A 57,671-nucleotide genomic window follows, 5' to 3' on the forward strand; every position below is an offset into this window, starting at 1 on the left:
TATGCCCAAACACCGCAACAAGCGTTATTCCATGCGGCGAGCTATCGGACGAACCTTCCGAATTTTTACGTTTGCGGCGACACGGTGTTTCCAGGTGCCGGGACGATTGGGGCGATGACGAGCGGGCTCCACGTCGCCCGAGCGCTCGGTTCGAAGTTATGAGGGGGACAAGTTGATATGCAGAAAAAACGGTTTGACGAATTGACGACGAGAGAGCTCTATGAGTTATTGGCGCTCCGTACCGAAATCTTTGTCGTGGAACAAGATTGCCCGTACCAAGAAGTCGATGGGAAAGATGTGACGGCGGTCCATTACTGGATTGAGGCAGACGGTCGCCCGATTGCGGCGTTACGTGTCCTCGAGGATGAATCGCCAATCGCCATCGGTCGTGTCGTCACAAAATCGACGCATCGGGGACAAGGCCATTCGCGGCGCTTGATGCAAGAAGCCGTGGCAGACTTTGGGGATCGCGATTTGTATTTGCAAGCGCAAACGTACGTGGAGCCGTTCTATGCAAGTTTTGGGTTCACACGAACGAGCGAGGAGTACTTAGAGGATGGGATTCCCCACGTCGATATGGTTCGGACGGCGACCATCTCGAAGTGAATCGATGCGGTACCGTTTGCCATAAGTTCGTGGTAGAATGATGAGGAATACTTGCGTGCGTCAAGACGTGCGTTCAATCATAGAGAGCAAAGGGGTTTACGATGGTGACTGATCAAACTGTGATTCAAAAAGCGAGAGAATTAGCCGACTTATTGGCGAGCACGCCGGAAGTGGCCCGCTTCAAAGAAGCGGAAACGAAAGTGAACGAAAGTGAGCGCGTTCAAACGTTGATTAAGCGTATCAAATACTTACAAAAAGAAGCCGTCAACTGCAAGCACTACGGGAAGACGGAAGCACTCGCCAAAGTCGAGCTAAAAATCGACAAGGCGATGGACGAACTCGATTCGATTCCGGTCGTCCAGGCGTTCCAAGAGACGCAAGTCGAAGTGAACGATTTGCTTCAATACGTGACGGTCACACTCGCCAACTCGGTGACAGATCGCATTATCGAGTCGACGGACGGTGACGTTCTCGCCGGTAAAACAGGAAGCGGCATGGCAGCGGAAAAATCACGCGGCGGCTGCGGATACTAACAAACAGACAGCTGGCCTTTGGTCAGCTGTTCTAATTTCTAGAGGTGAACACGAATGGAAACGATACATCAAACCCCGATGATGAAACAATACTTTTCAATCAAGGCCGATTATCCAGACGCCTTTCTCTTCTACCGGCTCGGTGACTTTTACGAGCTGTTTTTTGAAGATGCTCAAATCGTCGCCAAAGAGCTCGAATTGACATTGACTGCGAAAAACGGAAAAAACGCCGAGCACCCGATTCCGATGTGCGGGGTCCCGCATCATTCCGCTGCCATCTATATCGAGCAACTCATTGAAAAAGGGTTCAACGTGGCGATTTGTGAGCAGATGGAAGATCCAAAAGCGACGAAAGGACTCGTCAAACGTGAAGTCATTCAAGTCATCACGCCGGGTACATATATGGCCGCGCTCGGTGAGAAAGAGAACCGGTATTTACTTTCGGTCGTGAACGTCGCAGGCCGGTTTGGGATCGCCCGCGGCGATGTGACGACAGGTGAATCTTGGTTGACGACCTTACCGTCGCGTGAGGCCGTCCTACGCGAAGTCGAAGGGTTGGTCCCGAGTGAAATCATCGTTGATGACGCCGAGTTGGCAGACCATCTCTCATCACTCGGCATTCCGCTGTCGGTGCAGACAGAGCGATTGGCGAGCTCGTTGTCGAGCGGTGCCCGCGACGAGGCGCAAGTTAGTGCGTTCGAACTCCTTTTCGCCTACTTGACGCGGACGCAAAAACGCGCCCTCGATCACCTGCAGCCCGCTGTCGCCTATGAGGTTGAGGCCCATATGCAACTCGATGCGAATACGGCCCGCAACTTGGAGCTGTTCCGTTCGGCCCGGTCCGGGGAACGGAAAGGATCACTTCTCGCCCTGCTCGATGAGACGACGACAGCGATGGGGGGACGACTATTGAAACGTTGGCTCGAACAGCCGCTCTATAGGGAACAGGCGATTCGTGATCGCCAAGATGCCGTCGAAAATTTAGTCGATGATTTCATGCTCCGCGATCAATTACGTGAGCAATTACGTCACGTCTACGATATCGAACGGCTCGTCGCGAAAGTCGGTTACGGGACGGCCAACGCACGTGACCTTGTCCAGTTGCGGAACACGCTTGAACGCATCCCAGCGGTACGAGAGTTACTTGCGAATGTCACGGCAACACGATTGCATCACATCGATGCGACGCTCGACACGTTCGACGCGCTATCGGAACGACTTCAGGCGGCGCTCGTCGAGACACCACCCATCTCGATTAAAGAAGGCGGCATGATTCGTTCAGGCTATTCGGCCGAACTTGATGAACTGCTCGAGGCGAAAGCGAACGGGAAGACGTGGATTGCCAATCTCGAGCAACAAGAGCGGCTCGCGACCGGCATCAAGTCGCTGAAAATCGGCTATAACCGTGTCTTTGGCTATTATTTGGAAGTGACGAAAGCGAATGCGCGCTTACTCGAAGAGGGGCGGTACGAACGGAAACAGACACTTACGAACGCCGAACGCTATGTCACGCCTGAGTTAAAAGAAAAAGAAGCGCTCATCCTCGGTGCCGAGGAGAAGAGCTGTACGCTTGAATATGACTTATTCGTCACGTTACGTGAAGAAGTCAAACAAGAGACGAAACCGCTCCAACAACTGGCCCGCTCATTAAGTGAACTAGACGTCCTGCTCGCGCTCGCCATTGTCGCCGAAAAACGGGACTATGTCCGGCCGACGACGTCAAACAATGTTCAAATCGATCGTGGGCGCCATCCGGTCATCGAAACGGTATTACCTCGTGGTGAATATGTGGCCAACGACTTGACGCTCGATGACACGCGGCGCATGCTCTTGATCACCGGACCGAACATGTCCGGTAAATCGACGTATATGCGTCAGTTCGCACTGATTGCCATCCTGCATCAAATCGGTTCATTCGTGCCGGCCGAAGCGGCCGAACTTCCTTTGTTCGATCGCATCTTTACTCGCATCGGGGCAGCCGACGATTTGGTGAGCGGACAGTCGACGTTCATGGTCGAAATGACGGAGACACATCAGGCGGTGACGGAATCAACAGCACATAGTCTCATCCTCCTCGATGAGATTGGACGAGGAACCTCGACGTATGACGGTATGGCGCTCGCGCAGGCCATCGTCGAATATATCGCGGCCACCATCGGCGCGAAAACATTGTTTTCGACCCATTACCACGAGTTGACCGTGCTCGAAGACACAATTCCAGCCCTTGAGAACGTGCACGTCCGTGCCATTGAACGGGACGGACGTGTCGTCTTCCTGCATGAAGTTCATCCGGGACGGGCCGACAAATCGTACGGGATTCACGTCGCCGAACTCGCTGATTTGCCGCCTGATTTGATTGAACGGGCGCGAACGATTTTGTCTGAGCTCGAGACAGAACCGAAACCGGCACGGGCAGCTGTAGAACAGCCGGCTCCGGCTGAACCTGTGTCCCAACTGTCACTATTTGAGGCGGAAGACGACATCAAACGACAACTGCTCGACCTCGATTTGCTGGCGATGAACCCAATTGAGGCGATGCAGGCGCTCTATGCGCTCCAACAATCCGCGAAGAAGGAGTGAGTCAATGGGAATCATTCAAGAGTTACCGGAACAACTGGCCAACCGAATCGCTGCCGGGGAAGTCGTCGAACGCCCAGCCTCGGTCGTGAAAGAGCTCGTCGAGAATGCGATTGACGCCGGAGCCACGAAAATCGAAGTCGATTTGGAGGAAGCCGGGATACGTCTCATTAAAGTCCGGGATAACGGGCATGGGTTTTATGAAGAGGACGCCCCGCGAGCTTTTTTACGTCATGCGACGAGCAAAATCCGGGACGAGCACGATTTGTTCCGGATTCGCACACTCGGCTTCCGTGGGGAGGCCCTCGCCTCGATCGCCTCAGTGAGTCATGTGACATTGAAGTCACGCCGAACTGAGGAGGACGGATTTGAGATGACGCTCCAAGGGGGTGTCGTTACGGCGCAAACACCGGCCGCCGCAAACGTCGGAACAGAGATAGCGGTCAGTCAAGTGTTCTACAATACACCGGCCCGCCTCAAATACTTGAAGACGTCGGCGACCGAACTCGCGAGCATCACCGATACGTTGAACCGGATCGCCTTGTCCCACCCGGAAGTTCGCCTCACGGCGTTCCATGAAGACAAGGAACTCCTGCGGACGAGTGGGAATGGCGACATCAAGCAAGTCATGCTCGCCATTTATGGGCGTCAAGTTGCAGCGCAAATCGTCACCGCGTCGAGCAAGACGAACGACTATAGTTTGAGCGCCCATCTCGTCCGGCCTGAAGTGACGCGTTCGAACAAGCAGTACGTGACGCTCATCTTGAACGGTCGGAGCATCAAGAACTTTGCGTTGACCCAAAGTGTACTCGAGGGCTACCATACGTTACTCCCGATTGGTCGTTATCCGATTGCCATCCTCGAAGTGAACATGGACCCGATGTTGATTGACGTCAACGTCCATCCGACAAAACGGGAGGTCCGACTCTCGAAAGAGAAAGAGCTGTGCCAGTTGATTCGCGAGACGGTCCAACTGACACTCCGGGAACAGCGTTTAATCCCGTCGGTCAAACCGAAAGAGCGACCGGTCAATCGGACCGAACAAGAGCGACTTGATTTCACGGTCGAACGGACACCTGTCACGGATGAACCGCCGACGTGGAACTATCCGATTCCACGTGAGCCTGTCACGTCACCGAGTCGATGGTCACCGACCCCGCTCGTCAATGAAGCGCCTGCACCGACCGACCCGATTGTCGAATCAGAAGCAATTGAGACGAAAGGAGAGCGGTTGCCGCCGCTCGACGTCATCGGCCAATTGCATGCGAGCTATATCGTCTGCGGCGCCGAGGACGGCATGTATGTCATCGACCAACACGCGGCTCAGGAACGGATCAAATACGAATTGTTTTATGAGCAACTCGGGAATCCAGACAAAGAGTATCAATTGTTGCTGCTCCCGCTCACACTCGAGTTCACGCAAGAAGAGACGCTCGCGATTGAAGAAGTCGCTCCGCTCTTGAAAGAAGCGGGGCTCGATTTGGAGCCGTTCGGTGGCAACACGTTCCTCATCCGAGAGATTCCGACGTGGTACCCGCAGCATGATTTGGAAGGGACGGTCCGCGATTTGATTGAGATGGCGATTCGGGACCGCTCTGTCAATCTCGCCAAATATCGGGAAGACGCGTCAATCTTGATGGCGTGCAAGCGGGCGATTAAAGCGAACCATCCATTGAACCATGAGATGATGCGGCAATTGCTGCATGACCTCAATCAGACGACGTCCCCGTATACGTGTCCGCACGGGCGACCGATCTTGGTGAAATGGAGTACGTACGAACTTGAGAAGTTGTTCAAACGGGTTATGTGACACGCTTGTAATCTTTTTTTAACCGGCTGTAACGTTTATGTCCTGGTGCCTATGGGAACAATATACACATGTCACTCAACGCATCGAGGTTGAGAGGTGGCTTTTTCACTGCCTCACCCTCAAGATGTAGACATGATCGATAAACCAGTAGGGGGAAAAGATTATGGCAGACACGCTTAAAGTAACGAAACGAGAATTACGACCACGTTCGGTCCGCGCAAACTTGCGTAAAGAAGGTAAAGTACTAGGTGTCGTCTACGGCTATAAAGTCGAGAGCACACCAGTAGCATTCGAGGAGATGGCACTTCGCAAAATTCTCCGCGACCACGGTGACAACGCGCTAATCGAGTTGAACATCGACGGCAAGAAAGTAAACACGCTCGTTCACGGGACTGAAGTTGACCCGTTCACGAACGAATACAAGCACGTCGAGTTCATGGCCGTGAAGATGGACGAAGCGACGGAAGTCGAAGCGGACGTCACACTCGTCGGTGACGCGAAAGGTGTCAAAGAAGGCGGCTTCTTGGCGCAAACGCTCTATAAAGTTACGGTATCGGCGACACCGGCTAACATTCCGGAACGCATTGAACTCGATGTTTCTGAACTCGGTATCGGTGACTCGGTCACGGTAGCTGACATTCCAGAGAACAAAGACTATGACATCGTATCAGATGGCGAGCTTCAAATCGCATCTGTGAACGAGCCGGTCTCTCTTGAAGAGCTCGAGGCTGACACAGACACAACGACAGAAAGTGAAGCCGAAGCAACTGAAGAAGAGTCGGCTGAGGCATCATCTGAAGAGTCTGAAGAGAAGTCTGCAGACAAAGAATAAGCTGTATCGAACGACCCTTTGCGAAGGGTCGTTTTTTTCGTCACAAATCCGACAAATGTAAACGATTACGATGTGAAAAATGTGTCAACAAGGTCCAAGGTCGATTGCAATTTATTGGATTCGGGCTTATATTGTTAATGATTTCACATGTTCGTTCTTATTATATGGGTTCATTCAAACAGAAAGAAGGGTTTGTGACATGGCATCAATGGAAATCCATGCACTCGAATCATTACGGAAAAAAGCTCAGGCATCTTCGCAAATGATTCATTATCGGCCAATGGAATACTTTTTACGGGCAATGCTCGCGGGGATCTTTATCGGATTCGCTTCAATCTTCACACTTAAAGTTGTCAACGGGATGTACTTGATCGATTCGCCGTTCACGACACTCATCGGTGGGTTCTCATTCGGGATCGCGCTTGTCATGATCATCTACGGCGGAGCCGAACTGTTCACGGGGAACACAATGTATTTCACGACCTCGACGTTACGCGGCTATACGACGCTCAGTGACACGATGCTCGTCTGGTTACTTTGTTTCGTCGGGAACGCGCTCGGTGGCGTCTTGTTCGCCTTGTTGCTCGCCCCGACCGGCGTCATCCAAGAACTCGGGATGGACAACTGGCTGTTCGCGGTCGTCGAGAGCAAGATGCATCATACGACGGTCGAGATTTTCTTCCGTGCCATCTTCTGTAACTGGATGGTCTGTCTCGCGATTTTCTTACCAAAACAGATGAAAAATGAGTTCGCTCAAATCTTCTCGATGATTTTCCTCGTCGCCGTCTTCTTCGCGTCAGGATTTGATCACGTCATCGCCAACTTCGTCTTGTTTGCGCTCACGCTCGTCGTTCCACATCCTGAGGCGATTAGCTTTGCCGGCGCCATCCACAACTTGATTCCGGCCACGTTCGGTAACATCATCGGCGGCGCCTTGTTCATGGGTGCGATCTATACGTGGTTGAACGCGAAAGGCTTGCGCGAAGCCCAAGAGTCAGAGGAAAAAGAAGAAGTTGAATTAAAAATCGTGAAACCGGCTAAAGAATTATAAGTTGGGTCACTTGAAGAACGGTCGAGTCCAGATGCGGGCTCGGCTGTTTTTGCGTTTATATCACAACCAACGCTCACAATTTAGACTCCACATCTCCATGCTCAAACATGACATAATCTATATATGGAATTGAATCGAGTTATGAACTCGATTCATATCAATATATAGTGAGGTGATGCGGAGTGAACATGCTCCAGCTTTATGAAGATGTCTGTGTTCTCCCAGATCAAGATCTCGTACAAGAGAACGCCAACGTCGACGGGAAATCACCACTTGGCAAACTGGCACGATTATCCTCGGAAGTATCGAAACAGCTGTCGACAATGTACTTGTTGTCAGAGCGGACACGTCAGGCCGTCGCAGACAACTTTTTGTACATCCATGATGCCGACTATTACGTGACGGGATCGACGACGTGTTGTCAAATCCCGCTCGGCGAGTTGCTGACGAACGGATTTCATACCGGACACGGAACGATTCGACCACCCCAGGACATCCGTTCGGCGATGGCACTCGCTTCGATCATTCTTCAAGCGAATCAGAATATGCAACACGGGGGTCAAGCGTTCCCGATGTTCGATGTCGATTTAGCGCCATACGTCGAAAAGACGTATGAACGTCAACTCGAGCGGCTCAAGAAGCTTCCGGTCGAATGGTCGACCGAGCAACTTCTCGAAGTCGCTGAGACCGAGACAATCACAGCGACGTATCAAGCGTGTGAGGCGTTCATTCATAACGCCAATTCGATGCATTCGCGAGGAGGCGGCCAAGTGCCATTCGTCTCCATCAACTATGGGACCGACACAAGCCGTTGGGGTCGAATTTTCATCCGCGAGTTGTTGCATGCGACCGAACGAGGGCTCGGCAACGGGGAGACGCCAATTTTCCCGATTCAAATCTTTAAAGTAAAAGAGGGCGTCAACTTTCATGAAACCGATCCGAACGTCGACTTGTTCCAACTCGCCTGTCGCGTAACGGGCAAGCGTCTATTCCCGAACTTCTCGTTCGTCGATGCCCCGTTCAACTTGCAATATTATGATGGGAGCCATGACTCAGAAGTCGCTTATATGGGGTGTCGGACACGAGTGATGGGGAATCGTCATGGCGCCGAGACGTCGATCGGACGAGGCAATTTATCGTTCTCGACCTTGAACTTGGTCAAGATGGCGCTCGTCGCTTCGGACATCCATACATTTTATGAGACGCTCGACGCCTACGTCGACGTCGCCATCGATCAATTGCTCGAACGGTACGACTATCAAGCGAAGCGTCATGCCGACGAATTCCGCTTCCTTTACGCTCAACACGTCTGGAGGGGCAGCGAGAGACTTCAGGCGGAAGAAGAGCTACGGGATGTACTGAAGCAAGGGACGTTGTCCGTCGGTTTCATCGGTCTCGCCGAAGCGCTACGCGTGCTCACAGGCGGCACGCATGCCGATTCACGGGAAGCGGAACGTCTCGGACTCGATATCGTCACTCATTTACGTGATCGGATGAGACAGGCGGCAGAGCAGCACGATTTAAACTTTTCACTCTTGGCCACGCCGGCCGAAGGATTGTCTGGGAAGTTCGTATTGAAGGATCAGCAGGCGTTCGGGATGATTGAGGGTGTTACCGACCGCGCCTTTTATACGAACTCGTTTCATGTGCCGGTGTACCAGTCAGTGTCGATTCGTGACAAGATTCGGTTGGAGGCACCGTACCATGCGCTCTGTGACGCGGGTCATATCACTTATGTCGAAGTCGACGGGTCGCTCGCCCATAACCCGGAAGCGGTCGAAGCGATTGTCCGGCTCATGCGAACCGAAAACGTCGGCTACGGATCGATTAATCATCCCGTCGACCGGTGCGGTAACTGCGGCCTCGAGGGAACGATCGATGCCGCGTGCCCGACGTGTGGCGAGGAAGAGCAGATTGAACGGATTCGTCGCATCACCGGCTATCTGGTCGGCACGATGGACCGATGGAATTCGGCGAAACGAGAAGAAGAAAGAGCGAGGGTGAAGCATCATGCGCGTCCTATCCGTACTTGACGAATCGGTTGTCGACGGTCCAGGCATTCGCACGGTCATCTTTACGGCGGGATGCCCTCATCGCTGTCTTGGATGTCACAATCCGGAATCATGGAACCCGCGAGGTGGGGAAGACGTACCAGTCGAGGACCTGCTCACCCGAATCGAACAATCCGGGTGGGACGGTGTCACCGTTTCGGGCGGAGAGCCGTTCCTGCAACCGGAAGCACTGGCCCGGCTCGTCGACGGGTGCAAGACGCTTCAGAAAAACGTGTGGGTGTATACAGGCTATACGTTCGAACAGTTACAAGGTATGGACGATGAGTACGTCACAAGTGTGCTCGATCGTGCCGATGTCCTTGTCGACGGTCGTTTCGAACAGCCGCTCATGGACCGGTCGCTCCGATTTCGGGGGTCGAGCAATCAGCGAATTATTTTCTTGAACAAAGCGTAATCGGGACCGTCGCGTCCCGATTTTTTGTATACTAGCAAAAAAGGGGGAATTTTGATGAAATGGTGTAGTTTTCAAGTTGAAGGAGAACAAAGGGTCGGTGTCGTGGCAGGGGAGTTTGTCTATGACGTCAGTGACCAATTACATACGACTTCATTGTTAGAGGTCATCGCGCGAGAGTTTGAACCGGATGTCGATTTGGACGTCGCACCTCGGACCGCATTGACCGACGTCACGCTCGTCGCGCCATACCGACCACTCAAAAACGTGATCTGTATCGGCAAGAACTATGAAGAGCATGTGAAAGAGATGGATACGGCGGGAGCCGGCAAACTCGTCATCTTCACGAAAGCACCGACTTCGGTCGTTGGACCAGGGGCTGTCGTCGAACGTCATCCTAAACTGACCGACCAACTCGATTACGAAGGCGAGCTCGCCGTCATTATCGGGAAATCAGGACGGGACATCGACGACGTCGACGCCCATATTTTCGGATATACGATTCTGAACGATATCACGGCCCGGGACGTTCAAAAACAGCACGTCCAATTTTTCCGCGGTAAATCCTTCGACACGTTCTGTCCGCTCGGACCGTATATCGTCACACCGGATGAGCTCTCGTTTCCACTTGCGATTCAAACGGTCGTGAACGGTGAGACACGCCAAAACGGGTCGACAGCAGACATGATTCGTCCAATTGAAGAGTTGATTCGGACGTTGTCGAAAGGGATGACGCTAGAAGCTGGTGATATCATCGCCACCGGTACGCCGGCGGGGGTCGGCCATGGGATGAAACCGCCCGTCTATCTCCAATCCGGGGACACAATCGAAGTGAGCATCACGGGACTCGGGACGTTAAAAAACGTTATCGTCTGACCCAATTGACGCAAATTGTGAAGAATCTTGTAATCGATGTCTCATTTCCGCACAACGATGACTATGCCTCTTATACTAAGGGTAGAACAAAAGAGGAAACATCATATAGGAGATGATTACACATGGAACGCAACGATCGTCCAACAGAATCAAATGAACCAAATCGCCGCGAGGATTGGCTCGACACCGAGCTTGGCTCGTCCGAACAACGACAAGAGCCGTCGCGCGCAACACAACCGGCCCGACCTTCATTCGTCGGTCGGATGTTCCCTGGGTTTGTCGGTGGGGTAATCGGTGCTGTCTTGACTGGGGCCATCGCCTTCCCGTTCATCGATCAAGTCCCAACGAACGTGTCTGATACGAACGTGACGTCGGAAGGGTCACCGGTCCAGACGACATCGACGACGGCGGACAGCTCGGTCACCGATGCGGTCGCGACCGCACAACCTGCCGTCGTGACGGTAAACAATTTCGCTTCGAACGGATTATCGAATGAATCGGTCGAAGCTGGTGTCGGCTCGGGTGTCATCTATAAGAAAGACGGTGACTCGGCTTACATCGTCACGAACCATCACGTCGTCAACGGTGCTGACCGTTTGACTGTGACATTCAATGACGGATCGACAGCGGACGCCAAGTTGATGGGCAGTGACGCCACGTACGACTTGGCGGTGCTCGAAGTCGATGCGGACAAAGTCTCATCCGTCATCACGATCGGGAAGTCGAGTGAACTGAAGCCTGGACAGACTGTCATAGCGATCGGCAATCCGCTTGGCCAGTTTGAGAACTCGGTGACGCGCGGGGTCGTCTCGTCGACGTCCCGTCTCGTGCCGGTCGATACGGATGAGAACGGACAAGCCGATTTCAATGCCGAGGTCATCCAGACGGATGCTGCCATCAACCCGGGTAACTCCGGTGGTGCCTTGATTAACGAATCGGGCCAATTGATCGGAATCAACTCGATGAAAATTGCGACCGATTCGGTGGAAGGGGTCGGCTTCTCGATTCCAGTCGATATCGCTTTGCCGCTCATCAATCAAATCGAGCAGACGGGCGAAGTGAATCATCCGTCGCTTGGTGTGTCGCTCCGAGACGTGTCTGAGTTCCCACCAGGGTACTTGACCGAGCAAATCAATCTGCCGGAGTCGGTGACGGCCGGTACGATTATCGTCGAAGTGCAGGCGAATAGCTCGGCCGCACGGGCCGGACTCGAAGCACGCGACGTCATCGTGAAAATTAACGATCAAGCCGTCTCGTCGTTCATCGACCTTCGGAGTGAATTGATTCGCGATACGGACGGAACGGTCACAATCGAATACGTTCGTGACGGCAAGACCGATACGGTCGATGTCGAGATTCAAAATGCGAATGGGGATGCATTGTAAAGATGGGCACGTAGCCCATCTTTTTTGTTATGCTTAGAAAAAAGGAGGGGATTCCATTGATTCGCACACTGTATGGGGTTTTATTTTTAGGGGCCGGCATCATGCACTTCGTCCAAGAACGGGCATTCATGTCGATTATCCCGAAATCATGGCCGTTCAAACGGTTCATGGTCCAAGCGAGCGGTGTCATCGAAGTCGTCTATGGCGCGCTGTTGCTCACGAACAAAGGGACGCGATTTGTGAAGAGCACCTTACCCGCATTTTTGATCGCCGTCTTCCCGGCCAATATCAATATGGCACTCAAACCATCGAAACTCGGTAAGATGCCGCTTCCGAAATGGGTGACGTGGGCCCGATTGCCGTTGCAATGGGTATTGATTAAAGGGGTCAAAAAAATATAAGTACATATGGGGGATCGATCATGACGAACGTATTGAACTGGTTTGAGCATTTTCATGCCCATCCCGAAGTGAGCTGGAAAGAATTCGAGACGACGAAGACGATTGCCGACATCTTGACGTCATGGCAAGTCCGTCACGAAACGTTTGCCGACGTCACCGGCATCATCGCCGAGATTGGTGAGGGACACGATGTCATCGCTGTCCGAGCCGACATCGACGCGTTATGGCAACAAGTTGACGGGACGTTCCAAGCCAATCATTCATGTGGCCATGATGCCAATATCAGCATGGTGCTCGGTGCACTTGATGAGTTGCGACACGAACACTTGCCGAAACGGGTCCGGTTTATTTTCCAACCGGCCGAAGAACAAGGGAACGGGTCGCTCGCGATGATTCGACACGGGGCGTTAAAAGACGTTAGTCAGCTGTACGGCATTCATTTGCGTCCGCTCGAGGAACTGCAACGCGGTCAATATGCGGCTGCGATTCAACACGGGGCCGCGTTCTTCTTGAAAGGCAGGATCAGCGGGGACGATGCTCATGGCGCGCGGCCGCATCAAGGTCAGAACGCGTTAGACGTCATCTTCACGATTCAACAGATGCTTAAGAGTATCTATTTGTCACCGTTTGAGCCGCATTCGGTCAAACTGACGGGTGTACAAGCTGGGAGTGAGAATTTGAACATCATTCCGGGCAATGCGACATTCTCGATTGACGTCCGGGCCCAACAGAACAAGGAACTGCTTGAGCTGCGCGACCGCGTCGAGACGATGTTGCACCAGATTGCAGTCCTACATGGAGTGACGATCGACTGGGAGTGGCAAGATTTCACACCAGGCGCCTTGATTGGCGAGCGTTCGAGCCGACATGCGGCTGAAGCGATTAGTAAGCGGTTCGGGGATGATGCGCTCGTCGATCGCATCATCACGTCAGGTAGCGATGATTTTCATTTTTATACGGTCGAACAGCCGGGACTTGATGCGACGATGATTGGAATCGGGGCCAACTTGACGCCAGGGCTTCACCATCCACAGATGACGTTCGATCGTGACGTATTACCGGAAGCGGCCGCCCTGCTCGCCGATACGTTGCGACGGGCCGTACACGCTACATGATTGACGAAATGAACGAGGCGATTGCGCTTCCGTTCATTTTTTTATTGCCTTCCTCGAATGTAAGCGTTATCATCATCTTATTAGCGACAATATAACGACAATTCAGAATCTTTCGCTATCGGGGAGGAAGACACATGGAACAACAGGGGAACAAGGTAGACATGAAGCTTCGCTGGGCAGTATTGCCGCTACTTGTCATGATCGGGGTCATGCTCGTAGCAATCGTCCAATTAAAACAAGGCCCACACATCCCGCTCATCATCGGGACTGCGGTGGCGGCACTCGTCGCCTGGCGACACGGCTATAAGTGGAAAGAAATTGAAGAGATGATGTACAAAGGGATTCGACTCGCTTTGCCGGCGGTCGTCATCATCATTTTGGTCGGCTTGACGATTGGGGCGTGGATTGGGGGAGGCGTCGTCGCGACGATGATTTATTATGGGTTGACGATTATCTCACCGGCCTATTTCCTCGTGACGATTTGTATCATCTGTGCGGTCGTCGCGCTCTCCATCGGCAGTTCATGGTCGACGATGGGGACGATCGGCGTCGCTGGGATGGGCATCGGGCTAAGTATGGGGATACCAGCACCGATGGTCGCCGGAGCCGTCATTTCTGGCGCTTATTTTGGGGACAAGATGTCGCCGCTGTCGGATACGACGAATTTGGCGGCCGGTTTGACGCATACGGACCTATTCGTCCATATCCGTCACATGCTCTATACGACTATCCCGGGCCTTATCATTGCGCTTGGCGCGTATTGGTGGCTCGGCCGCCGCTTCAGCGAGACGACGACGGATTCGTCGGAAATCGTCCAGACGCTTGATATTTTGCAAGACAGTTTCGTCATCTCACCATGGTTGTTAGTGATCCCGCTGGCCGTCATCGCGCTCGTCGCGAAAAAAGTGCCGGCCATTCCAGCACTCGTCGTCGGCATCGCCCTTGGCTTTTTGGCGCAAGTCATCGTCCAGGGTGGCTCGCTCTCAGATAGTGTCGGCGCGCTCCAAAGTGGATATGTGATCGAGACCGGCAATGAGTTGGTCGATAACTTGTTCAGCCGGGGTGGTCTCGATGCGATGATGTATACCGTCTCGATGACGATTGTCGCGATGACGTTCGGAGGGATATTAGAGTACTCGGGCATGCTCCAATCGATTATGAACCAAATCGTCAAGCTGGCGAAGACGGCCGGATCGATGGTCGCTTCGACGATTTTAGCGGCGTTCGCGACGAACGCATCTTGTTCCGAACAATACATCTCAATCGTGGTGCCGTCACGCATGTTCGCCAGTGCCTACGAGAAGATGGGGCTGCATTTGAAAAACTTGTCGCGAGCGCTTGAAGACGGCGGCACGCTCACGTCGGTCTTCATCCCCTGGAATACGTGCGGCGTGTTCATTCTCGGGACACTCGGCGTCGGGGCGTTCGAATATGCGCCATACGCCATTCTAAACTTTGTCGTTCCGGTCATTTCAATCATCTATGCATTCACAGGGTTCACGATTGAACGGATTGCTGTGTTGAGTGCAGAACCACCAATCGAACGACAAGCGGCGCAATGAAAAATTTCCCGGCCTCATGAGGTCGGGAAATTGAATTTATAGACGGCACGGGGCCGGCCTTGACCATAACTCATTTCTTCGCCGATTACATCGACAATCCCGGCGTCATGAAGTTTTTTGATGAGCCGTTCCGTCGTCCGTCGCGTCACGTCGAGATAGTCGGTCAACTCTTTTGCCGTGAACTCGTGCTTGCGTTTGGCGAACTGTAAAATCTTCCCGATATTGACGGGGCTGACCCCGGCTTGTTTGATGAAGTCGAAGGCGAGTTGTTCCGTCACCCGGTACGGGATGTGCGCGTCACGGGTAGGGAACGATAATCGTTTCGAATCATCGACGATGCGGATGCGTTCGTCACTCGCGGCAGACAAGGCGATGTCGGCATGTTCGTACGCTAGTTGATAGTCCGGCCCGTAGCCGATTCCGATGCGGTATGACCCGTTCGGTGCGAGCGTATCTTCATCGAAAGCGTTCCTCACTTCACCTTTGGTCGTCAAGATCGTGATGTGTCGCTCCTGCTTCGATTCGAGATGTCCACCCAAATACCGGACCGAGGCAAGATGTTCAAGCAACGTCGGATCGTCCGTTTCATAGCGGATGATGGCGAATTGGGCGGCATCGGCCAACTGTTGCCGCACTTGTTGAATCAACTGGTCGAGATGTCGCTTGACGGTCGTTGTCGGCTCAATCATCAGTTGACTGTTGAAGCCAGCACGAACGAGCTCATGATGCACGCGCTCGATGCTCGTGATGGCCAATTTAGCATGTCCGGCTTGATGGCTGGTATGAAAGGCGGTGACATCCTCGAAGGCGAGCTCGGGATGGATTCGCATCGCGGCGGGGGCGACCCGTTCGTTCGGGAACGAGTCGAGAATCGACGACAGCCGTTCCGGGTCGACCAAGTCGATGGATACTTGATCGAGCGACACGGAGTGGGTGAGCGTCGCATAGAGTAACGTCGTCAAGAGCACAGTCTCGTCTTGGACGACGTGATGTGCCGCCACGTGGTTGAGATGAGGGGTCGCATAGGTGAACGGGAACGAACCGGAAAAAAAGACGCCGTCGAACGAGCCGAGCGTTTGGGCGATGGTCGCCGCCTCGTGTGGATGGTCATACGGATGATAGGCGAACCGGACATCCTCAGGTGAACCGAGCGAGCGAATCATCGCTACGAACTCGTGCGAACCGACGATGGCGATATGGATGGACATGAGAACTCCTCCTTGCAATTTAACGACTATTTAACGACAATATAACTAATGACTTAGAAGAAGTAAAGGAGAATGGATATGAGAATAGAGAAGATTGAACTGTTTGCGATTCGATTGCCGTTAAAGGTCCCATTTATCGTCAGCTATCATCGGTATGACGACATGCCGTCAGTGATTGTGAAATTGACGACCGAATGTGGCCACGTCGGCTATGGCGAGGCCGTGGCCGATGAACACGTCACGGGCGAGTCGCTCTATAGTACGATCAGTGTGATTCGACATGTACTCGGACCGCTCTTGATCGGCGAAAACCCGATGCAGATGGAACGGATTCACGACGTGATGGATCGGGCCATCCGTGACGTTCCGGCGGCGAAAGCGGCGCTCGATATCGCCTGTCATGACGTCGTCGGTAAAAAGCTCGGTCTTCCGGTATATGATTTGCTCGGCGGCCGGTATCACGATGCCTTTCCGGTCACACACGTCCTCAGTATCGGGGAGCCGGAGGCGATGGCGGCCGAGGCTCGGGAACAAATCGAACAAGGCTATACGACCGTCAAGATGAAAGTCGGCGTCGATGTCGCCTCGGACGTACGCCGTGTTGAGGCGGTCCGGCGTGCCGTCGGTCCAGACGTGCCGATTCGGGTCGACGTCAATCAAGGCTGGGTCAATGCCGCCAAGACACTTCAAGCGATGAAGCAGCTCGAGCCATTCCGAATCGATTGGGTCGAACAACCGGTCAAGGCCGATGACTTTGAAGGCATGGTCGAAGTGAAAGGCAAGATTTCGGTGCCGCTCATGATTGACGAGGGCGTACGCGGCATCCCTGAGATGCGTCGGTTGACGATGATGCAGGCCGCCCACAAAGTGAATATCAAATTGATGAAGTGTGGCGGCATCTACCCGGCGAAAAAGCTCGTCCATATGGCCGAAATGTCGGGCATCGAGTGTCAAATCGGGTCGATGGTCGAATCGTCGGTCGCCTCGAGCGCAGGTTTCCATGTCGCTTTCTCGAGTAAAATCGTCCAATCGGTCGAATTGACAGGGCCACTTCGGTTCGCTGAAGATATCGGCAACTTGATGTACGACTTGCCGTTCATCCGTCTGTCCGATGAGCCAGGTCTCGGTGTCGACGTCGATGAGGCCGTCTTGTCACGGCTGACGACGGCGACGTATGTCATCGGAGGGGTCGACCATGTGGCGCAGTGAGTGTAACGGCCTCGACATCGAGGTCAACTATTTGACGATGACAGAGCTCGGACACATCGAGGCGGTGCAGCAGGCCGTCATCGACACGTTGACGGAAGGGAGTCAGTATCAATCGCTCACGACCGAGGAGTTCGTGAAGCTGTTGACCGACCGTACCTTGATTGGGGCGTATCATGAGGGAACGTTAATCGCGTTCCGCGCATTGCTCATCCCGCCGCTCGACGATGAGCATCTCGGATACGATATCGGTTATCCGTCTGATGCGCTCGACCGCATCTTGTATCAAGAAGTGACGAACGTCCACCCGGACTATCGCGGTTACGGACTGCAACAGCATCTCGGCAAGCTCCTTATGAAAGAGCTTGAACAGGACAGTCGGTTCAACCTCGTATGCGCGACCGTGGCGCCGTTCAATATCCCTAGTCTGAAGGACAAGTTCGCGCTCGGCCTTCGTATCGGTGCTCTCAAACCTAAATACGGCGGCAAGTTGCGCTACATTTTTATGAAGGAACTGCACAGCGATTGGAAATCGGCGGGTGACACGACTTGGCTCGACATGGGCGAGACGGAGCAACAAGTTGCTCTATTGAAGGCGGGCTGGTTCGGGACGACGATGACACGCGACGGGAATCGTTGGCTCGTCAAATATGAACGATGAAAACATGGCCTGATCGTCGCGATCAGGCCATGTTGCTTACTCGAGGATGAACAGCACGTCCTCGGCTAACTTGTCATACGTCCGGTCGCTCGGATGAAACTGGTCGGTCGCGAGGTCACGGCCGACGTCAGAGACGTAAGCGAATGGATCGATCACATCGATGCGTTGCGCGTTGCCGTACGTGGCGGCCGAGGCGTTCCAATCGAGAATCAATTGGTTGAACGCCTCGCCGTTCTCGTTCGCTTGGAACGGGTTATAGAGTGCGATATAGACGATTTGCGCCGTATCGTTCAACCCGCGGACTTGTTCGAAAATCTCATTCAAGTTCGTCTTTGCATCGGTCACGACTTGCTCGATATCGACCGATTCGAAATTGTCGACGTTCTCGCCGCGATTGAACAAGTCGTTACCGCCAATCGTGAGCGTGATATAGCGGGCGTTCTCAATCGTGCGTCTGACTTCGGGTTGCTCGAGCTGCGCCAATAAGTCTTCCGTTCGGGCACCAGAGACGGCCAGGTTCTGCGTGCGGATATCATCTTCTTCGAGCGCTTCACCAACCGGTTGGACATATCCAGCACCCGAAGTCGAGCCGACGCCGCGTGTCAATGAATCTCCAAGTGCGACGTAGACGTCACCGACCGGTTCGGGTCTCGCGTCTTCGCTGACCGAGAGTGTCCGTTCCGGCGGATTGACGATATCTTGATAACCGATCCATAACCCGTAAAGGGCGATGCCCGTCAAGAAGACAGAACCGATTAAAAACGTATACCATTTCCCATTTTTCATGTGATGACCTCACTTTCTATAGAACTATCATATCAAATAAGTTTGAACCTGCCCTATGTGAATGTTCGAATAGGACAGATGCGGTCGAGTCCGATAGAATGTAGATGAGGTGAGATGATGCAACCAACATTGAAAATAGACCATTTGACAAAAGTAATCGGTAAGAAAACGATCATCGATGACATCTCGTTCGATGTTTTCCCCGGAGAAGTGTTTGGGTTCTTAGGTCCGAACGGGGCCGGTAAGACGACGACGATCCGGATGATCGTCGGATTGATTAAACCGACGAACGGGACTGTCTCAATTTGTGGGTTCAGCGTCGAACGTCAATTCGTGCAGGCGATGAATCAAATCGGCGCTATCGTCGAGAACCCCGAACTGTACAAGTTCATGAGCGGGCGTGAGAACTTAAACGCCTTCGCCCGGATGTTACCCGGTGTCGATGAGGCCCGCATTCAAGAAGTGATTGACCTCGTCGACTTGACGGCACGAATCGATGACAAAGTGAAGACCTACTCGCTCGGGATGCGGCAACGGCTCGGTATCGCCCAGGCCATGTTGAACAATCCACGCGTCTTGATTCTCGATGAGCCGACGAACGGGCTCGACCCAATGGGGATTCGTGACCTTCGACTCTTCATCCGCCGTCTCGTCGAAGAAACGGGCTTGAGCGTCCTCGTCTCTAGCCACATCTTGGCTGAAATCGAACTGCTCGCCGACCGTGTCGCCATCATGTCGCGCGGGAAAATTGTCAAAGTCGGGACGGTCGAGGAGCTGATTCATGAGTTGGCGTCGACGGTCGATGTCCATGTGGCCGACAGTTTCGAAGTCTTGCCGATTATCCGTGGATTCGAATCAATCGACCAGGCCGACGTCGTCGATGAACGGACGATTCGGGTCTCGATGAACTTAGAGGACACGGCCCGCTTGAACCGTTATTTGCTCGACCGCGGGGTTGACGTGTTCGGTTTGGAACGACGCGTCCAGACGCTCGAAGAATTGTTTATCTCATTGACTGGGGGTGACCATATTGTCTAATCCGTCAATCCTTGGCCTCATTCGAAACGAAGTCTTAAAAATTCATAAGAAACGTCGGCTTCTCGTCGTGTCGATCATTCTCATCGTGCTCGTCTCGATGTTCACGTACGCCAACTACCGGCAAATCGAGAAGCAGCGCGAAGAACAAGGAACGATCGACTGGCGTGTCGATTTACAGCAAGAGATCGTCGATACGCAAAACCGGCTCGCCTCGGCGAACGTTCAGGACGAGTTCCGTCAAATTCTAGAGTTCCAGGTCCAACAGAATCAATACTACTTAGATAATGACATTAATCCGAACTACCCGGGTGCGCCGACGTTCATACGTGTCTTCTTCTCGCAAGGGACGACGCTCGTGTTGCCGCTATTTATCATCGTCTTGATGGCGGATATCGTCAGCGGTGAGCACAATGACGGCACGATTAAGACGCTGTTGTCCCGTCCGGTCCGACGCTTCAAGATTTTGCTCGCCAAATGGATGACGACGCTCTTATATACGTCGATTCTCATCTTTATCACCGCACTCGTCAGTTATGCCATCTCCGGCATCGTGCTCGGTTGGGACGGTTGGACCGCCCCGATTTTGACAGGATTCCAAGCCTCGGCGACCGGTACGTTCTCGACCGACTTCGTCCATACGCTGCCGATGTGGCAATATTTGCTCATGTCGGTCGGACTATCCTGGTTCGTTGTCGCGGCCGTCGGGACGATTGCCCTCATGATCTCGGTCATCGTCAAAAATACGGCGACTGGGATTGGGATTATGATGGCCGTCCTCATTTCAGGACCGCTCCTCACGTCGCTCGGGTCGAATTGGGACAGCTCGAAATATTTGGTGAACGTCAACTTCGGTCTTCATACCTATCTCGAGGGGCAAGCCCCACCGATCGAGGGGATGACATTACCGTTCTCGCTCATCGTCATATTTGTCTGGTCGCTCGCCGCTCTCGCATATGCGTTTTATCATTTCACTCAAAAAGATGTCTATTGATGACTAGCGTCACCGTTCCCGGTGACGCTTTTTTTGTCATGGCTGAAATGACTAGAGAAGACGAAGAAGTAGGACAAATGTCTTAATAATTCGAATTGTCAAAATAATTAGATAGTTGGATACATTAAATGTGGGAAACTATGTAAAGTAGGAGACACCACATAAGGAGGGAAACACACATGAAAAAAGTTTTATCTACATCACTCATCGCAGGCGTATTGCTCGTGCCGCAACTTGTCGGCGCAGCGGAGCTCAAGTCGGGCACGTTGACGAAACCATCAAACGAGGCTCCGACGACAATCGTCAAAGAGTATGCGAAAGCGAAAGGCGAATTCAAAACGCTCGAATCAAAGCGTGACAAAGTCGGACAAGTCGTCAAATTACAACAGACGGTGGACGGGGTACCAGTCTTCGGCGGAATCGTCGTCGGTGTCGTCGATAACGATGGCCAATTGAAAACGGTCGTCGATGACACGAAACAACTCAAAGGACTACATAAGTCGATCAAGCTGAACGAACAAAAAGCGGTCGCTCGTTATAAAGAGCTTGTCGGCCACAAAGGCGCATACGAGCTTGAGCCAGCAGCGGAACTCGTCGTCTATCCAAACGGGGAAGAGGCAGTCTACGCGTATGAAGTGACCGGGACGATTCTTGACGCGGATGAGCCGTCACGTTGGACGTACTTCATCGATGCGGCAAGCGGGAACGTATTGAACAAATACAACCAATTGGCGCACGCCAAACCGACGAATGGTGTCACAGGTACGACGTATACGGGAACGGGAATCGACGTCCTTGGTCAAAGTCAAACGTTCAAGACGACGAAGAGCGGCTCATACTACTATCTCCAAGACTCGACACGTGGCAAAGGGATCTATACGTACGATGCCAAAAACCGGACGACACTTCCTGGATCACTATGGGCCGATGTCGATAACGTCTTGAACACGACGTACGACCGGGCCGCGGTCAGCGCCCATGTCAACGCGACGAAGACGTATGACTTCTTCAAGAACACGTACGGTCGTAACAGCTATGACAATAACGGTGCGGCTCTCAACTCGACGGTCCACTATAGCCGCAGCTACAACAACGCGTTCTGGGATGGTAGCAAGATGGTATACGGTGACGGGGACGGCCAAACGTTCACATACCTCTCAGGCGCACTTGACGTCGTCGCTCACGAATTGTCACATGCGGTCACAGAGTACACGGCCGGTTTGATCTATCAGAACGAATCAGGAGCGATCAACGAGGCGATCTCTGATATCTTCGGTACGGTCGCGGAGTACAGCGTCGGCTCAAACTTCGACTGGTTGGTCGGGGAAGACATCTATACGCCGGGTATCGCCGGGGACGGTCTCCGTTCGATGTCGAACCCAGCGGCTAATGGTGACCCGGACCACTACTCGGTCCGCTACACAGGGACGCAAGATAACGGTGGCGTCCACATCAACTCAGGTATCGTCAACAAGGCGGCCTACTTGTTCGCGAGCGGTGGCTCACACTACGGCGTATCGGTTCAAGGCATCGGCGTCAAGCAAATGGGGGATGTATACTACCGTGCACTCACCGTCTACTTGACACCGACATCGAACTTCTCGAGCCTACGTCAAGCAGTCGTACAGTCAGCTAAAGACTTGTACGGTTCAACGAGTACACAAGCGGTCGCGGCGGCGAAATCGTTCGACGCGGTCGGAATCTACTAAGGCGAGTCCATTCATGCATCCTTTCCGTTTCGGCGGAAAGGATTTTTTATCGCTATTTTTTGAAAGAATCGGGTAAATACGGATTGTACGTAAATTTTGTCGCAATCAAGGAGGGGCTATGGATATTCAAACGTTTCGCATTGACCATAAAAACGGGATTCGTCTCGACGATTACCCGACTACGATCAAGGACAGACCATCGGATGACACGTTGCAAAACGAGTTGATTCCTGAGAGTGTCGCCCGGTTGAAAGAGTTACATTGGAAACTATACGCCGAAGCCAAGAAAGGTGTCGTCGTCGTCTTACAGGCGCTCGATGCCGGTGGCAAAGATGAGGCGATCAGTTACATCTTCTCGAACTTGAACGCGCAAGGGTTGAAGACGAACGCATTCCAGAAGCCGTCGGATACGGAAAAGAAACATGACTACCTCTGGCGGATGCATGACCTGATGCCGGAGCGCGGGCAGGTCGGCATCTTGAATCGCTCCCACTATGAGGAAGTGATTGCTCCGCGCGTCCATGACATGCTTGGAGAAGAGGCCATCCCCGACAATGAGGACAAAGAGTCAGTCTGGAAGGTGCGCTATCGTCAAATCAACGATTTCGAGCAATATTTAAACGAGAATGGATTTGCGGTCATCAAGTTCTTTTTTAACGTATCGAAAGAAGTCCAACGGGACCGCTTGCTCGAACGACTGAAAGACCCAAGCAAGAATTGGGAGTTCTCGTTCAGCGACGTCGAGGAACGAAAACATTGGGACGATTATCAAGCCATCTTTGAGGACATGTTATCGAACACGGCGACAGAACTTTCCCCGTGGTATGTCCTTCCAGCAGATGACGACTGGTACGCTCGTTATATCGTCTCGACGGTCATGATTGACGTGTTAGAGGGAATCGATCCCCAGTTTCCGACGTTTACCGAAGACGAACAGGAGCGTATCGACGAGGCGATTGCGAAGCTCGAAAACGAGTGACGTTTGTCTAGTCCGTGAACGGCTATTTCTCCACTTGCACTGAAAGCGAATTCACGTTACAGTGGACGTAGATAAAATTAGACGTCAGACATCTGTATGAAGGAGCAATGAGTGTGGGGAATATCAGTTTATTATTTGGAGGCGTGGCACTGTTCATCAACAGCCTCGTTTTGTTAGGAAAAGTGGACGTCAAGAGTGCGGGTGTGTTTAGTCTCTTCACTGGACTATTGCAGACATTCATCGCGACGTGGCTCGTCGTCGGGGCGAGTTCGGCCGAGATGTTCGGGTATGCCAGCATCTATTTGTTCGCGTTCACGTACTTGTACGTCGGCGTGACGTTCTTGTTCGATTTAGACGGCCGTGGCGTCGGATGGTTCTCGCTCTTCGTCTCGATGTCAGCCGTCTTTTACGCGGTAATCGCATTCACGGCGGGCGATACGATGGGAGCGGTCACGTGGTTGTTCTGGTCGCTCTTGTGGGGACTGTTCTTTGTGGGAATGGGTCTCGGGCGCCAGATTGATGGGTTGACGGCTCGGGTCGCATTCGTGCTCGCCTGGTTGACCTTGATTATTCCGGCACTGTTCGGTCTTGCCAACTTGATGACGCCGCTCTATAGCGTCATGTGGTGGGCAGCGAGCGGCACCGCGATCCTTTATTTTGGATTGACGATGTGGCGCCAGCGCCGTTTAGTAGAAGTGACACAATGAACGATGCTCCTTTGGGAGCGTCGTTTTTTTTGCGCATTCATTTGTGTCTAAAATGTGAAAAGTGGGAATGAGGTACATAAAAGGAGGCGACCTCGGATGAGTGATGGCTTAATTTTACTGATGGGACTATTATTATGCGGATGGATACTGTTTGCGGTCGTGTTTGATGATACAATTAAAAGAAGAATTTAACGGACCGTTTCCTTTCAGGGACGGTCTTTCGTTTGAGGAGTGACAAGGATGGAACAAACACCAGTCATCGTCCTCGTCGGACCGACCGCTGTCGGGAAGACGAAGACAGGGATTGAGCTCGCCAAAGCGTTCAATGGGGAAATCGTATCGGGCGATTCGGTCCAAGTGTACCGCGGGATGGATATCGGCTCGGCGAAAGTGACGGTCGAGGAGGCGGAAGGGATTCCGCACCATTTGATTGATATATGTGACCCGGACGAGCCGATGAGCGTCGCCAGATTCCAAACGTTGGCCCGGGCGGCGATCGATGACATTTATGCGCGCGGGAAATTGCCGATTCTAGTCGGCGGGACGGGTCTCTACATCCGTTCGATTTTATATGACTATGAATTCACGGAGCGACCGGTCAATCACGAATTGCGTGAAGCGCTCGAGTTAGAAGCTGAGACGGATGGACCTGAGGCGCTGCATGCGCGTCTGCAATCGCTCGATCCAAAACGGGCCGAGAGCATTCATCCGAATAACGTCCGCCGCGTCATCCGGGCCCTTGAAGTCGCCCTCCAAGGCGACGCCCAGGCGATGGACAGCCTCCCGTCGGAACATTACGCCTATAAACTGTTCATCTTGCATGCGGACCGGGACGTGCTCTACTCGCGCATCAACCATCGTGTCGACTTGATGCTCGAAGCGGGCCTCATCGAGGAAGTCGAGCGCTTGCTCGCGGCTGGTTACCGGGACACGCAAGCGATGCGCGCCATCGGTTACAAGGAAGTGATTCCGTATCTTGATGGATTGATGACCCGAGAGCAGATGAGCGAGACGCTCAAACAGCACACGCGCAAGTTCGCAAAACGTCAATTAACATGGTTCCGTCATCAATTTAATGGGATTTGGGTCGATATGGGACGAAAATCATTTGAACTATCGTATCAAAATATTTATGATGAAGTTGAGGGGTTTTTTCGAAAATTCCGATTATTTCAAAGAGACATAGACTAGGGGGAATGCAACATGAAGGCTAGCTATAACATTCAAGACCATTTTTTGAATCAATTACGTAAAGAAATGGTGCCGACGACCGTGTTTTTAGTCAGCGGGTTTCAAATTCGGGGAGTCATTAAATCGTTTGACAACTTCACGGTCATCGTCGAATCGGAAGGGCGCCAACAGTTGATTTATAAACATGCGATTTCAACGTTCTCACCAGCACGGAACGTCACATTGTTCGAACCGGAAGCGGTTGAAGTGACAGAAGGCTAATGAACGGCATAAAAAAAGAAGCGGCCCGGGGACCGCTCTTTTTTTATGCCGTTTTTACGTTCGAATCGAAATCGATGGCTTCGAGCACACGATGGACGGCACAACCGCCGAGGAGTGAGTCGAGTTGGTCACAGAGCTGGCTCGGTGCCGAGCGGTATAAGTGTGTATACGTTCGTTTCCATGACCGTTCGGCCGACTGGATGCGAACGAGTAGGTCGGCATGACCAAGTTCTTTCAGCTTCTCGATATTCATCCGGTTCGTCCGGGCGAATGCCGATAAGACGACGGCTTTGGCTAGCGGTGTTTGAATCGGATAGCCGGCGACGACGAGGACGGCCATCGCGCCTTTCATCTCATGTTCGATGACCGAGTCGACGAGCTGGTCCGGCGTATATGGGTTGCCGGCATGTCCTGAGACTGCCGCGACGAGTTCGTGATGTGAGACCGGGCAAGTCGATGCTTGTAAAATACTGGCGATTGTTGAATGCGTAGTGGCGTAACGTGTCGCTTCCCCTGTTGCGATCAATCGTTCGTACGTATCTACCAATGAAATCATGTGAGTTCCCCCTTTATCTAGCTACCTTTATCGTATCAATTCTAGTAAGCGCTTTCAATATAATTTAGGAAACTTCATGACCTATAACGAAAGTATGTTCGCCTCGAAGTGGAAAACACGATACAATGGGCAAAGAGAAGAAGGAGGGGATTGTATATGAATTATTACCAACAGATTGATCCGATCACGGGGAGCGGCTTCGACCGGACGCGGTTCCAACTCCCGACCGTCGAAAAAGCGTCGACGCGATTGACTGACCTTACGGACGGGACACCGGTCCAGACGAAAGCGCTCGTCAGTACAGTCGAAGTGAGAGAAGGCAAATCGGGTGCCAAATGGCTGCAACTGAATTTGACGACATCGAGCGGACTCATCCGTGCCAAGCAATGGTTGCGTGGCAACGAAGAGCAGCTGTTACCGATTTACGAGTCTGGTGTGATCGAGCTTGAAGGGAAAATCGACGTCTATCCGAAACCGGACGGCGCCAAGTCAATCACAATCGACCGGGCCAAACCGATTGCCCGGGACGAGGCCGTCTCATTGTTGCCAGGTCTTCCTGGAGACGAGACGATGGATCAATACGCCGACGAGCTGTTCGCGATTCTGTCGACGCTCTCGCCTGACTATCAAGCAATCGCGATGTCGCTACTCGACCGCTATTGGGACGATTTCGTTCTCGCACCGGCTGCACTGTATCATCATCATAACTATGTCGGCGGCCTCTTGAAGCACACGGTCTGTATGCTTCGACTCGGTTATCGCATCCAAGAACAGGACGACCATTTGGCGATGGCGTTCCGGGTCATCAAAGAAGCCGAGCAGTTGCACAAAGTAGACGTATGGAATACGATGAACGGTGTAAAAGTTGAACAGGCGTTCCGGGGCACGTTCGAGTCGCTCTATGCGGCCTGCGAGGCCATCGCAGAATTGAAGGAGCCGCTCCGTTGGGACGAACTCGCGCTCGGGATTTTATTCCATGATATCGGCAAGTTGTTCGAGTACAGTCACTTGCTGTCGTCCCCGAAACGGTTCGAGCAACTGTTCTCGGTCAACGGTACGAGTGAGACGACCGGCATCTCGATCAATCCGATGGGAAGCTTGATCGGACATATGCCGTACGGCGGACTGTTGTTCGAGAAGAGTCAACAGGCCGCAAGCGTCACGTTGTCGCTCGACGCCCATCATCGGATTTGGCATATGATTTTATCCCACCACGGCAAGCGCGAGTGGGGCTCGAGCGTGTTACCGGTCACGACAGAAGCGTGGATGCTTCATTTGATTGACTTGCTGGATGCGCGCTATGAGAAATGGGCGCGAGTTCACGAAAATTTATAAGGTGAGGTGCAGTACATGATTCCCGTGCAATTGGTGACCGGTTTTTTAGGCGCCGGAAAAACGACCTATATGAATCGCTTGCTAGAAGCGACGGACGAGCGGCTGCTCGTCATCGTCAACGAGCTCGGGTCGGTGAATATCGACGAACAGTTGATCGTCAAGATGGACCAAGAGCAGATCGAGTTGTCGAACGGTTGCATCTGTTGTTCGATTCAAAGCGATTTAAGCAAGACGTTCTATCAGCTCGCATCAAAGGATACGTTCGACCGCATCGTCATCGAGACGACCGGTGTGGCCGACCCGGCACCGATCATTCAGACGATTTATTATGACGACTACTTACGCACACGTTTCAAGTTGACGGCGATTTTGACGGTCGTCGATGCCAGTCAATTGGACCGTGAGCTATTTATTGAAGGAATTCATCAAATCGCCTATGCGGACGTGATTTTATTGAATAAAATCGACCTCGTCGATGCGGATGCGCTCGAACAGGCGCATGAGCGGATTAATGCGCTGAATCCGACCGTTCGAGTCATCGAGACGGTTCAGACGGTCGGCGACTATGACTTGACGGAGAATACGTTCCAGCTCTCACGAGTCGACGAACAGCTCCTCGGGCAACTGACGGCCGGGCACTCCTCGGTCTCATCACTTCGGGCCATCACGCTCACGACGGACGTGCCGCTCAAACGGGAACGCGTCACTCAATACGTCCGAGAAGTGCTCATGCACTATGAAGATGATGTCTATCGCTTGAAGGCGATTGTCCGTTTAGACGGAGAAACATCAAAATTCGTCGTCCAAGCGACGAATCAACTGATGGGGGCGACGTTCGCGAACGAACCGAGCGACGACTCGCGTTCCGTCTTCGTCTGGATTGGAAAGAATCTTGACCGGGACGCGCTCACGCGCGGATTACAAGCTTGTGAGGTGAATGCATGATGAAATTGATGTTGGTCGACGGGTTTAACCTCCTGTCACGTTATTATTTTGCCACAGAGCGTCGTCGGGCTCTCGACCCCGATGTGACGTTGAAGGGGTTACTTCGAAAAGTTGACGGGTGGACGAACGACTTCACGCATATCGCCTTCTTTTGGGACGGACCACGTGAAACGACGCATCGTTACGCCCTCTTTCCGGACTATAAAGCGACTCGCACCGGCTTACCGGAACCGTTGTTCCACGATTATGTCAAGTTGCGGGCAGCGTTGACCGAGCGCGGGATTTTTCAGTCTGAGCTCGCCGGGTACGAGGCCGATGACTTGATTGGGGCCGTCGCGACCGCGTTCCCGGGCGAATCGTATATGTATTCGTCAGACCGTGATTTGCATCAGTTGCTTTCCCCGAACGTGTTTCAAATCGTTCCGAAAAAAGGGGAAGAGATGATCATGAATCGGGAAGTGTTCGTTGCGACGTACGGCGTCCGACCAGAGCAGTTCGTCGATGTGAAGGCGCTCCAAGGCGACGCCTCAGATAATATTCCCGGTGTCCGCGGCATCGGACCGAAGACAGCGACCATTCTTGTCCAGTCATATGACACGGTCGAAACGCTATACGACATCGTGAGACAAGAAGCGCTTCAAGAGGCGCATCAGAAGTTTGCGAAGAAGCTCGACGGGCAAGAAGAAGTGGCGCTCTTGTCAAAACGTCTCTCGCTCATCGATATTCATGCACCGATTGAGACCGATTGGGAGGCGTATCGCTTTGGTTCACATTTATTTTGATGCGGCGACGAACCAAGAGGCGGGTGAGAACGGTCTTGGCGTCTGGATCAAGACGACCGACGGCACGGTGTCCACGTACATCGCCAAACGCGTCGGGTTGACCAGCGTTCAGGCGGAGCTCGCCGCGCTCGCGTTCGCCCTCGAACAAGCACACGAACTGACGGGAGAATCGACATTTATGTTCTATTCAGACGCCGAGACGGTCGTACGGGCGCTTGAACAGCGCTTCTTCAAAGACCCATCGATGCGTCCGTTGTTCGTCAAGGCGCTAACGCTGTATGACGAATTACCGAATAAGTTCATCAAATGGATTCCGCGAGCAGAGAACCGGGCTCACGACGTGGCGAAACGGGCATTGATGACAGGCTAAAAGTCGGGCGTGGGCCCGACTTTTTGTCAATTGCAGGGGAATGATTTCTTTTTTGCAAAAGTTTCGCTAAAATGAAAGCGTAGTCAAAAAAAGAGGGGGAATTTTCATGGAATATCGGATCGAACGGGACACGATGGGGGAAATCAACGTTCCGGCTTCAGCCAAATGGGGAGCCCAAACACAGCGCAGTCTAGAGAACTTTAAAATCGGGACGGAAAAAATGCCGCTTGAGGTCGTGCATGCCTTCGCGATTTTGAAGAAAGGTGCCGCATTTGCCAACGCTGAGCTCGGTGTGTTGGAGCAAGCGAAAGCCGATGTCATCGCCGAAGTAGCCGATGAGATCGTCGCTGGGCAACATGACGCCGAGTTTCCACTCGTCGTCTGGCAGACGGGTTCAGGGACACAGTCGAACATGAACGTCAACGAAGTCATCGCCCACTTGGCGAACGATAAGTTGAAGGAGCGTGGTCAGACGCTTACGATCCATCCGAATGACGACGTCAACAAGTCGCAAAGCTCGAACGACACGTATCCGACGGCGATGCACATTGCGGCCATCTTAGCAGTCGAGGACCATGTGTTGCCGTCAATCGAGGCGCTCCACGCGACGCTCGCGAAGAAAGCCGAGTCATTCATGGACATCGTCAAGATCGGTCGGACGCACTTGCAAGACGCGACGCCGGTTACGCTCGGTCAAGAGATTAGCGGTTGGGTCCGTATGCTCGAGCTGTCGAAACAGATGATTGAGCGTACGCTCGAACCGTTGACAGAGCTCGCTCTCGGCGGAACGGCAGTCGGGACGGGCATCAACGCCCATCCGCAGTTCGGCGAAGTTGTGGCCGAGAAAATCTCGCAAGAGACCGGCAAACAGTTCATCACGGCCGTCAACAAGTTCCATGCGCTCACGAGCCACGATCAGCTCGTATTCACACATGGTGCCTTGAAAGCACTCGCCATGGACGCGATGAAGATCGCCAACGACGTCCGTTGGCTCGCTTCTGGTCCGCGTGCCGGTATCGGCGAGATTTTGATTCCGGAAAACGAACCGGGCAGCTCGATCATGCCAGGAAAAGTCAACCCGACGCAGAGCGAGGCGTTGACGATGGTCGCGGCTCAAGTGCTCGGCAATGATGCGACAATCGGATTCGGGGCGAGCCAAGGAAACTTCGAGTTGAACGTGTTCAAGCCTGTCATCATGTACAACTTCCTCCAGACGTGCCGTCTGTTGACGGACAGTCTACATTCGTTCGACGTGCATTGCGCCGTCGGCATCGAACCGGATTTGGACGTCATCGCACACAACGTGGAACGGTCGCTCATGCTCGTGACGGCACTCAACCCGCATATCGGTTACGAGAACGCAGCCAAAATCGCGAAGCTCGCCCATAAAAATGGGACGTCGTTGAAGGAAGCGGCGCTCGAGACTGGACTATTGACGGAAGAGCAGTTCGATCAATGGATTCGTCCGGTAGAGATGACATCTCCTAACCTAAAAGTTGGTAAATAAGGGAAGGGCGGTCAATGACCGCTCTTTAATTATTGTCTATTAGGTCGTAAGCACTAACTTTCTGTAAAACAATAGGAAAAAAATAAGTAAATAGTTGTATTTTCGTGGATGAAGTCGCATAATCATAGTCAGAAGCGAATATCGGGAGAACGAAACTGGGGGGTCGGGAATGAAGCAGCAACTCACAGATCGTATACATAAGATTTTGGCGCAAATCACGAGCGCGAGACAGATTCAAACAACAGACATCGAGTTTTTATTGGATTGGATGAAACAAGAAGTGAAACAGCGACGGTTCATGCACTTGCTTGAAATCTTCAGTCGTGTCGAATCTGACGTGCGTGAGTTGCCGGCCGTCCTGACGCAAGCAGAAGCGATGGCATTGATTGCCCCGGTGAAACGATATATCCATACGATCCTCGGCATCGAGCAAGAAGACGAGGACCTCGTCTTGATTTTGTCGAACAACTTTGCGACGTTCAGCCGCTATAAGCCGCGGGTGGAAAAGCTCGGGGCGCGTCCTGTCTTTTTACAGACGTTAGAAGAAGCCGTCGAATACGATTATGAAGATGTGCCGAAGGCGATCATCATGGACGTCGAACTGTGGGCACGCTTCCCGGAGCGGGCAATCCAATCGTTCGTCAGCAAGATGAAGAAGCTGTACGTCCCGCTCATTGTGATCGGAACGAATGAACATTATCGACTCGCCGCCTACTCGTATGGGTTCGATGACTATTGGGAAGAATGGATCCCGATGGAAGAGCGGCTCGTGCGGCTCGGACATCATATCGAGAAGGCACGGCTCGTCTCGAATGCGCTGCTCGTCGACGAATTGACAGGCGCCTTCAACCGTAAATATTTGAAAGCGACGTTCAGTCGCTTCATGTCCCGTCTAGAGCGGTCCGGTGAAAGCTTCACCCTCGCGCTGCTCGACATCGACCATTTCAAGCAGTTGAACGATACGTTTGGTCATGCGTATGGGGACGAAGTGCTGCATCGCGTCGCCGAGGAGGTTCGTTTGGCGATTCGCTCGAGTGACGAGTTGATTCGTTACGGCGGGGAAGAGTTCCTCATCATCTTGAACGTGTCCGAGCGCCACGTCGTCGATGCGGTGCTCGAACGGGTCCGCAGCCGAATCGAAGAGATGACGTTTACATACGAGCATCACGTGACGGTGTCCATCGGCTATACGCGCGTCTGTCAGACCGGGATGACACTCGGGGAGTGGTGCGCTTACGCCGACGAGGCGCTCTACAAGGCGAAGCGTGACGGTCGCAATCGAATCATCCGTTATTCGACGGCGGTCCGGGAAGAAAAACGGCTCGCTTACGTGACGATGAGCCCGGAGAAGTACATCATGCTCGCCGAACAGTTGCCGAAACAACATCGACGATACGAGGTCATCTATCGTCCTTACGACCGTTACGCCTGTAACGATCATATGGAGATGTTCATTTTAGACGAATCGAGTACGACGGAGACGAGAGGGACGCTCTCGGCCGTCAAAGAGCAGCGTGGCAAGTACAGTCATGTGTTAGCGTTGTCGAAACGGACGGCACTCGAGCTCGGTACGCTATACGACGACTTGGCCGAACAGGACCATCATGATGTCATCACTGAAAAAATCGAGCAATGGCTCGAAAAATTGCCCGACTAAAAAGGGACGTCGACTCAGTCGATGTCCCTTTTGTCATATTGACGGAAAGTGAAGCTATAGGCATGCCGCTCGTCGACCGGATGGAACTGTTCGTCCGTCACGGTGAGCCCGTCCGGCAGCGGTGGATAATACGTGTCCGCCTCGAACGTGCCGTCGACCTCAGTAACATAGAACCGGTCCGTCATCGAGAGTGTTTGCTCATAAAGCGTCGCGCCGCCGATGATGTAAAGGTCTGTCGTCTCGGTGTTGAGCGACTCGAGGTCGTGCCAGACATCGACACCTTCAGCTGAAAACGATCGGTCTGACGTGACGACGATATTGCGGCGGTTCGGTAACGGACGACCGATCGATTCGAACGTTTTACGACCCATGACGACCGTTTGGCCCGTCGTGATAGCTTTGAACTGCTTCAAGTCATCGGGCAGGCGCCACAACAAGGCGTTATCTTTCCCGATTTCTCGATTGCTTCCGATGGCGACGACGTGGACGATCATACGCTGACCGCTCCTTTGATATGAGGATGCGGGTCATAGCCGACGATTTCGAAGTCCTCGAAACGGAAGTCCTCGATCGACGTCACATCTCGCAAGATATTCAATGTCGGGAGCGGGCGTGGCTCACGTGTCAATTGAAGGTTCACTTGTTCGAGGTGGTTATGGTAAATGTGGGCGTCGCCGAGCGTATGGACAAAGTCGCCAACCTCAAGGCCGGTCACATGGGCGACCATGTGCGTGAGCAAGGCGTATGACGCGATGTTGAATGGTACGCCGAGGAACGTGTCAGCGCTACGTTGATAGAGCTGGCATGATAGTTTGCCGTCCGCGACGTAAAATTGGAACAACAGGTGGCACGGCGGGAGCGCCATGTCCTCGAGTTGCCCTGGATTCCATGCCGAAACGATGAGGCGACGCGAATCAGGGTTCGTCTTAATCTGCTCGATCACTTGCGCGAGTTGGTCGACACTCGTGCCGTCTGGTTTCGGGAACGAGCGCCACTGCGCCCCGTAGACAGGGCCGAGATTGCCGTCCTCGTCTGCCCACTCGTTCCAAATGCGGACACCGTTATCTTGAAGATACTTGACGTTCGTATCGCCGGTGATGAACCAGAGGAGTTCATGGATGATTGAGCGGGTATGTAGTTTTTTCGTCGTGACCAGGGGGAATCCGTCCTGAAGATTGAACCGCATCTGGTAACCGAACACGCTCGTCGTCCCGGTCCCGGTCCGGTCCTCTTTGACGACACCGTGCTCAAGAATATGGGTGCATAAATCATGATATTGCTTCATGTGGGAAGTCCCCTTTCTCGTTCAAATTTACAAAAAGTCGCATTCATTATAACACAATATATTGATAAAATGATGGTCGTTCAGCAGAGTTTTCTTCTAAATATCGATTTGAGAACACTGATGTTTCACAATTTGAAGATGTGACAATAGTAGAATAAAACGTGCAAAAATCCTTTGTCGTGACAGCTCATTGTTTTGTTCAGTCTTGTGAGGAGGAACATGATGAAAGCAGTGATTTGTACCGCATATGGACCACCGGACGTGTTACAGCTTCAAGAAGTCGACAAGCCTGTACCAAAATCGGACGAGTTATTGATTCAAGTCCATACGACAGCCGTCCATTCAGGTGACCGGCGGTTGCGGTCACTCGATGTACCGGCTCTAGGCAAGCTGCCGATGCGAATCGTCGTCGGTTTCAAGGCACCGCGCCAACCGATTCTCGGTGTCGTCTTGGCAGGCGAGGTCGTCGAGACGGGCAGCCGTGTCGAGCAGTTCAAGGTCGGCGACCGCGTCTATGCACTGACCGGGATGCGGTTCGGCGGCTATGCTGAATATGCGTGTGTCAAAGCGAGTAAATGTGTCGAACGCATGCCGAACAACGCTAGTTTTGTCGAAGCAGCCAGCTTGCCGTTCGGCGGGACGACGACTCTTCACTTTTTGCGTAAAGCGAACATCGAACAAGCGAAGACCGTATTAATTTACGGGGCGTCCGGGGCAGTCGGTTCGATGGCCGTTCAAATCGCGAAATATTACGGGGCTCACGTAACGGCAGTCTGTCGGGAGCGAAACTTCGAACTTGTCAGAAATCTCGGCACGGACGTGATGATTGACTACACCATAGACGGCTACGACGAGAAACTGACCACATACGACGCTGTGTTCGATGCGGCTGGTAAAATCGATAAGCGGATGGCCCGGAAACATGTCGCCGCACACGGGAAATTCAGTTCTGTCGCTGGGCAAGGACCTGCCAGTGAACGGAAAGAGGATTTGGCTTTCTTGAACGAGCTGTTTGAAGCCGGCCGGTTAAAGGCTGTCATCGATTCGGTTTATCCGCTCGAGGACATCGTCGCGGCGCACCGATACGTTGATGCCGGAGGAAAGGCTGGAAATGTGATCGTGACCGTGACACAAACAAATTGATTCAATCGAGAGCGAGATGCGCACTTGGTGGACAGTCCCTGTTTTCGCCACGTGGCTTATGGGGTATACTTGTGAAAGACAAATAAAGGGAGGGATTCGATGCAATTACAAGGTAAGAATGTCCTGCAAATCGTCAGCGACGACTTTGAAGATTTAGAATTATGGTATCCGGTCCATCGGTTGCGCGAGGAAGGCGCAAACGTCATCCTGGCCGGCGAGAAGGCGGATCACGCCTATATCGGCAAGTACGGCGTCCCGGCCAAATCGGACATCGCGTTCGATGACGTCGACATCTCATCGTACGACGCCATACTCGTCCCGGGTGGCTGGTCCCCAGACTTGTTGCGCCGATTTGATTCGGTGAAAGGGTTCGTCCGTTATATGCATGACGAGAAGCGGCCGATCGGTCAAATCTGTCACGCGGGCTGGGTGTTGATTTCAGCCAAAATTCTCGATGGTGTCAACGTCACGAGCACACCGGGCATTAAAGATGATATGGAAAACGCCGGTGCGATTTGGCATGATGAGCCGGTCGTCGTCGATGGCCATATCGTCTCGAGCCGCCGTCCACCTGACCTGCCTGACTATATGCGGGAATTCATCAAAGTCATGGCCAAACACTGAAAATAGAATAAAGGGGTTAACGACAGTTGAGACTTAAATCGAATCCAGTTCTCCGTAAATCGATGGAGACAACAGCTTATAGCACCACGCCGATGACGAAAGCCGGCACGTGGTCGAAAGTGTTCACACTACTCTTGCTCGTCACGGCAGCCGCCGGGACGACGTGGATGCTCGTACCGACAATCGGAGAAGCATTGCTGTTCCCGCTCATGATTGGTTCGCTCATTCTCGGCTTAATTTTGGCGCTCGTCATCACGTTCAAACCGAGAACAGCACCCGTTGTCGCACCATTGTATGGCATCGTTGAAGGTGTGTTCGTCGGATTGATTTCCTATTTCTTTGAAGCGATGCTCCCGGGCATCGTCGGCCGTGCCGTCTTGACGACGTTCATCGTCGCGTTCGCGATGTGGTTCGTCTACTCGACGGGTCTCGTCAAAGTGACGCAAAAGTTCCGTGCCGGAGTCACAGCCGCGATCTTTACGGTCATGTTGCTCTATCTCGTCCAAATCGGGATGAGTTTCTTCGGTTCAGGACTCCCGTTCATGACGGGCTCGTCACCGCTCGCCATCGGCGTGCAATTTGTGATCGTCATCATCGCCTCACTCGCGCTCGTCCTCGATTTCGACTATATTGCTCGTCAAGTCGAGAGCCGGGCTCCGAAAGAGCTCGAATGGGTCGCAGCGTTCGGTTTGATTGTGACGCTCATCTGGCTCTATATTGAAATTCTTGATTTACTGTATCGCCTCGCCATGCGCGACTGATCATCGGCCTTCGGGCCGGTGATTTTTTATGAAAGGATGTGAAGCCGACATCGAACCGATGAAGGCGCAGCTGTTATGAAAAAAGTGATTGTAATTGGATCAGGAATCGTCGGCATCTCGACCGCTTACCATTTAGCCGGGAAAGCCGACGTCACCGTCATCGACCGGAAAGAGAAAGGCCGTGCCACCGACGCCGCGGCAGGCATCGTCTGCCCATGGATTGCCCAGCGTCGCAATAAGGCATGGTACGCGCTCGCCAAAGGCGGCGCTCACTACTATGCGACGGTCGTCGAGGACTTGAAACAAGAAGGCGAGACGGAGACCGGCTACAAACGTGTCGGGACGCTCGCCTTGCATGAAGACAAGAAATTGAACGAGATGCAAGAACGGACGGCGCTACGCCGGGAAGAAGCACCAGAAATCGGGGAGTTGACCCGGATGACAGCGGAAGAAGCGAGAGCGCTATTTCCACCGCTCTCGGACGAATATGACGCCCTCCTTGTCGAAGGCGGGGCTCGTGTGGATGGAGAGAAATTGCGAGCGGCCCTCGAACGGGTCGCCGTGAAGCGTGGCGTGACCTTGGTCGACGGTTCGGCCGTCCTCGTCGAAACGGACGGCTATCATGTCGAGTGCGACGGTGTCCGCTTTGAGGCGGATGAGATTGTGCTCGCCTGTGGGGCGTGGTTGCCCGATTTGATGGAGCCGATCGGCTATACGGCCCGTGTCGCCGGGGAGAAAGCGCAAATCGTGCACGTGCAGCTGCCGGACACGGATGCGTCTGATTGGCCGGTCGTCATGCCACCACGGCGTCGTTATTTGCTCGGGTTTGAAGAAGGGCGAATCGTCATCGGTTCGACGCATGAGCGTGACAAGGCGTTCGACGCACGGCCGACGGCAATCGGAATTCATGAAGTGCTCTCGAAAGGGCTGGAATCGGCCCCTGGACTCGCTGAGGCCGAACTGATTGAGACGCGGGTCGGCTTTCGCCCGGTCACCCCGAACTCGATTCCGATTCTCGGACGCGTTCCGGGAGCGGAGCAGTTGCTCGTCGCGAACGGTCTCGGCTCGTCCGGTTTGACGGTCGGTCCGTTCATCGGGAAAGTGCTCGCCGACCTCGTTATGACCGGGGACTGCGAGCTTGACCTGTCACTCTATCCAATCGAGGAATCCGTGTTCCGAACGAACGATAAATAACAATGAAATATAAAAAGTCGCCTACCCCCTTACTATATACATAAGAAGGGGAAGGCGACTTTTTAGTTATGTTTCCGGATGATGCCGTGAAGGAAAAATCGGAAATAATCTTGCATCGATTCGGTCATCGGTGACGTCGACAGGCTCGGGTCGGACAAAATCGCCTGCTGCACGAGTTGGACGTACCGTATATACGAATCGGTCGACAGCTCCGGGTCGATGGCCCCGCTCGTCTTTCCATATTCAATCAATTGCCGGAATGCGGCGTAGCCCCGACCGGCCAACTGTTGCCACGATGCGTCCGCTTGAATCATCGTCGTAATCGTCTCGTCGAACAGCCCAGCCGTCTCGATTTTACGAGACAAAATCTCAATCAGCAATTGATCGATCGGGACATGGTCAGCGATTTGTGACTCGATCCATCCCATCTGTTCTTCCGTCATCTCGGTCAAGACGGCGATGATCACTTGTTCTTTCGATCCGAAATAATTATAAATCGATACCGGTGAGACCGAGGCGGCGCGGGCAAGCTCGCTCACCGTGAAACGGGACTGTTTCACGGCCATCAGTCGAATGGCCGCGTCTAAAATCGCGCGTCGCTTCGTCTCGGTCCGTTTTGTGAATCCATCCATGGGCATCCTCGCTTCTTTTGTAGTTTTGTAACCAATATACCATTTCCATTTCAAAAAATAACGTGATATACTAGTTTTGTAATCATATGAACTATATATTTCAAAACTAAGGAGTGAGGACAGTGATTCAATTGAAAGGATTGACGAAACGATTTGATTCATCCCACGGCATCTTCGACGTGTCGTTCACCGTCGAACCTGGTACCGTCTTCGGTTTCATCGGGCCGAACGGGGCAGGGAAATCAACGACGATTCGTCACTTGATGGGATTGCTCCACGCCGATTCCGGTAGTGCCACCGTTATGGGTCACGACTGTTGGAACGAGAGCGAGACGGTGAAGGCGCTCGTCGGTTATTTACCGGGCGAAATCAATTACCCTCAGGATATGACCGGTGAGGACGTCATCCGTCTTACCCGAAAGCTTCATGCGACAAGTGCTGAGCGCGAACGGACGTTGCGTGACGTGTTCGCTTTTGACACATCGCTCAAAGTGCGTAAGATGTCGAAAGGGATGAAACAAAAGCTCGCCATCGTCACGTGTTTCATGAAAGATGTGCCCGTGTATATTCTCGATGAACCGACGAGCGGACTCGATCCGCTCATGCAGGAACGGCTCGTCGATTGGGTGATCTCGGAGAAGGCGGCGGGCAAGGCAGTGTTGATGAGTTCGCACCACTTTCCCGAGATGGAGAAGACATGCGACCGGGCCGCGCTCATCCGCGACGGTCGGATGATTATCGAAGCGGAGATGACAGAGTTGAAACGGCATAGTCAGAAGACGTATCGAATCGAATTGAAGGACGAGGTGGCAGCTCAGCGCTTGAGCGAAGAAATTGGTGTGCGGGACGGAGTGGTCGTCACTGTCAACTTGTCGACGGTCGAGGAGTTGAACGACTTGATTCATCGGCTCACTCGTCATGAGGTCCAATCGTTGTCGAGCGGCACCGACGAGCTTGAGCATCTATTCATGCAATATTACGGGGAGGCGAACTAAATGGTTCTCATTTCGGCACTGTTCAAACAAAACCGGAGCTGGATTTTTGGCTACTCGCTCGGGACCAGCCTCTATCTCTTCTTTTTGGCGGCGGTGTTCCCGTCTATCCAAGAGACGGGGCTGATTGAAGGCAAATTGGATTCGTTGCCACCTGAGCTGCTCGATGTGTTCAAAATCGATCCGAATATGGCGATGGACAACGTCATGAATTTGTTGGCCGGCAATTACTATGGGCTCATCTTTTACGTGTTGGCGATCCTGTTCGCGCTCACATTCGCCTCACGGCTCATGGCCAAACCAGTCGACTCAGGCGAGGTCATGCTCTATTTGGCCGCACCGATCTCACGAGCCGGCTATGTGACGGCCAGTCTGGTCGTACTCTTGTTGGCGTCAACCCTGCTCGTCGGACTGAATGGGCTTAGTCTGATGCTCTCCAACGTGTTGTTCGATTTACAGATTGACCTCGGCTTATTGTGGACACTTCAGTTGAACGCGGGTCTGATGCTGCTCGTGCTCGGAACGCTCGCTTATGTGCTCGCGAGCCTGTTCGACGACAGTTCGCGGTCCTACATGGTCACGGGAGGGATATTCGCCCTCTTCTTAATGGCGAACGTGTTCTCAGGATTTAGTGACCAGCTCGACTGGTTGAATGCGCTGTCGATTTTCTCGTTGTTTGACGCCAACGCACAAATCCAAGGGGATTCCACGCTTCGTTCTTTCTTCTTGTTGGCGGGGATTCTCGTCGTCGCAATGCTCCTATCTTATGGACGCTTCACGCGAAAAGATTTGACGATTTAGTTTTTCGAAATAGAATGACGGGTATGATACAATCAGCTCGAACAGATTGGAAAGGGGAATGATTGTATGCAACTCGCAACGTTACGCAACGGTGTCAAAATTCCAATGATCGGCTTTGGGGTATGGCAAGTCGACAACGAGACGGAGGCGCCACAGGCCGTCGCCGAGGCACTCAAAGTCGGATATCGCCATATCGATACGGCAGCCGTCTATAAGAATGAAGAGGGTGTCGCCAAAGGGATTCAAGAATCAGGCGTCGCTCGTGAAGATATCTTTTTGACGTCGAAGATTTGGAACGAAGACATTCGCCAACGCCGGACGAAAGAGGCGTTTGACGAATCACTCGCTCGACTCGAGACTGACTATTTAGATCTTTGTCTGCTCCACTGGCCAGTCGACGGGTTCGTCGAGGCATGGAAAGATTTGATCGATCTCTATGAGGCCGGTAAAATCAAGGCGATCGGCGTGTCGAACTTCAAAGAGCATCATCTCGAGACGTTGAAACAGGAAGGTCTCATGACGCCGCTCATCAACCAAATCGAGCTCCATCCGCAACTCCCGCAACCTGATCTCGTCGAATATTGCCAAGACGAGGGCATCCAAGTCGAGGCATGGAGCCCGCTCATGCAAGGGAAGTTTCTCGATATCCCGGCCTTTGCCGAGATTGCTGAGAAACATGGGAAGACGCCGGCTCAAGTCGTGCTTCGCTGGCATTTAGACACGGGGAACGTCGCGCTTCCGAAATCGGTCACACCGCACCGGATTCAAGAGAACTTCGATGTGTTCGACTTCGCGCTCGATGCAGACGATTTGGCAAAAATCGATGCCGTGGCAACACATGACCGTCTCGGTCCAGACCCGGACGAGATTGATTTCTAAACAATTGATGCTTTTGTCCATGAACTCAGGTGGGCAATCTCGAATGTGGTGACACTGCCGCTTCTTCGAAACGACTCCGGTTAAGGCCGGGGTCGTTTTGTTATGTGTCTAACGATTTATTTAGGAACAAGTCGAGAAGTGTATGAGCGTTGGCACATGGGTATAGAAAACTATGCTAAAAAAGGAGGTGTCAGGTCTTCTTCGGAGGATCGTACTTATGGACTTATCAAAATGGCCTTTAATCAACTGGCTGGCATTTTTGGCGACGGTCGTCATCAACTACTTCGCGAGCGGTGAAAACGCTGCTGTGTCGGACCGCATCGACATTTATTTCAAACCGGCTGGCTATGCGTTCTCAATTTGGGGTGTGATTTATATCGCGCTCGCCGTCTGGCTCGTCTTGCAATTGAAGAAAGGGTCGGTCGCGAACCGGCAGGCGAATCGGATGAAAGCGGGCTTTCTTGTCTCGTGCATCTTGAACGGCCTTTGGTTGCTCACGTTCACGAACGAGTGGTTCATCGCCTCGCTCGTCGTCATGGTCGCTTTCTTGGCGACGCTCGCCTGGCTCTATTACATCGCCTTCCGGACGTCGACAAGTTGGCTCGATCGGTTCCCATTCTCGATTTATATCGGTTGGGTTTCCGTCGCAACAATCGTCAACGTATTCGTCGTCATGAATCGGGAGCGGGTCACGACCGTGCTCGGGCTCGACGAACTTGCTTGGACATCGCTCATGCTCATGGTCGGGGTCGTCCTGGCGCTCGTCTTCATGTGGTGGCATCGTGACTTCATCTATCCGCTCGTCTTCGTCTGGGCGTACATCGCCATCTTTGCACGAATCGAGGAAGCGACGCTTTACGTCGTCCTCGTCAGTGCCTTGATTTTGCTCACGCTCGGTTATGTCGGCTTAATCATTTGGAAGAAGCCCCGGGCATTTTTACACCATTCCCGCAAGACGGTCGAATAAGCGAATGTAAAGAGAAGTGATAGTCTATGAGGCTATCGCTTTTTTGTGCGAATATTTAAGTTCTTTCGAACCTATATACTAATATATTTGATGGATAATTATTCTTTATAGATTATAAGTGATTTTCATAAATAGCTTGATAAAGCTAATGAATCCGCTTTCAATTATGACTTAGACGATCTGTGTTATGCAGAATAGTATACAACCCACTTGATTTATCAGAATATTTAGAACAAAATAAAATTTACGAAACAAGTTCGAGAGAGAGGGGTTGATTCGATGAAACGAACAGGCTTGTACGATTCACGATTCGAAAAAGACGCATGTGGCATTGGGCTATATGTCAACCTAAATGGAGAGAAAAAACATGACATCGTCAGTAAATCGCTGTCGATGCTCTGTAAGCTAGAACACCGAGGCGGGCAAGGCGTCATCGATGCCGGTGACGGCGCGGGAATCATGACCGAGCTGCCGCACGAACTGTTCCTTGAGACGATGAATTTGCCGACACCAGGTCGCTATGCCGTCGGAATGGTCTTTTTCCAACCGGATGAGTCGAGACTGCAGGATAAGCAACGTCAGATGGAAGCGATTGCCGACGAATTTGATTTCGCGACCATCGCCTGGCGCGAAGTCCCGGTCAATCCAAATGCGATCGGTGAGCATGCCCGCGTGACACAGCCGACCATCTACCAATGGTTCGTCTCGTGCCCGTTCGCGGACTATGACTCAAACGAGCGGACACTCTATCAGCTCCGGCGGACGATTGAAAAGACCGAAGCGTTGAACCTGTACATGCCGAGCTTGTCGACGAAGACGATCGTCTACAAAGGGATGCTCACGCCGGAACAAATCGAGCGCTTTTATCTCGATTTACAGGCGCCGTCCTTCAAGAGCACGTTCGGCATCGTCCATTCCCGCTTCTCGACGAACACGTTCCCGTCATGGGAGCGGGCTCATCCGAACCGCATGATCGTCCATAACGGGGAAATCAATACGCTCCGCGGAAACATCGATGCGATGCGGGCTCGTGAAGGCGTGACCTCGACCGATTTGTTCGAGGATGTCAATCAGCTGTTCCCGGTCCTTCAAGAGACGGGAAGCGACTCGTCGATGCTCGACAACGCCTTCGAGTTCTTCACACGCACCGGACGTTCCATCGCCCATACGGCGATGATGCTCATCCCTGAGCCGTTCGCGGAAGTAAAAATAGACCCGTTCAAAAAAGACTTCTATCAATATCATTCGTCGATCATGGAGCCTTGGGATGGGCCGACCGGTGTCGTCTTCACGGACGGCCGTCAAATCGGGGCCATCTTGGATCGAAACGGACTACGACCGATGCGCTATATCGAGACACTGGATGGTGAGCTCATTTTGTCGTCAGAGAGCGGCGTCATCCCGGTACAAGCCGAGAACGTGAAGTCGAAGCAACGACTCCGTCCTGGGCAGCTGTTATTAATCGACTTGGAGTCGAAACGACTCATCCCGGACGCGGAAATCAAACAGACGATCGCACGGGCCGAGCCTTACGGTAAATGGTTGAAGCAGATGACCGAGCTCAGCGATGGACCGGTCGACGAGCCGTTCGTCGCCGACCTGCATCGGAAGCAACGTGCGTTCGGATACACGAAAGAGGACATTGAACAATATCTCGTCCCGCTCATCCTCGAGAAAAAGGATCCAATCGGGTCGATGGGACATGACCAACCGGTCGCGGTGTTGTCTGAGCGGCCACGCTCTTTGTTCCATTACTTCAAACAGCACTTCGCCCAAGTCACGAACCCGCCGATCGATGCATTGCGTGAGAAAATCGTCACGGCGACATTCACATGGCTCGGGCCACAAGCGAACCCGGTCCATACCGGCCGTGGTCATGCCCGTCGCGTCTGGCTCAAGCACCCGTTCCTCGATGCGGTCGCACTCGAAAAAGTGAACGAGACGTTGCGCGTCGAACGGGTCGATACGTCATATACACACGATTTGGAGGCTTCGTTAGAGGCGTTGTTCGGGCGAGTCGAGGCGCTCATCCGCGACGGTGCCGACGTCATCGTCTTGTCGGACCGAAACATGAATGAAGATATGCTCGCGATGCCAGCGCTCCTCGTATTGAGCGCCGTCCACCAGCACTTGATTCGCGTCGATCTACGGGCATCCTGCAGTCTCGTCTCTGAGAGCGGTGAAGTTCGCGAGGTCCATCAAGCGGCCGCCTTAATCGGTTACGGCGCCGACGCCGTCTATCCGTATCTCGCCTATGCGACAATCGCCGAGGCGGTCGAAGCCGGTCAACTTTCGTACTCGTTCGATGAGGCGGTCCGCCGCTATCAGACGGCCTCAGTCGACGGCATCGTGAAAATCATGTCGAAGATGGGCATCTCGACCGTACAAAGTTACCGCGGTGCCCAAATCTTCGAGGCGGTCGGCATCGACCGCGCCTTGATTGAACGCCATTTCCGTGGGACGACGTCACAGTTGTCCGGTGTCGGTTTCACCGAACTTGAAGACGAGTCGCGCCGGCAGCACGAATCCGCCTATAAGCGCGAGAGACCACTCGAGGCCGGGACCGACTTCCAGTGGCGCGCCGATGGGGAAGAGCACGCCTTCAATCCGAAGACGATTCACCTCTTACAACGAGCCTGCCGCGAGAACGAGCGCCGGTATTATGACGCCTACGTCAAGCTCCATGAGTCATCAGGTCAATTCTTGCGCCAATTGTTCGCATTTAAACAACAGGATGCAATTCCGCTCGACGAGGTCGAGTCGGTCGCATCGATCGTCAGTCGCTTCAAGACGGGAGCGATGTCGTTCGGATCTTTGTCAAAAGAGGCCCATGAAACACTCGCCATCGCCATGAACCGAATCGGCGGCAAGAGTAACTCAGGGGAAGGCGGGGAAGACCGGAAGCGGTTCACCCCTGACGAGGACGGCAGTGAACGCGTCAGTCGCATCAAGCAAGTCGCGAGTGGACGTTTCGGCGTGACGGCCGAATACTTGTATCACGCCGATGAGATTCAAATCAAGATGGCGCAAGGGGCGAAACCGGGTGAGGGCGGACAATTGCCCGGGAACAAAGTATATCCATGGGTCGCCGAAGTGCGCGGCTCCGTCCCAGGTGTCGGTCTCATCTCGCCGCCACCACACCACGACATCTATTCGATTGAAGATTTAGCGCAACTCATCTTCGACTTGAAGCATGTCAATCCGAACGCGAAAATCAGCGTCAAACTCGTCTCGAAGTCAGGCGTCGGGACAATTGCAGCCGGTGTCGCCAAGGCAAACGCCGATACGATCGTCATCAGCGGTTATGACGGTGGAACCGGGGCGTCGCCGCGGACGTCAATCAAGCATACGGGACTCCCGTGGGAGCTCGGTCTGCTCGAGACGCACCAGACGCTCGCGTTGAACGGGCTTCGGGGCCGCGTCACGCTCGAGACTGACGGCAAACTCATGACCGGACGCGATATAGTCCTCGCCGCCATTTTCGGTGCCGAGGAATACGCATTCGCGACGGCACCGCTCGTCGTGCTCGGTTGCATCATGATGCGGGCGTGTCACCTCGATACGTGTCCTGTCGGTGTCGCGACCCAAGATCCGGCGTTGCGTGCGAAGTTCATGGGGAAACCCGAACATGTCGTCAACTTGATGACGTTTCTCGCCGAGGAAGTAAGGGAGATTTTAGCCTCGCTCGGAGCGACCTCGCTTCGTGACGTCATCGGTCGGACCGATTTATTGGAGGAGAGTGCCTGGAAACAAGCTCATCCGAAAGCGAAAACGCTCGATTTGACGCCGATGTTGTCGATTCCGACGGCTTTGCCGGAGAAAGAGGAGTTGGCCCATCCGGCCTATCAGTCGTATGATCACCGCAAATTGATTCCAGCCGTCTCGCGTTCCATCAAATCGCTCCAACCGACGTTCTTCGTCGGACGTGTCCGCAATACGGACCGCGCCGTCGGAACGATGCTCGGTCATGAAGTGACGAAAGTGCATGGCAACGTCGGACTCGCCGAGGACACGATTTCACTCCGACTCAGCGGCTCGGCCGGACAAAGCCTTGGTGCCTTCTTGCCGAACGGGATCACCATCTCGGTTATCGGCGACGCCAACGACTATGTCGGGAAAGGCTTGAGCGGCGGAAAGCTCGCCGTCATCGCCGAGAAACATGCCCCGTTCGAAGAGAGTGAACAAGTCATCGCTGGGAACGTCTGTCTCTACGGGGCGACGTCCGGGATGGCGTTCTTCAACGGTCACGTCGGAGAACGGTTTGCCGTCCGTAACTCGGGTGCCGTCGCCGTGACCGAAGGGGTAGGCGACCATGGCTGTGAATATATGACCGGCGGCACGGTCGTCGTACTCGGGGATGTCGGACGTAACTTTGGGGCCGGGATGTCGGGCGGGGTCGCCTATCTGTACGGGGACCAAGCGTACGAACAGCTCGTCAACCAAGAGCTCGTCTCGGTCGACCGTGAATTGACCGACGAGGATGCCGAACAGATTTACGCACTGCTCGAGATGCACCAGTTCCATACGGACAGTGTCAAAGCGAGAGCCGTGCTCGAGGGGTTCGAGCAAGAACGCAAACGTTTCGTCAAAATCGTGCCGCGTGACTATGCGAACGTGCTTGACGTCATGCGTCACATCGAGGCGACGCGTCCGGAATTGAGTGACGCCGACCGTGCCCTCGAACTATTCCGTGTCGTGACTGAAGGAGGGGGAGTATGAGACATAAATTTATCGATATCCCACGACAGACATTGCCGGAGCGTTCTGTCGTCGAACGGGTTCATGATTATAAAGAATACGCTTCCCGCATGGAAGACGGACCAATCGTCAAACAAGCCGAGCGCTGCATGGATTGCGGCACCCCGTTCTGTCACGTCGGGGACATGATCGGACAAGAGACGATCGGTTGTCCGATCCATAACTTGATTCCGGAGTGGAACAAGCTTGTCTCGGATCAAGATTGGTATCGGGCCTACGAGCGATTGATGGAGACGAATAACTTCCCGGAGTTCACGGGTCGTGTCTGTCCGGCGCCGTGTGAAGGCTCGTGTACGCTCGGCATCAGTGAGGACCCGGTCGCCATCAAATCGATCGAACGGACGATTATCGACCGGGCGTTCGAGGAAGGCTGGGTCAAACCTCGTCACGTCGAGAAACGGACCGGACGCCGTGTCGCCATCATCGGTAGCGGGCCGGCCGGGCTCGCGGCGGCCGATCAGTTGAATCAGCTCGGTCATGCGGTCACGATTTATGAGAAAGCGGATGAGGCGGGCGGCCTGTTGTTCTATGGCATCCCGAACATGAAGCTCGAGAAAGATGTCGTCCGGCGTCGTGTACGTTTACTCGAGGCGGAGGGGATCCGCTTCAAGACGGGCGTCAACGTCGGGACCGATGTGACGATTGAGTCACTCCGTCACACTTACGATGCCGTCATTCTCGCGACGGGGGCTCAAAAGCAACGTACGCTCGGCATCGATGGGGATGATGCCACAGGCGTTGAGCCGGCGATGGATTATTTGACCGAGTCGACGCGTACGCTCGGCGGGAAATCGCTCGACGCCCGATACGACGCGAACGGGAAAGACGTCATCGTCATCGGTGGCGGTGACACGGGCGCGGACTGTGTGGCGACGGCGATCCGTCAAGGCGCCAAGTCGGTGACACAGTTTGGAAAGCACCCGGAGAAAGGCATGTTCCGGGCACCGGAACGGCCATGGCCGCTCCAGCCGGACACGTTGTCGACCGATTATGCCTATGCGGAAGCAATCGAACACTTCGACCGTGACCCGCGTACGTATTTGATTCGTTCGAACCGGGTCATCAAACAAGGGGATCAGGTCGTCGGGATTGAGACGGAACGGATGGAGAAAATCGTCAAACCGGACGGACAGGCGACATTCTTCGTCGTCGACGGTTCGGTCGAGACATATCCAGCCGATCTCGTGCTTGTCGCCATCGGATTCGAACGACCGGAACGTGAACTCCGGAAGGTCGGCATCGAGGCGAACCATGACTATACGTCGAACGTCGAGGGTGTGTTTGTCGCAGGGGATGCGAGACGGGGACAAAGTTTGATCGTTTGGGCGATCCGGGAAGGTCGCGAAGTCGCGGATACCGTCGACGGATACTTGAACACTTGTCAACAACAGCTAAAAACTTCATCATAAAAAGGAGCGACGCGATGTCGCTCCTTTTTTACATGGATATTTAGGAGGAGTTAGCAATGATTATCGAAATCCTCATGTATACCGGGATTTGGTTTTTACTCGTGCTCGTCTTGCTCGGCACGATTTACGCGCGGCGAAATCGGAAGTGATTACAATACCATGGCGGCAATCAAACCGAAGATGATGAGCGGGATATTGTAGTGGAGGAACGTCGGCCACACGGTCTCACGCAAGTGGTCGTGTTGACCGTCGGCGTTCAAGCCGCTCGTCGGGCCGAGTGTCGAGTCACTCGCTGGGCTACCGGCGTCACCGAGCGCACCGGCCGTCCCGATGATGGCGATTGTCGCCTCGACCGAGAAACCGTACTGGGTGCAAAGCGGGACGAAGATGGCCGCGATGATTGGAACCGTCGAGAAACTCGAACCGATGCCGAGCGTGATGACGAGTCCGACGAGGAGCATGACGAGGGCGGCTACAAATTGTGAGTCACCCATAATGCCGCTCGCACCACTGACGAGTGGTTCGATGGCACCGGTCGCGCGGATGACGGCGGCGAAACCGCTTGCTGCAATCATGACGAAACCGATAAAGGCCATCATGCGCATGCCGCTCGTGAAAATGTCATCGGCCTCTGACCAAGGGATGAGGCGAAGTAACGTCAACAAGATGAGTCCTGTGACGGCCGAGGCGATCATCGACTCGGTTTGAAGCTGTACGACGAGCACGACGAGGATGACAACGGCCGTGAGCCAAATCTTGAGCGGGCTCAACGTCCGGACCTCATAGTCGCTTGGTCCGAGTTGAATCGTCTCATACGAACGCGGCTTCCGATAGTGGAAGAAGGCGGTGATGAGACCGACGAGCATACCGAGGGCCGGGATGGCCATGATGCTGACGATGTTGACATCACCGACGGTCATGCCGTTCGTTTCCACGTTCGGCAGCAAAATCTCATTCAAGTAAATGCCGCCGAATCCGACCGGGAGTAACATGTACGGGGTGACGAGACCGAATGTGAGAATCGTCGCCACGAGACGGCGGTCGAGCTTCAACTCGTTAAACAGCACGAGGAGCGGCGGGATGACGATCGGGATGAACGCGATGTGAATCGGTAGCGCATTCTGCGAACTGATTGCTAGTAATAAGAGGAACGATAGCAACAATGCCTTGACCCGGGTCACACTTTTGCCTGTGACGTCGCGGCCTGACATGCTGATTAACTTTTCAGCCAGGACGTCTGGGAGCCCTGTTTTTGATAGACCGACGGCAAATGCGCCGAGCAACGCGTAACTGAGGGCGATCGTCGCACCTCCGCCGAGCCCGTCACTGAAGGCGGTCAACGTCTCATTAAACCCGAGACCTCCGACCAGACCACCGACGACCGCGGCAAGGATGAGCGATAAGACGATGTGAACTCGACTGATCGCAAGAGCGAATAATACGATAACAGCTAATAAGACAGCATTCATCATTTCCAACACCTTTCATTCAAAACTCTTTCTCTTGTTATCACTTTAATATGATAAAGACTTTTGAAATTTAACATACGTGTTTCGGGTTGTCAAATCGATTGTTCAAAAAAAGCGATAACTCCGAAAAGTTATCGCTCGTTCGTCATCCTTCAACGTTATGGTATACCTGGCGCACGTCTTCGAGGTCTTCGAGGACGTCGAGTAGTTTTTCGAACTGTTCTTTCGACTCGTTGTCGAGGGCAATCTCGTTTTGTGGCAGCATCGTCAACTCGGCGACCTCAAACGTCTCGATGCCTGCTGCTTTGAAGGCAGTCTGGACGGCATGGAACGCTTCTGGTTCCGCATAGACGATCACCGTCTCATCTTCTTCGATGACATCACGGACGCCGAGGTCGTGCTCCATCATGAGTTCGAGTACGTCGTCAGCAGACATGCCGTTGACACCGATGACAGCCGTCGCGTCGAACATGTAAGCGACTGACCCGCTGACACCCATGTTGCCGCCGTTTTTACCGAAAGCGGCGCGGACTTCAGACGCCGTCCGGTTGACGTTGTTCGTGAGCGTGTCGACGATGAGCATCGAGCCGTTCGGTCCGAATCCTTCATAGCGGAGCTCATCGAAGTTCTCTTCGTCGCCGCCCTTCGCTTTGTCGATGGCGCGGTCGATGATTGCGCGCGGGACGTTGTACGTCTTCGCTCGTTCGACGACGAACTTGAGTGCTTGGTTTGATTCTGGATCTGGTTCCCCTTGACGGGCGACTACGTAGATTTCACGGCCGAACTTCGCATAGATGCGACTCGTATTGGCGTCTTTTGACGCCTTTTTCTCTTTAATGTTGTTCCATTTACGACCCATTACATGTCATCTCTCTTTCCATTGTTCGATTGATTCATCCTCGATTATATAAGAAGACGTGGATGTTGACGAGCAAAAATCATCCCTCGCTTTTATCCATCTTCTCGACGATCTCCGTCAACGTCTTCAAACTGTCGATTAGGCGGTCCGTCTCTTCCTCGTTCAGAAACGCGAGACGGTCCTCGAACAGGCGACGGAACGAATCGCGACGCTCGCGGAGGACGAGTTCGCCCTTTTCGGTCAGTTGATTCCAGATGACACGACGATCGCGTTCGTCCGGGACGCGGGTGATGTAGCCCTCATCGACGAGCTTCGTGATGAGCGGCGTCACGTTCGGCGGGGCAATCGATAACGTCTCACTGATGTGTCCGTTCGTGACCGCGCCTTCATCTTCAATCAACATGAGGAGATGAAAGTGGGAAAAGTTTAAGTTTGGGATTTGCGGAAGGTCGGAACGACGTAATAACTTCCGGCGAATTAATGGGATCAGTTTTACGAACTGATCGGCTGCGTCTTGTCTCGGCATAATCATGTCACTTCCTAATTAGGTTCTTTCTTCATTATACACGACCGAGCGCAGGGTGGACGACCAATCCTCATCCCGTGACATTTTGCACAGCGCATTCGCCTCATCATGGACACAATAGATGAAAGCGTTTACATATCGCATATGCTTTATTTTCATGAAAACGCATTCGATTTTACTGAGCGTCATATGAAAAAGCAAGACCTATCCTCATTCTCCTAAAAAATATTGTGAAAGAGTTCACATTGTTGTCACGCACAAAATGCGAGAAACGTTGTATTCTATGAATGTGAAGGAAAGCACAAACTCTTCTCAAACCAACTGATTGCCCCGTGCTCTCCATCAAGTCAACAGTATAAGCTCTCATTCATGAGGAGGAAACCAACATGGCAGTTAAAGAGAAAGCAGTAGTAGAAACATCAGCAGAACAGATGGTCGACACGCTCGTCACTAGAGCCCACACGGCGCTCGAGACATTGATGACGTTCGACCAAGAGAAAATCGATGCGATTGTTCAAGCGATGGCGTTAGCCGGTCTCGAACAACACGTCGCCCTCGCGAAACATGCATATGAAGAAACAGGTCGCGGTGTGTTTGAAGATAAAATGATCAAAAACATCTTTGCGACAGAATATATTTATAACTCACTCCGTGGCGAGAAGACGGTCGGCGTCATCGAGGACGATGAGCAAAACGGCATCACGTACATCGCAGAACCAGTCGGAGTCGTCGCCGGGGTCACACCGGTCACGAACCCGACATCAACGACGATGTTCAAAGCAATCATCGCCATCAAAACACGTAACCCGATCATCTTCGGTTTCCACCCGTCGGCACAACAGTGTTCAAGTGAAGCGGCACGCATCCTTCGTGACGCAGCCATCGAAGCGGGAGCTCCGGAACACTTGATTCAATGGGTTGAAAAACCGTCACTCGACGCGACGAAAGCGCTCATGAACCACCCAGGAGTCGCCATGGTCCTCGCAACTGGTGGAGCGGCGATGGTCAAATCAGCCTACTCGACTGGTAAACCAGCCCTTGGCGTCGGTCCTGGTAACGTTCCGGCCTACATCGACAAAACAGCAAAAGTAAAACGTGCCATCTCGGACGTCATCTTGTCGAAAACGTTCGATAACGGGATGATCTGTGCATCTGAACAAGCGATTATCGTCGACCAAGAAGTGTACGAAGAAGTGAAAGCCGAAATGACGGCGCTCGGTTGCTACTTCTGCTCACCAGAAGAGAAAGCAAAACTCGAGACACTCGTCATTAAAACAGACTCTTGTGCGGTCAACCCGGAAATCGTCGGGAAGCCTGCAGCCTGGATCGCCGAACGAGCTGGACTCACAGTCCCGGCCGATACGAAAATCTTGATCGCCGAACTCGAGACGGTCGGTGCGACAGAGTTGCTCTCACATGAGAAACTCAGCCCAGTACTCGGAGCCTACAAAGTCCAATCGCGTGAAGAAGGATTCGCCATCGCTGAGAAGATGCTTGAAATCGGTGGTCTCGGACATACGGCAGCCATCCACTCGACTGACGACGCCGCCATCCTCGCATTCGGACTCCGGATGAAAGCTTGCCGCATCATCGTCAACTCGCCAACGGCACACGGCGGGATCGGTGATCTCTATAACGAAATGACACCATCACTCACACTCGGTTGTGGGTCGTACGGTAAAAACTCCGTCTCTGAGAACGTGACGGCGAAACATCTACTCAACGTGAAAAAGGTGGCGAGACGTCGCGTGAATATGCAATGGTTTAAAGTCCCTGAAAAGATTTACTTTGAGAAAAACTCGGTCCAATACCTTCAATCGCTCACATCGAAAAAACGGGCGATGATCGTCACGGATGAAATGATGGTCAAACTCGGATTTGCTGATAAAGTCGTCAAAAACTTGCCGGCTGGCGTCGAGTACCGCATCTTCGACCAAGTCGAGCCAGACCCGTCAGTTGAGACGGTCATGCGCGGTGCCGAAGCGATGCGTCACTTCCAACCAGATATGATTATCGCCCTCGGCGGTGGATCACCAATGGATGCTGCGAAAGGCATGTGGCTCTTCTACGAACGCCCAGAAGAGAAGTTCTCGAACCTTCGCCAAAAATTCATGGATATCCGCAAGCGGACGTACAAATTCCCGACGCTCGGTAACAAGTCGATGTTCGTCGCCATCCCGACAACATCAGGTACGGGTTCTGAAGTGACACCGTTCACGGTCATCACGGATAAGAAACGCAACGTCAAATACCCGATCGCTGACTATGCGATTACACCGGACGTCGCCATCGTCGACCCTGAGTTCGTCATGACGGTCCCAGCTTCAATCACGGCGGATACAGGAATGGACGTGTTGACACACGCCATCGAAGCGTACGTTTCGGTCATGGCAAACGACTATACGGATGGACTCGCGCTTCGTTCGATGAAGATGATTTTCGATTACCTCCCGAAAGCGTATGAGAACGGCAGTGACGCCGAAGCACGTCAGAAAGTCCACAACGCATCAACAATGGCTGGTATGGCTTTCGCGAACGCGTTCCTCGGTATCAACCACTCGATCGCACACAAAATCGGTGGCGAGTTCCATGTCCCACACGGACGGACGAACGCGATCCTTATGCCGCACGTCATTCGCTATAACGCGACACGCCCATCGAAACTCGCGGCGTTCCCGAAATATGAGTCATTCATCGCCGACGAGCGTTACGCTGAAATCGCGCGCTACCTCGGACTTCCAGCCAGCACGACGGAAGAAGGCGTCGAGTCGCTCATCCAAGCGATCATCGAGCTCGGTCAGCGCTTGAACATCAAACTCTCGTTCAAAGCCCAAGGCATCAAGAAAGCGGACCTCGACGCGAAAGTCGACAAGATGGCAGTCGACGCGTTCGAAGACCAATGTACGACGGCTAACCCGAAAATGCCGCTCGTTGAAGAATTGAAAGAGATCATGTACGCTGCTTACGAAGGCGTATAAGTCTTGCACCAATCAAACGGTTTCCCTCGTTCGGAGGGAGGCCGTTTTTTTGTGAAAAAGAAATATAAAATTGTCAGATCACTTAATATAATAGGATAATACAACCATTTATTGGTGAGTTTTTTTGATGGAGATACGCAGATGACAATTATGTACAGCTTACTGTCGGCACTATTTACCGTTTTTCTTTATTTCAATCCGCTTTCATCAACAAGTCCATATGAAACGGCTGAATATTTTGCGTCACAAGATCGGGATGCAGATAGTTACGATAGTTTTGAGTTTTTTGACACATTTGGTACAGAGCTAGAAGTGAGTGCGAAGCGTGTCGTTCATTACGTGGAGCGCTCTACTTATTGGACGGACATTTATCTAGGCGACGATTATTTTGAAGGATATTCGAGCATGGCGCTCGAACAGGAGATCAAAGGTGAACTTTTACATATGAACTGGGATGACCCCATCGAACAAGTGGAAGGCAAAGTGATTGTGTTACCGATGACAGACACTTCTCTCGAAAAGTCGCATACGGCCTATACGTCAGATTATTACGGGGTCATCGATAATGATGAAGCGGCCAACCGTTACTTAGGTAAACTCGCTGAAGCAGGGGCAGCCGGTTACGTCATTACACCGCATCCGAATGAACCGGATGAGAGCGGCTTCGTGATTGTTTCCTATACATTACCGATTGGGGGTACCGGAGTCGATGGAGAGGCGGCCAAAGCTTTTCGTGATGGCGAAATGATTGTCATCGAACCGTACTGCGAAGAAATACCGTACATAGAGTATGTTCAACAAGGGGAAGGGGATGAAGAAATTGTCATCATGTCTCGCCTTGACGCTTCGTGGAAAGGGGATCATGTCCTCTCAAGCGTTAGTGGGTCTTCCGTCCTTTATCATTTATTAGAAAAGATGGACGGTGTGAAAACCGATGCCACAATCCGCTACGTTTTTTTAAATGGTAGTGGGTTTGGAGAAGAGGCAAGTGATGACTATCTCGCTCGATTGAAAGAGCGTCAACCATCGGTAAAGACGATTCTGCAGTTAGATGCCATGGGAACGGGCGACGACCCACTTTACATTCGAACGATCGGGATGAAACGCCACTCCTTTTTAGAGACAGAACCGTTCGACGCACTTGATGTGACGATATTAGGCAGTTCAAGTCTGGACAGCTACGGAGAAGCTGACTTACCTCTGGCCGTCCTGAGCGATTCGCGGTTGGCAGTTTATGACTTGCATACTGAATACGATAATCTAGATCGTCTATCCAATGAAGTGATGGAAGAGCAAGTTGAATGGCTGAAGCAGTGGCTGATCACTCAATGAAACGATTTTCCCCGAGACGTTCCTAATAAGAACGTCTTTTCTTTACGGATGAACACTCGTCCTCTCTTAAATACTTCGGTATGATGAAAGGGGAGGCGATACGATGGAACGACAACTGAACGTGACAACGAATTATGGACAACTGGCCGGTACGTGGATGACCCACGGCGAACCCCGTAAGACGGTCGTCCTGCTCAGCGGGAGTGGGCCGAGCGACCGGGACGGCAATTTGGGACCATCCCAATTCGGCACGTATAAAAAACTGGCCGAGGCGCTCTTTAAGATGGGTGTCAACGTCTACCGGTATGACAAACAAGGCATCGGTGAATCGGACGGTGATTTCAATAAAGTCGGGCTGCACGACCTGGTGACAGATGCGATCACCGTCGTCAACGTCATCAAACAGGAGCCGGACGCAGGGGACATGTATGTGCTCGGTCACAGCGAAGGGGCCGTCATCGCCCCGGCGGTCCAGCTAGAGACGAACGCGGCCGGACTGATTCTTCTTGCCGGATTCAACGATTCCTCGAAGAAGATGTTCTTGCTGCAAGCCGACGCACTCGCAACTGAAGTCGGTTCGGTGAAAGGACTCAAGGGCGTGTTCTATCGATTGACCGGCGTCCCGAAGAAGATTCGCCAGCGCCAAGACGATTTGCTTGAACGGTCGTTACGGACGAACGTCGCCGCCTTCAAGTACCGCGGCCAAGTCGTCAACGCCAAATGGATTCGCGAGCATGCATCCTATGACGTCCGGGAGCGGCTCGAACATGTGCGTGTTCCCGTGCTCGCCCTGACCGGCGACCGCGACGTCCAAGTCCCACCGGAGCACGTCCATTCGATTCGGACGAAAGGGGACGTCGACAGCCACATCATCCATGACATGAACCACTTGCTCGTCGAACGGACGAGTCCGCACGCGCTCCTCACGTTGCATAAGGAATATCGGGACGCCATTGAGGCGCCGCTTCATCCCGAACTCATCCGCCGATTGAACGATTGGTTGATGAAACGATAATGAACTGTCAAAAACGGTCACTAAGTGACCGTTTTTTATGTTATAATTGTGACAACGTAAAAAAAGATGAATGTTTTTGAATGTTTATGATTGTTTTTTAAATGAAAACGCTTTATATTAGAGCTACGGAGGGAATATGATGTTAACGAAGCAACGACATCAACTGATTTTGCAACGTCTGTCGGAGCAAAAGATTGTCAAATTGAAAGAATTGGTCGAGTTGACGGCATCGTCGGAGTCGACGATTCGCCGGGATTTGACCGACCTCGAAGCAGAAGGTTATCTCGAACGGGTACACGGCGGCGCAACGCTCGTGGCCCGCTACGAAGAAGAGCCGACGTTCGAGGAGAAACGAGATCAACACGTCGATGAAAAAGTCGCGATCGCACGGAAGGCCGCGACATTCATCGAAGACGGGATGTCCGTCTATCTCGATGCCGGGACGACGACGCAAGCGATGGTTCCTTTTTTAGATGGAAAAGACGTCATCGTCGTGACGAACAGTTTACCGATCGCCAACGACTTGTTCGACCTCGATATCAAGACGTTCGTGATCGGCGGTGAGTTGAAACGGTCGACACAGGCACTCGTCGGCTATAACGCTCGGGAGAGCATGATGAACTATCGGGTCGACCTCGCTTTTCTTGGCATCAATGGCGTCGACCTAGAGGCCGGGTACACGACCCCAGACCCGGAAGAGGCACTCGTCAAAAAAACAGCAATCGAACTGGCTCGCGAGGCGTACATTTTGGCGGACGATTCAAAATTCGGGAAACGTTCGTTCAGTCGGGTGGCTCCGCTCGAAGCGGCTACACTCGTCACATGGAGCGACTCGACAAGCGTCAGTTCAATTCAATCAATTACAAAGGTGGTGAACGCCCAATGATTTACACGTTAACACTGAACCCCTCAATCGATTATTACGTGACGCTCCCTGAAGTCGTCCT

Annotated in this window: 53 protein-coding genes (2 of these 53 only partly in view); 44 read left to right on the forward strand and 9 right to left on the reverse strand. The window is 53.0% G+C overall.

Features of this window, described 5'->3' with window-relative positions; genetic code table 11:
- From KNP71_RS02400 to nhaC, 14 genes are all read left to right on the forward strand, one after another.
- Positions 1-162, forward strand: the end of a protein-coding gene (locus tag KNP71_RS02400; protein ID WP_214829904.1) for a phytoene desaturase family protein. 1,302 nt of this gene lie to the left of the window's left edge; the window shows 162 of its 1,464 coding nt (coding positions 1,303-1,464); the start codon falls outside the window, past its left edge; it ends in the stop codon at positions 160-162.
- 15 nt (positions 163-177) lie between these two features.
- The gene (locus KNP71_RS02405) at positions 178-606 is read left to right on the forward strand and encodes a GNAT family N-acetyltransferase (protein WP_021067280.1); all 429 of its coding nucleotides are present in this window, start codon (positions 178-180) and stop codon (positions 604-606) included.
- A gap of 101 nt (positions 607-707) precedes the next feature.
- A complete protein-coding gene (locus KNP71_RS02410; RefSeq protein WP_021067281.1) occupies positions 708-1,139 on the forward strand; it encodes a YlbF/YmcA family competence regulator in 432 nt (143 codons plus the stop codon).
- 54 nt (positions 1,140-1,193) lie between these two features.
- The gene (mutS, locus tag KNP71_RS02415) at positions 1,194-3,719 is read left to right on the forward strand and encodes a DNA mismatch repair protein MutS (RefSeq protein ID WP_214829905.1); all 2,526 of its coding nucleotides are present in this window, start codon (positions 1,194-1,196) and stop codon (positions 3,717-3,719) included.
- Positions 3,720-3,723: 4 nt separating this feature from the next.
- Positions 3,724-5,526 carry a DNA mismatch repair endonuclease MutL gene (gene mutL / locus KNP71_RS02420; protein WP_214829906.1) on the forward strand — a complete coding sequence of 601 codons (1,803 nt, stop codon included), beginning with the start codon at positions 3,724-3,726 and terminating at the stop codon, positions 5,524-5,526.
- A 163-nt stretch (positions 5,527-5,689) separates the two neighbouring features.
- On the forward strand, positions 5,690-6,358 hold the full coding sequence (locus tag KNP71_RS02425) for a 50S ribosomal protein L25/general stress protein Ctc (RefSeq protein WP_021067284.1): 669 nt from the start codon (positions 5,690-5,692) through the stop codon (positions 6,356-6,358).
- Positions 6,359-6,566: 208 nt separating this feature from the next.
- Complete coding sequence (locus KNP71_RS02430; RefSeq protein WP_029595608.1) at positions 6,567-7,409, forward strand: formate/nitrite transporter family protein; 843 nt, start codon at positions 6,567-6,569, stop codon at positions 7,407-7,409.
- Positions 7,410-7,597: 188 nt separating this feature from the next.
- Entirely contained in the window at positions 7,598-9,442 is a 1,845-nt protein-coding gene (locus KNP71_RS02435; protein WP_214829908.1) for an anaerobic ribonucleoside triphosphate reductase, read from the forward strand.
- Positions 9,420-9,875, forward strand: a complete 456-nt coding sequence (nrdG, locus tag KNP71_RS02440; RefSeq protein ID WP_214829910.1) for an anaerobic ribonucleoside-triphosphate reductase activating protein — start codon at positions 9,420-9,422, stop codon at positions 9,873-9,875. Before KNP71_RS02435 ends, nrdG begins: the two co-directional genes overlap by 23 nt.
- Positions 9,876-9,929: 54 nt before the next feature.
- A complete protein-coding gene (locus tag KNP71_RS02445; RefSeq protein ID WP_214829913.1) occupies positions 9,930-10,748 on the forward strand; it encodes a fumarylacetoacetate hydrolase family protein in 819 nt (272 codons plus the stop codon).
- Positions 10,749-10,870: 122 nt separating this feature from the next.
- Entirely contained in the window at positions 10,871-12,133 is a 1,263-nt protein-coding gene (locus tag KNP71_RS02450) for a S1C family serine protease (protein WP_021067289.1), read from the forward strand.
- 56 nt (positions 12,134-12,189) lie between these two features.
- Entirely contained in the window at positions 12,190-12,534 is a 345-nt protein-coding gene (locus KNP71_RS02455) for a DoxX family protein (RefSeq protein ID WP_021067290.1), read from the forward strand.
- 20 nt (positions 12,535-12,554) lie between these two features.
- Positions 12,555-13,649 (forward strand): amidohydrolase, encoded by a 1,095-nt coding sequence (locus KNP71_RS02460; RefSeq protein WP_214829916.1) that lies wholly within the window; start codon positions 12,555-12,557, stop codon positions 13,647-13,649.
- Positions 13,650-13,810: 161 nt separating this feature from the next.
- Entirely contained in the window at positions 13,811-15,211 is a 1,401-nt protein-coding gene (gene nhaC / locus KNP71_RS02465; protein WP_214829963.1) for a Na+/H+ antiporter NhaC, read from the forward strand.
- 14 nt (positions 15,212-15,225) lie between these two features.
- On the opposite strand, the gene KNP71_RS02470 is transcribed toward nhaC, so the two are convergent.
- Positions 15,226-16,419 carry an HTH domain-containing protein gene (locus tag KNP71_RS02470; RefSeq protein ID WP_029595600.1) on the reverse strand — a complete coding sequence of 398 codons (1,194 nt, stop codon included), beginning with the start codon at positions 16,417-16,419 and terminating at the stop codon, positions 15,226-15,228.
- Positions 16,420-16,497: 78 nt separating this feature from the next.
- Here KNP71_RS02470 and KNP71_RS02475 point away from each other — a divergent pair, with 78 nt between their 5' ends.
- Entirely contained in the window at positions 16,498-17,628 is a 1,131-nt protein-coding gene (locus KNP71_RS02475; RefSeq protein WP_214829918.1) for a mandelate racemase/muconate lactonizing enzyme family protein, read from the forward strand.
- Positions 17,615-18,286: a GNAT family protein gene (locus KNP71_RS02480; RefSeq protein ID WP_029595598.1), complete on the forward strand. Its 672-nt coding sequence runs from the start codon at positions 17,615-17,617 to the stop codon at positions 18,284-18,286. Before KNP71_RS02475 ends, KNP71_RS02480 begins: the two co-directional genes overlap by 14 nt.
- Positions 18,287-18,322: 36 nt before the next feature.
- Here KNP71_RS02480 and KNP71_RS02485 read toward each other — a convergent pair whose 3' ends face one another.
- Positions 18,323-19,072, reverse strand: coding sequence for a GDSL-type esterase/lipase family protein (locus KNP71_RS02485; protein WP_029595597.1), 750 nt, complete (start codon positions 19,070-19,072; stop codon positions 18,323-18,325).
- A gap of 117 nt (positions 19,073-19,189) precedes the next feature.
- On the opposite strand from KNP71_RS02485, the gene KNP71_RS02490 reads away from it, so the two are divergent.
- The 7 genes from KNP71_RS02490 (at position 19,190) to hfq (ending at position 25,948) form a co-directional block, all read left to right on the forward strand.
- Positions 19,190-20,110, forward strand: a complete 921-nt coding sequence (locus KNP71_RS02490; protein ID WP_029595596.1) for an ABC transporter ATP-binding protein — start codon at positions 19,190-19,192, stop codon at positions 20,108-20,110.
- Positions 20,103-21,101, forward strand: coding sequence for an ABC transporter permease (locus KNP71_RS02495; protein ID WP_214829921.1), 999 nt, complete (start codon positions 20,103-20,105; stop codon positions 21,099-21,101). The genes KNP71_RS02490 and KNP71_RS02495 overlap by 8 nt, the downstream gene beginning before the upstream one ends.
- Before the next feature lie 179 nt (positions 21,102-21,280).
- Positions 21,281-22,810, forward strand: coding sequence for a M4 family metallopeptidase (locus KNP71_RS02500; protein ID WP_029595594.1), 1,530 nt, complete (start codon positions 21,281-21,283; stop codon positions 22,808-22,810).
- A gap of 118 nt (positions 22,811-22,928) precedes the next feature.
- Positions 22,929-23,789, forward strand: a complete 861-nt coding sequence (locus tag KNP71_RS02505) for a PPK2 family polyphosphate kinase (protein WP_214713707.1) — start codon at positions 22,929-22,931, stop codon at positions 23,787-23,789.
- A 113-nt stretch (positions 23,790-23,902) separates the two neighbouring features.
- Positions 23,903-24,496 carry an AmiS/UreI family transporter gene (locus KNP71_RS02510; protein WP_029595592.1) on the forward strand — a complete coding sequence of 198 codons (594 nt, stop codon included), beginning with the start codon at positions 23,903-23,905 and terminating at the stop codon, positions 24,494-24,496.
- Between the two features lie 240 nt (positions 24,497-24,736).
- Complete coding sequence (miaA, locus tag KNP71_RS02515) at positions 24,737-25,687, forward strand: tRNA (adenosine(37)-N6)-dimethylallyltransferase MiaA (RefSeq protein ID WP_214829923.1); 951 nt, start codon at positions 24,737-24,739, stop codon at positions 25,685-25,687.
- Positions 25,688-25,699: 12 nt separating this feature from the next.
- On the forward strand, positions 25,700-25,948 hold the full coding sequence (hfq, locus tag KNP71_RS02520; RefSeq protein ID WP_021067304.1) for an RNA chaperone Hfq: 249 nt from the start codon (positions 25,700-25,702) through the stop codon (positions 25,946-25,948).
- A 43-nt stretch (positions 25,949-25,991) separates the two neighbouring features.
- On the opposite strand, the gene KNP71_RS02525 is transcribed toward hfq, so the two are convergent.
- Complete coding sequence (locus tag KNP71_RS02525; RefSeq protein ID WP_029595590.1) at positions 25,992-26,504, reverse strand: hypothetical protein; 513 nt, start codon at positions 26,502-26,504, stop codon at positions 25,992-25,994.
- 156 nt (positions 26,505-26,660) lie between these two features.
- Between KNP71_RS02525 and KNP71_RS02530 the strand changes: the two genes are divergently transcribed.
- The 6 genes from KNP71_RS02530 (at position 26,661) to KNP71_RS02555 (ending at position 33,100) form a co-directional block, all read left to right on the forward strand.
- Positions 26,661-27,839 carry a DNA-binding protein gene (locus KNP71_RS02530; protein ID WP_029595589.1) on the forward strand — a complete coding sequence of 393 codons (1,179 nt, stop codon included), beginning with the start codon at positions 26,661-26,663 and terminating at the stop codon, positions 27,837-27,839.
- 15 nt (positions 27,840-27,854) lie between these two features.
- Positions 27,855-28,784: a CobW family GTP-binding protein gene (locus tag KNP71_RS02535; protein ID WP_214829925.1), complete on the forward strand. Its 930-nt coding sequence runs from the start codon at positions 27,855-27,857 to the stop codon at positions 28,782-28,784.
- On the forward strand, positions 28,781-29,566 hold the full coding sequence (locus KNP71_RS02540) for a 5'-3' exonuclease (RefSeq protein WP_035385674.1): 786 nt from the start codon (positions 28,781-28,783) through the stop codon (positions 29,564-29,566). Before KNP71_RS02535 ends, KNP71_RS02540 begins: the two co-directional genes overlap by 4 nt.
- Positions 29,547-29,936, forward strand: coding sequence for a reverse transcriptase-like protein (locus tag KNP71_RS02545; RefSeq protein ID WP_214829927.1), 390 nt, complete (start codon positions 29,547-29,549; stop codon positions 29,934-29,936). The genes KNP71_RS02540 and KNP71_RS02545 overlap by 20 nt, the downstream gene beginning before the upstream one ends.
- Positions 29,937-30,042: 106 nt before the next feature.
- Complete coding sequence (gene fumC, locus KNP71_RS02550; protein WP_214829929.1) at positions 30,043-31,443, forward strand: class II fumarate hydratase; 1,401 nt, start codon at positions 30,043-30,045, stop codon at positions 31,441-31,443.
- 169 nt (positions 31,444-31,612) lie between these two features.
- Positions 31,613-33,100, forward strand: a complete 1,488-nt coding sequence (locus KNP71_RS02555; RefSeq protein ID WP_214755896.1) for a GGDEF domain-containing protein — start codon at positions 31,613-31,615, stop codon at positions 33,098-33,100.
- 14 nt (positions 33,101-33,114) lie between these two features.
- Here KNP71_RS02555 and KNP71_RS02560 read toward each other — a convergent pair whose 3' ends face one another.
- Both KNP71_RS02560 and KNP71_RS02565 read right to left on the reverse strand, forming a co-directional pair.
- On the reverse strand, positions 33,115-33,594 hold the full coding sequence (locus KNP71_RS02560) for a dihydrofolate reductase (RefSeq protein ID WP_029595585.1): 480 nt from the start codon (positions 33,592-33,594) through the stop codon (positions 33,115-33,117).
- Positions 33,591-34,385: a thymidylate synthase gene (locus tag KNP71_RS02565; protein WP_029595584.1), complete on the reverse strand. Its 795-nt coding sequence runs from the start codon at positions 34,383-34,385 to the stop codon at positions 33,591-33,593. Before KNP71_RS02565 ends, KNP71_RS02560 begins: the two co-directional genes overlap by 4 nt.
- A 222-nt stretch (positions 34,386-34,607) precedes the next feature.
- On the opposite strand from KNP71_RS02565, the gene KNP71_RS02570 reads away from it, so the two are divergent.
- The 4 genes from KNP71_RS02570 (at position 34,608) to KNP71_RS02585 (ending at position 38,107) form a co-directional block, all read left to right on the forward strand.
- A complete protein-coding gene (locus KNP71_RS02570) occupies positions 34,608-35,528 on the forward strand; it encodes an NAD(P)-dependent alcohol dehydrogenase (RefSeq protein ID WP_214829931.1) in 921 nt (306 codons plus the stop codon).
- Between the two features lie 99 nt (positions 35,529-35,627).
- Positions 35,628-36,152: a type 1 glutamine amidotransferase domain-containing protein gene (locus KNP71_RS02575; RefSeq protein WP_021067315.1), complete on the forward strand. Its 525-nt coding sequence runs from the start codon at positions 35,628-35,630 to the stop codon at positions 36,150-36,152.
- A 26-nt stretch (positions 36,153-36,178) separates the two neighbouring features.
- Positions 36,179-36,913, forward strand: a complete 735-nt coding sequence (locus tag KNP71_RS02580; protein ID WP_031200225.1) for a Bax inhibitor-1/YccA family protein — start codon at positions 36,179-36,181, stop codon at positions 36,911-36,913.
- 75 nt (positions 36,914-36,988) lie between these two features.
- Entirely contained in the window at positions 36,989-38,107 is a 1,119-nt protein-coding gene (locus KNP71_RS02585; protein ID WP_214755900.1) for an NAD(P)/FAD-dependent oxidoreductase, read from the forward strand.
- Between the two features lie 62 nt (positions 38,108-38,169).
- On the opposite strand, the gene KNP71_RS02590 is transcribed toward KNP71_RS02585, so the two are convergent.
- Complete coding sequence (locus KNP71_RS02590; RefSeq protein WP_214829934.1) at positions 38,170-38,739, reverse strand: TetR/AcrR family transcriptional regulator; 570 nt, start codon at positions 38,737-38,739, stop codon at positions 38,170-38,172.
- Between the two features lie 122 nt (positions 38,740-38,861).
- Here KNP71_RS02590 and KNP71_RS02595 point away from each other — a divergent pair, with 122 nt between their 5' ends.
- The 6 genes from KNP71_RS02595 to KNP71_RS02620 all read left to right on the forward strand — a co-directional run bounded on the left by KNP71_RS02595 (position 38,862) and on the right by KNP71_RS02620 (position 48,545).
- Positions 38,862-39,734 carry an ABC transporter ATP-binding protein gene (locus tag KNP71_RS02595; RefSeq protein WP_214829937.1) on the forward strand — a complete coding sequence of 291 codons (873 nt, stop codon included), beginning with the start codon at positions 38,862-38,864 and terminating at the stop codon, positions 39,732-39,734.
- Positions 39,735-40,532, forward strand: a complete 798-nt coding sequence (locus tag KNP71_RS02600) for an ABC transporter permease subunit (RefSeq protein WP_214829939.1) — start codon at positions 39,735-39,737, stop codon at positions 40,530-40,532. It abuts the gene before it with no gap.
- Positions 40,533-40,598: 66 nt separating this feature from the next.
- Positions 40,599-41,411, forward strand: a complete 813-nt coding sequence (locus KNP71_RS02605; RefSeq protein WP_058763538.1) for an aldo/keto reductase — start codon at positions 40,599-40,601, stop codon at positions 41,409-41,411.
- Between the two features lie 217 nt (positions 41,412-41,628).
- Positions 41,629-42,378 (forward strand): TspO/MBR family protein, encoded by a 750-nt coding sequence (locus tag KNP71_RS02610; RefSeq protein WP_058763540.1) that lies wholly within the window; start codon positions 41,629-41,631, stop codon positions 42,376-42,378.
- A 279-nt stretch (positions 42,379-42,657) separates the two neighbouring features.
- On the forward strand, positions 42,658-47,097 hold the full coding sequence (gltB, locus tag KNP71_RS02615; RefSeq protein ID WP_214828082.1) for a glutamate synthase large subunit: 4,440 nt from the start codon (positions 42,658-42,660) through the stop codon (positions 47,095-47,097).
- Positions 47,094-48,545, forward strand: coding sequence for a glutamate synthase subunit beta (locus KNP71_RS02620; protein WP_214713682.1), 1,452 nt, complete (start codon positions 47,094-47,096; stop codon positions 48,543-48,545). Before gltB ends, KNP71_RS02620 begins: the two co-directional genes overlap by 4 nt.
- Positions 48,546-48,694: 149 nt before the next feature.
- Here KNP71_RS02620 and KNP71_RS02625 read toward each other — a convergent pair whose 3' ends face one another.
- From KNP71_RS02625 to KNP71_RS02635, 3 genes are all read right to left on the reverse strand, one after another.
- Positions 48,695-50,014, reverse strand: a complete 1,320-nt coding sequence (locus KNP71_RS02625; RefSeq protein WP_214828079.1) for a Na+/H+ antiporter family protein — start codon at positions 50,012-50,014, stop codon at positions 48,695-48,697.
- 145 nt (positions 50,015-50,159) lie between these two features.
- Positions 50,160-50,873, reverse strand: a complete 714-nt coding sequence (locus tag KNP71_RS02630) for a YebC/PmpR family DNA-binding transcriptional regulator (RefSeq protein WP_214755907.1) — start codon at positions 50,871-50,873, stop codon at positions 50,160-50,162.
- Positions 50,874-50,952: 79 nt separating this feature from the next.
- Entirely contained in the window at positions 50,953-51,399 is a 447-nt protein-coding gene (locus KNP71_RS02635; protein ID WP_021067328.1) for a MarR family winged helix-turn-helix transcriptional regulator, read from the reverse strand.
- Positions 51,400-51,785: 386 nt separating this feature from the next.
- Here KNP71_RS02635 and adhE point away from each other — a divergent pair, with 386 nt between their 5' ends.
- From adhE to pfkB, 5 genes are all read left to right on the forward strand, one after another.
- Positions 51,786-54,377: a bifunctional acetaldehyde-CoA/alcohol dehydrogenase gene (adhE, locus tag KNP71_RS02640; protein ID WP_214799720.1), complete on the forward strand. Its 2,592-nt coding sequence runs from the start codon at positions 51,786-51,788 to the stop codon at positions 54,375-54,377.
- A gap of 141 nt (positions 54,378-54,518) precedes the next feature.
- The gene (locus KNP71_RS02645; RefSeq protein ID WP_214755908.1) at positions 54,519-55,709 is read left to right on the forward strand and encodes a zinc-binding metallopeptidase family protein; all 1,191 of its coding nucleotides are present in this window, start codon (positions 54,519-54,521) and stop codon (positions 55,707-55,709) included.
- 103 nt (positions 55,710-55,812) lie between these two features.
- Positions 55,813-56,724, forward strand: coding sequence for an alpha/beta hydrolase (locus tag KNP71_RS02650; protein ID WP_214755909.1), 912 nt, complete (start codon positions 55,813-55,815; stop codon positions 56,722-56,724).
- Between the two features lie 139 nt (positions 56,725-56,863).
- Positions 56,864-57,610, forward strand: a complete 747-nt coding sequence (locus KNP71_RS02655) for a DeoR/GlpR family DNA-binding transcription regulator (RefSeq protein ID WP_029595570.1) — start codon at positions 56,864-56,866, stop codon at positions 57,608-57,610.
- On the forward strand, positions 57,607-57,671 hold the start of the coding sequence (pfkB, locus tag KNP71_RS02660; protein ID WP_214755910.1) for a 1-phosphofructokinase. 865 nt of this gene lie beyond the right edge of the window; 65 of the gene's 930 nt are visible here — the first part of the coding sequence; the start codon lies at positions 57,607-57,609; its stop codon lies beyond the right edge, outside the window. Before KNP71_RS02655 ends, pfkB begins: the two co-directional genes overlap by 4 nt.

Source organism: Exiguobacterium sp. s56 (genome assembly GCF_018618255.1).
GTDB lineage: Bacteria > Bacillota > Bacilli > Exiguobacteriales > Exiguobacteriaceae > Exiguobacterium > Exiguobacterium chiriqhucha.

What these genes read in the sequence shown, in the direction of transcription:
- KNP71_RS02425 (WP_021067284.1), top strand. Translation starts at nt 5,690, where the DNA reads ATGGCAGACACGCTTAAAGTAACGAAACGAGAATTACGACCACGTTCG.
- mutL (WP_214829906.1), top strand. Translation starts at nt 3,724, where the DNA reads ATGGGAATCATTCAAGAGTTACCGGAACAACTGGCCAACCGAATCGCT.
- KNP71_RS02655 (WP_029595570.1), top strand. Translation starts at nt 56,864, where the DNA reads ATGTTAACGAAGCAACGACATCAACTGATTTTGCAACGTCTGTCGGAG.
- KNP71_RS02570 (WP_214829931.1), top strand. Translation starts at nt 34,608, where the DNA reads ATGAAAGCAGTGATTTGTACCGCATATGGACCACCGGACGTGTTACAG.
- KNP71_RS02470 (WP_029595600.1), bottom strand. Translation starts at nt 16,419, where the DNA reads ATGTCCATCCATATCGCCATCGTCGGTTCGCACGAGTTCGTAGCGATG.
- miaA (WP_214829923.1), top strand. Translation starts at nt 24,737, where the DNA reads ATGGAACAAACACCAGTCATCGTCCTCGTCGGACCGACCGCTGTCGGG.
- KNP71_RS02490 (WP_029595596.1), top strand. Translation starts at nt 19,190, where the DNA reads ATGCAACCAACATTGAAAATAGACCATTTGACAAAAGTAATCGGTAAG.
- KNP71_RS02475 (WP_214829918.1), top strand. Translation starts at nt 16,498, where the DNA reads ATGAGAATAGAGAAGATTGAACTGTTTGCGATTCGATTGCCGTTAAAG.
- nhaC (WP_214829963.1), top strand. Translation starts at nt 13,811, where the DNA reads ATGAAGCTTCGCTGGGCAGTATTGCCGCTACTTGTCATGATCGGGGTC.
- KNP71_RS02535 (WP_214829925.1), top strand. Translation starts at nt 27,855, where the DNA reads ATGATTCCCGTGCAATTGGTGACCGGTTTTTTAGGCGCCGGAAAAACG.
- KNP71_RS02555 (WP_214755896.1), top strand. Translation starts at nt 31,613, where the DNA reads ATGAAGCAGCAACTCACAGATCGTATACATAAGATTTTGGCGCAAATC.
- KNP71_RS02645 (WP_214755908.1), top strand. Translation starts at nt 54,519, where the DNA reads ATGACAATTATGTACAGCTTACTGTCGGCACTATTTACCGTTTTTCTT.
- KNP71_RS02430 (WP_029595608.1), top strand. Translation starts at nt 6,567, where the DNA reads ATGGAAATCCATGCACTCGAATCATTACGGAAAAAAGCTCAGGCATCT.
- KNP71_RS02445 (WP_214829913.1), top strand. Translation starts at nt 9,930, where the DNA reads ATGAAATGGTGTAGTTTTCAAGTTGAAGGAGAACAAAGGGTCGGTGTC.
- KNP71_RS02435 (WP_214829908.1), top strand. Translation starts at nt 7,598, where the DNA reads ATGCTCCAGCTTTATGAAGATGTCTGTGTTCTCCCAGATCAAGATCTC.
- KNP71_RS02590 (WP_214829934.1), bottom strand. Translation starts at nt 38,739, where the DNA reads ATGGATGGATTCACAAAACGGACCGAGACGAAGCGACGCGCGATTTTA.
- KNP71_RS02575 (WP_021067315.1), top strand. Translation starts at nt 35,628, where the DNA reads ATGCAATTACAAGGTAAGAATGTCCTGCAAATCGTCAGCGACGACTTT.
- KNP71_RS02565 (WP_029595584.1), bottom strand. Translation starts at nt 34,385, where the DNA reads ATGAAGCAATATCATGATTTATGCACCCATATTCTTGAGCACGGTGTC.
- KNP71_RS02500 (WP_029595594.1), top strand. Translation starts at nt 21,281, where the DNA reads ATGAAAAAAGTTTTATCTACATCACTCATCGCAGGCGTATTGCTCGTG.
- KNP71_RS02530 (WP_029595589.1), top strand. Translation starts at nt 26,661, where the DNA reads ATGAATTATTACCAACAGATTGATCCGATCACGGGGAGCGGCTTCGAC.
- fumC (WP_214829929.1), top strand. Translation starts at nt 30,043, where the DNA reads ATGGAATATCGGATCGAACGGGACACGATGGGGGAAATCAACGTTCCG.
- KNP71_RS02505 (WP_214713707.1), top strand. Translation starts at nt 22,929, where the DNA reads ATGGATATTCAAACGTTTCGCATTGACCATAAAAACGGGATTCGTCTC.
- KNP71_RS02610 (WP_058763540.1), top strand. Translation starts at nt 41,629, where the DNA reads ATGGACTTATCAAAATGGCCTTTAATCAACTGGCTGGCATTTTTGGCG.
- KNP71_RS02600 (WP_214829939.1), top strand. Translation starts at nt 39,735, where the DNA reads ATGGTTCTCATTTCGGCACTGTTCAAACAAAACCGGAGCTGGATTTTT.
- KNP71_RS02560 (WP_029595585.1), bottom strand. Translation starts at nt 33,594, where the DNA reads ATGATCGTCCACGTCGTCGCCATCGGAAGCAATCGAGAAATCGGGAAA.
- KNP71_RS02480 (WP_029595598.1), top strand. Translation starts at nt 17,615, where the DNA reads ATGTGGCGCAGTGAGTGTAACGGCCTCGACATCGAGGTCAACTATTTG.
- nrdG (WP_214829910.1), top strand. Translation starts at nt 9,420, where the DNA reads ATGCGCGTCCTATCCGTACTTGACGAATCGGTTGTCGACGGTCCAGGC.
- KNP71_RS02620 (WP_214713682.1), top strand. Translation starts at nt 47,094, where the DNA reads ATGAGACATAAATTTATCGATATCCCACGACAGACATTGCCGGAGCGT.
- KNP71_RS02605 (WP_058763538.1), top strand. Translation starts at nt 40,599, where the DNA reads ATGCAACTCGCAACGTTACGCAACGGTGTCAAAATTCCAATGATCGGC.
- mutS (WP_214829905.1), top strand. Translation starts at nt 1,194, where the DNA reads ATGGAAACGATACATCAAACCCCGATGATGAAACAATACTTTTCAATC.
- KNP71_RS02540 (WP_035385674.1), top strand. Translation starts at nt 28,781, where the DNA reads ATGATGAAATTGATGTTGGTCGACGGGTTTAACCTCCTGTCACGTTAT.
- KNP71_RS02450 (WP_021067289.1), top strand. Translation starts at nt 10,871, where the DNA reads ATGGAACGCAACGATCGTCCAACAGAATCAAATGAACCAAATCGCCGC.
- KNP71_RS02410 (WP_021067281.1), top strand. Translation starts at nt 708, where the DNA reads ATGGTGACTGATCAAACTGTGATTCAAAAAGCGAGAGAATTAGCCGAC.
- KNP71_RS02650 (WP_214755909.1), top strand. Translation starts at nt 55,813, where the DNA reads ATGGAACGACAACTGAACGTGACAACGAATTATGGACAACTGGCCGGT.
- gltB (WP_214828082.1), top strand. Translation starts at nt 42,658, where the DNA reads ATGAAACGAACAGGCTTGTACGATTCACGATTCGAAAAAGACGCATGT.
- KNP71_RS02630 (WP_214755907.1), bottom strand. Translation starts at nt 50,873, where the DNA reads ATGGGTCGTAAATGGAACAACATTAAAGAGAAAAAGGCGTCAAAAGAC.
- hfq (WP_021067304.1), top strand. Translation starts at nt 25,700, where the DNA reads ATGAAGGCTAGCTATAACATTCAAGACCATTTTTTGAATCAATTACGT.
- KNP71_RS02635 (WP_021067328.1), bottom strand. Translation starts at nt 51,399, where the DNA reads ATGCCGAGACAAGACGCAGCCGATCAGTTCGTAAAACTGATCCCATTA.
- KNP71_RS02405 (WP_021067280.1), top strand. Translation starts at nt 178, where the DNA reads ATGCAGAAAAAACGGTTTGACGAATTGACGACGAGAGAGCTCTATGAG.
- KNP71_RS02525 (WP_029595590.1), bottom strand. Translation starts at nt 26,504, where the DNA reads ATGATTTCATTGGTAGATACGTACGAACGATTGATCGCAACAGGGGAA.
- KNP71_RS02460 (WP_214829916.1), top strand. Translation starts at nt 12,555, where the DNA reads ATGACGAACGTATTGAACTGGTTTGAGCATTTTCATGCCCATCCCGAA.
- KNP71_RS02485 (WP_029595597.1), bottom strand. Translation starts at nt 19,072, where the DNA reads ATGAAAAATGGGAAATGGTATACGTTTTTAATCGGTTCTGTCTTCTTG.
- KNP71_RS02625 (WP_214828079.1), bottom strand. Translation starts at nt 50,014, where the DNA reads ATGAATGCTGTCTTATTAGCTGTTATCGTATTATTCGCTCTTGCGATC.
- adhE (WP_214799720.1), top strand. Translation starts at nt 51,786, where the DNA reads ATGGCAGTTAAAGAGAAAGCAGTAGTAGAAACATCAGCAGAACAGATG.
- KNP71_RS02585 (WP_214755900.1), top strand. Translation starts at nt 36,989, where the DNA reads ATGAAAAAAGTGATTGTAATTGGATCAGGAATCGTCGGCATCTCGACC.